The 57,671-nt window shown below is 40.8% G+C and carries 36 protein-coding genes and 2 tRNA genes (2 of these 38 cut by a window edge); 15 read left to right on the forward strand and 23 right to left on the reverse strand.

The window, feature by feature from the left end; all coding sequences use genetic code 11:
- The 3 genes in view from LX64_RS22570 to LX64_RS22580 are tightly spaced (at most 28 nt apart) and all read right to left on the reverse strand, a layout consistent with a single transcriptional unit that may run on beyond the window.
- On the reverse strand, window positions 1-1,174 hold the 5' portion of the coding sequence (locus tag LX64_RS22570; protein WP_111600008.1) for a RagB/SusD family nutrient uptake outer membrane protein. It extends 533 nt beyond the left edge of the window; 1,174 of the gene's 1,707 nt are visible here — the first part of the coding sequence; the start codon lies at window positions 1,172-1,174; the stop codon falls past the left edge of the window.
- Window positions 1,175-1,193: 19 nt separating this feature from the next.
- On the reverse strand, window positions 1,194-4,457 hold the full coding sequence (locus LX64_RS22575; RefSeq protein WP_111599964.1) for a SusC/RagA family TonB-linked outer membrane protein: 3,264 nt from the start codon (window positions 4,455-4,457) through the stop codon (window positions 1,194-1,196).
- 28 nt (window positions 4,458-4,485) lie between these two features.
- On the reverse strand, window positions 4,486-6,339 hold the full coding sequence (locus tag LX64_RS22580; RefSeq protein WP_111599965.1) for an outer membrane protein assembly factor BamB family protein: 1,854 nt from the start codon (window positions 6,337-6,339) through the stop codon (window positions 4,486-4,488).
- A gap of 852 nt (window positions 6,340-7,191) precedes the next feature.
- On the opposite strand from LX64_RS22580, the gene LX64_RS22585 reads away from it, so the two are divergent.
- The gene (locus tag LX64_RS22585; RefSeq protein WP_111599966.1) at window positions 7,192-7,743 is read left to right on the forward strand and encodes a hypothetical protein; all 552 of its coding nucleotides are present in this window, start codon (window positions 7,192-7,194) and stop codon (window positions 7,741-7,743) included.
- Between the two features lie 89 nt (window positions 7,744-7,832).
- Here LX64_RS22585 and LX64_RS22590 read toward each other — a convergent pair whose 3' ends face one another.
- The gene (locus LX64_RS22590) at window positions 7,833-8,486 is read right to left on the reverse strand and encodes an HD domain-containing protein (protein ID WP_111599967.1); all 654 of its coding nucleotides are present in this window, start codon (window positions 8,484-8,486) and stop codon (window positions 7,833-7,835) included.
- A 124-nt stretch (window positions 8,487-8,610) separates the two neighbouring features.
- Here LX64_RS22590 and LX64_RS22595 point away from each other — a divergent pair, with 124 nt between their 5' ends.
- Window positions 8,611-8,970 carry a DUF488 domain-containing protein gene (locus tag LX64_RS22595; protein WP_111599968.1) on the forward strand — a complete coding sequence of 120 codons (360 nt, stop codon included), beginning with the start codon at window positions 8,611-8,613 and terminating at the stop codon, window positions 8,968-8,970.
- Between the two features lie 88 nt (window positions 8,971-9,058).
- On the opposite strand, the gene LX64_RS22600 is transcribed toward LX64_RS22595, so the two are convergent.
- The 4 genes from LX64_RS22600 to LX64_RS22615 form a co-directional block, all read right to left on the reverse strand.
- Complete coding sequence (locus LX64_RS22600) at window positions 9,059-9,646, reverse strand: precorrin-2 dehydrogenase/sirohydrochlorin ferrochelatase family protein (RefSeq protein ID WP_111599969.1); 588 nt, start codon at window positions 9,644-9,646, stop codon at window positions 9,059-9,061.
- Window positions 9,646-10,422: a uroporphyrinogen-III C-methyltransferase gene (gene cobA / locus LX64_RS22605; RefSeq protein WP_111599970.1), complete on the reverse strand. Its 777-nt coding sequence runs from the start codon at window positions 10,420-10,422 to the stop codon at window positions 9,646-9,648. Before cobA ends, LX64_RS22600 begins: the two co-directional genes overlap by 1 nt.
- A 47-nt stretch (window positions 10,423-10,469) precedes the next feature.
- Window positions 10,470-12,635 carry a HEPN domain-containing protein gene (locus tag LX64_RS22610; protein ID WP_245952787.1) on the reverse strand — a complete coding sequence of 722 codons (2,166 nt, stop codon included), beginning with the start codon at window positions 12,633-12,635 and terminating at the stop codon, window positions 10,470-10,472.
- 427 nt (window positions 12,636-13,062) lie between these two features.
- Window positions 13,063-13,917, reverse strand: coding sequence for a bifunctional helix-turn-helix domain-containing protein/methylated-DNA--[protein]-cysteine S-methyltransferase (locus LX64_RS22615; RefSeq protein WP_111599971.1), 855 nt, complete (start codon window positions 13,915-13,917; stop codon window positions 13,063-13,065).
- Between the two features lie 132 nt (window positions 13,918-14,049).
- On the opposite strand from LX64_RS22615, the gene hxpB reads away from it, so the two are divergent.
- Window positions 14,050-14,715, forward strand: a complete 666-nt coding sequence (gene hxpB / locus LX64_RS22620; protein WP_111599972.1) for a hexitol phosphatase HxpB — start codon at window positions 14,050-14,052, stop codon at window positions 14,713-14,715.
- 142 nt (window positions 14,716-14,857) lie between these two features.
- On the opposite strand, the gene LX64_RS22625 is transcribed toward hxpB, so the two are convergent.
- From LX64_RS22625 to rpsA, 3 genes are all read right to left on the reverse strand, one after another.
- On the reverse strand, window positions 14,858-16,378 hold the full coding sequence (locus LX64_RS22625; RefSeq protein ID WP_111599973.1) for a SusD/RagB family nutrient-binding outer membrane lipoprotein: 1,521 nt from the start codon (window positions 16,376-16,378) through the stop codon (window positions 14,858-14,860).
- A 14-nt stretch (window positions 16,379-16,392) separates the two neighbouring features.
- Window positions 16,393-19,566: a SusC/RagA family TonB-linked outer membrane protein gene (locus LX64_RS22630; RefSeq protein WP_111599974.1), complete on the reverse strand. Its 3,174-nt coding sequence runs from the start codon at window positions 19,564-19,566 to the stop codon at window positions 16,393-16,395.
- 597 nt (window positions 19,567-20,163) lie between these two features.
- Entirely contained in the window at window positions 20,164-22,056 is a 1,893-nt protein-coding gene (gene rpsA, locus LX64_RS22635; protein WP_111599975.1) for a 30S ribosomal protein S1, read from the reverse strand.
- A 280-nt stretch (window positions 22,057-22,336) separates the two neighbouring features.
- Between rpsA and LX64_RS22640 the strand changes: the two genes are divergently transcribed.
- Window positions 22,337-23,239 (forward strand): rhomboid family intramembrane serine protease, encoded by a 903-nt coding sequence (locus tag LX64_RS22640; protein ID WP_111599976.1) that lies wholly within the window; start codon window positions 22,337-22,339, stop codon window positions 23,237-23,239.
- Window positions 23,240-23,300: 61 nt separating this feature from the next.
- Here LX64_RS22640 and LX64_RS22645 read toward each other — a convergent pair whose 3' ends face one another.
- Window positions 23,301-24,575 (reverse strand): DUF3472 domain-containing protein, encoded by a 1,275-nt coding sequence (locus tag LX64_RS22645; protein ID WP_158538714.1) that lies wholly within the window; start codon window positions 24,573-24,575, stop codon window positions 23,301-23,303.
- Window positions 24,576-24,772: 197 nt separating this feature from the next.
- Here LX64_RS22645 and LX64_RS22650 point away from each other — a divergent pair, with 197 nt between their 5' ends.
- A complete protein-coding gene (locus tag LX64_RS22650) occupies window positions 24,773-25,996 on the forward strand; it encodes a 4-hydroxy-3-methylbut-2-enyl diphosphate reductase (protein WP_111599978.1) in 1,224 nt (407 codons plus the stop codon).
- A gap of 316 nt (window positions 25,997-26,312) precedes the next feature.
- Here the strand turns inward: LX64_RS22650 and LX64_RS22655 are convergent, their stop codons facing one another.
- The 6 genes from LX64_RS22655 to LX64_RS22680 all read right to left on the reverse strand — a co-directional run bounded on the left by LX64_RS22655 (window position 26,313) and on the right by LX64_RS22680 (window position 35,858).
- Window positions 26,313-27,077 (reverse strand): LytR/AlgR family response regulator transcription factor, encoded by a 765-nt coding sequence (locus LX64_RS22655; protein WP_111599979.1) that lies wholly within the window; start codon window positions 27,075-27,077, stop codon window positions 26,313-26,315.
- Between the two features lie 87 nt (window positions 27,078-27,164).
- Window positions 27,165-29,072 carry a tetratricopeptide repeat-containing sensor histidine kinase gene (locus LX64_RS22660; protein ID WP_158538715.1) on the reverse strand — a complete coding sequence of 636 codons (1,908 nt, stop codon included), beginning with the start codon at window positions 29,070-29,072 and terminating at the stop codon, window positions 27,165-27,167.
- Between the two features lie 697 nt (window positions 29,073-29,769).
- Window positions 29,770-30,459 (reverse strand): (d)CMP kinase, encoded by a 690-nt coding sequence (cmk, locus tag LX64_RS22665; protein WP_111599981.1) that lies wholly within the window; start codon window positions 30,457-30,459, stop codon window positions 29,770-29,772.
- A gap of 163 nt (window positions 30,460-30,622) precedes the next feature.
- Window positions 30,623-32,221, reverse strand: coding sequence for a T9SS type A sorting domain-containing protein (locus LX64_RS22670; protein ID WP_111599982.1), 1,599 nt, complete (start codon window positions 32,219-32,221; stop codon window positions 30,623-30,625).
- A 12-nt stretch (window positions 32,222-32,233) separates the two neighbouring features.
- Entirely contained in the window at window positions 32,234-34,111 is a 1,878-nt protein-coding gene (locus tag LX64_RS22675; RefSeq protein WP_148707431.1) for an autotransporter outer membrane beta-barrel domain-containing protein, read from the reverse strand.
- A gap of 88 nt (window positions 34,112-34,199) precedes the next feature.
- The gene (locus LX64_RS22680) at window positions 34,200-35,858 is read right to left on the reverse strand and encodes a hypothetical protein (RefSeq protein ID WP_111599984.1); all 1,659 of its coding nucleotides are present in this window, start codon (window positions 35,856-35,858) and stop codon (window positions 34,200-34,202) included.
- 793 nt (window positions 35,859-36,651) lie between these two features.
- Between LX64_RS22680 and LX64_RS22685 the strand changes: the two genes are divergently transcribed.
- The 7 genes from LX64_RS22685 to LX64_RS22715 all read left to right on the forward strand — a co-directional run bounded on the left by LX64_RS22685 (window position 36,652) and on the right by LX64_RS22715 (window position 50,549).
- Window positions 36,652-39,723: a SusC/RagA family TonB-linked outer membrane protein gene (locus LX64_RS22685; protein ID WP_245952788.1), complete on the forward strand. Its 3,072-nt coding sequence runs from the start codon at window positions 36,652-36,654 to the stop codon at window positions 39,721-39,723.
- Window positions 39,724-39,748: 25 nt separating this feature from the next.
- Window positions 39,749-41,554, forward strand: a complete 1,806-nt coding sequence (locus LX64_RS22690) for a RagB/SusD family nutrient uptake outer membrane protein (RefSeq protein WP_111599986.1) — start codon at window positions 39,749-39,751, stop codon at window positions 41,552-41,554.
- An 84-nt stretch (window positions 41,555-41,638) separates the two neighbouring features.
- Entirely contained in the window at window positions 41,639-43,777 is a 2,139-nt protein-coding gene (locus LX64_RS22695; RefSeq protein ID WP_111599987.1) for a glycoside hydrolase family 97 protein, read from the forward strand.
- 166 nt (window positions 43,778-43,943) lie between these two features.
- Window positions 43,944-45,566 (forward strand): DUF6377 domain-containing protein, encoded by a 1,623-nt coding sequence (locus LX64_RS22700; RefSeq protein ID WP_111599988.1) that lies wholly within the window; start codon window positions 43,944-43,946, stop codon window positions 45,564-45,566.
- Between the two features lie 93 nt (window positions 45,567-45,659).
- A complete protein-coding gene (locus LX64_RS22705; RefSeq protein ID WP_111599989.1) occupies window positions 45,660-47,207 on the forward strand; it encodes a hypothetical protein in 1,548 nt (515 codons plus the stop codon).
- Between the two features lie 441 nt (window positions 47,208-47,648).
- Window positions 47,649-48,908, forward strand: a complete 1,260-nt coding sequence (locus tag LX64_RS22710) for a hypothetical protein (protein ID WP_111599990.1) — start codon at window positions 47,649-47,651, stop codon at window positions 48,906-48,908.
- Window positions 48,909-48,920: 12 nt separating this feature from the next.
- Window positions 48,921-50,549 (forward strand): hypothetical protein, encoded by a 1,629-nt coding sequence (locus LX64_RS22715; protein ID WP_148707432.1) that lies wholly within the window; start codon window positions 48,921-48,923, stop codon window positions 50,547-50,549.
- Between the two features lie 411 nt (window positions 50,550-50,960).
- Here LX64_RS22715 and LX64_RS22720 read toward each other — a convergent pair whose 3' ends face one another.
- Window positions 50,961-51,869: a ribonuclease Z gene (locus tag LX64_RS22720; RefSeq protein WP_111599992.1), complete on the reverse strand. Its 909-nt coding sequence runs from the start codon at window positions 51,867-51,869 to the stop codon at window positions 50,961-50,963.
- Window positions 51,870-51,935: 66 nt separating this feature from the next.
- Entirely contained in the window at window positions 51,936-52,316 is a 381-nt protein-coding gene (locus tag LX64_RS22725; protein ID WP_111599993.1) for an STAS domain-containing protein, read from the reverse strand.
- A gap of 252 nt (window positions 52,317-52,568) precedes the next feature.
- On the opposite strand from LX64_RS22725, the gene LX64_RS22730 reads away from it, so the two are divergent.
- The gene (locus LX64_RS22730) at window positions 52,569-55,100 is read left to right on the forward strand and encodes an ATP-dependent Clp protease ATP-binding subunit (RefSeq protein ID WP_111599994.1); all 2,532 of its coding nucleotides are present in this window, start codon (window positions 52,569-52,571) and stop codon (window positions 55,098-55,100) included.
- 147 nt (window positions 55,101-55,247) lie between these two features.
- On the opposite strand, the gene LX64_RS22735 is transcribed toward LX64_RS22730, so the two are convergent.
- Window positions 55,248-55,724: a DUF4920 domain-containing protein gene (locus LX64_RS22735; RefSeq protein WP_111599995.1), complete on the reverse strand. Its 477-nt coding sequence runs from the start codon at window positions 55,722-55,724 to the stop codon at window positions 55,248-55,250.
- Window positions 55,725-55,754: 30 nt separating this feature from the next.
- Complete coding sequence (locus LX64_RS22740; protein ID WP_111599996.1) at window positions 55,755-56,903, reverse strand: cytochrome-c peroxidase; 1,149 nt, start codon at window positions 56,901-56,903, stop codon at window positions 55,755-55,757.
- Window positions 56,904-57,086: 183 nt separating this feature from the next.
- On the opposite strand from LX64_RS22740, the gene LX64_RS22745 reads away from it, so the two are divergent.
- Together LX64_RS22745 and LX64_RS22750 are read left to right on the forward strand one after the other, a co-directional pair.
- Window positions 57,087-57,160: transfer RNA gene (locus LX64_RS22745), tRNA-Asp, on the forward strand.
- An 85-nt stretch (window positions 57,161-57,245) separates the two neighbouring features.
- Window positions 57,246-57,328 (forward strand) — tRNA-Tyr (locus LX64_RS22750).
- 104 nt (window positions 57,329-57,432) lie between these two features.
- Here LX64_RS22750 and LX64_RS22755 read toward each other — a convergent pair.
- A protein-coding gene (locus LX64_RS22755; RefSeq protein WP_111599997.1) for a hypothetical protein crosses the window boundary here: on the reverse strand, window positions 57,433-57,671 show its 3' portion. The gene runs 355 nt beyond the window's last position; 239 of the gene's 594 nt are visible here — the last part of the coding sequence; its start codon lies beyond the right edge, outside the window — the gene reads right to left on this strand; it ends in the stop codon at window positions 57,433-57,435.

Here is a 57,671-nt window from a genome sequence, read left to right on the forward strand (position 1 = left end):
TACGAATAATAGGTGCATCGCTTACATTCGTACTACTTTTAGCGGCAGCATCACCACTCGCAGCTAAAGCGTCGTCCAAAAATTTCACACATACATAGCCAGATGCTGAAAAGTTAGAAATGTTCCCATTTACACGGTATTGCTTTGCATACGTTGCCCCCATTCTTGGGTCACGGTTTGCAAATACGTCTGTAATGGTCGTATCGCCTTTGTACAAAGGTGATAAACCTATTGGCAACCCATCTTTACACAAATAAGATTCAATTAAATCTTTTGTAGGACCGTTGGGTTGGGGTTCCATGTTGTTATAGCTCATTAAGCTGTGTGTTAACAAAGCAGCTTCGTATTTACGGTACATCAACACTTCTTTGTTAGCAGACAGGTCAGCTGAAGCAAAAATACCACGGTAATTAGGGTTCACCGTATACAAACCACTTTTCAAAACTTCATCCGCCGCATTCTTTGCTGCTGTTAAGTATTTCGTAGCGCGTGTTTGGTCGATGTTGTGGTACTTTTCAAATGTTCCTTCAAATAGGAAAATACGCGACATGAATGCTAATACAATGTACCTGTCAATTTCTAAGCCTGGTGTACCATCTTTCAACTTCACATTTTTTGCTGCGAATTCGAAATCGGCCAATACGTTATCCATCACAGTTGTGCGTGGATCACGCGGCTTAAATAACTCATCAGTTTCTGTTTCAGTCATTACCTTATCGTAATAAGGTACATCGCCATAAGTACGTACTAGTTGGGCGTATTCCATCGCTCTAAAGAACCTTGCTACCCCTCTCCAATGGTTCATCGTTGCAGAATCCATCGGTACACGTTCTAGGCGATTGATATAGTAGTTCAACTTCCTTACGTTTTCAAAGTTCCAGCGGTAAGCACCGGCATCGGTTGCGGGTATCCTATCTGTAAACAAGGCGGGAGAAACTTGTACGAAATCGTCGTTGATTGTTTGTCCCATATAATATGAACCCGCGGTAAATCCAGAGCCATAACCACGGAAATACCTAGGATAAAATTGGTAAGCATACGTGCGTACGTTCGCTTCTGATGTCCAATATGAATCATCTACGAGCGCACTAGGCGGTAACTTCGTTAAGAAGTCTTTTCTACAGCTGGTCAATGCAACGCCTGCAAGCAATGCAGCATATATTAACTTTTTCATTGTTTCGCTTTGAGATGGATTAAAGTGTAATTTGAATACCGGCAGCATATGACCTACGGTATGGATATACGCGGCCGAAAGTGTTCAATGTTGTACCCGAGATATAGTCTACTTCAGGATCGATAGGAATATCGAGTTTTGTGAATTCGAACATATTCTCGCCTGTTACGTACACCCTAACATTTTGGATTTTGGCTCTTGTTAACCAATTCGCAGGCAGCGTATAACCGAGTGTCATATTTTTCATACGCATATAGGCCATGTTTAACAAGTAGCGCGATTGCGGTAAGAAGTTGCGCTGGTTATTACTTTCTCCTTGGTCGATTGGGCTTGGATAGAAAGCATTAGTATTAGTAGGAGTCCAATAATCTAATTGGTGTGCATACCAAGCTTCAGTGGCTTTATAACCTGGTATGAAAATAGGACCACTTGGCCATAATTCACGTTTGCCTACCCCTTGGATAAACATGCTAAAATCAAAACCTTTGTATTGCGCACCTAGTTGGAAACCATACTGGTAACGTGGAGTGGAATTACCAATTACGCGTTTATCACCTGGATCATCAACAGTATTACTATTCTGCCATACTTTTCCATCACCATCAAGATCTTTATACTTTACATCGCCTGGCATATAATAGAACCAACCCGATTCCAATTGTGATTGACTTGCAATACCGGGTTTTAATACAGGTTTGCCATTCACTAAATCGAGGGAACCATCTGCTTTTGTTACGAAGTCGCTGAATTGAAAGAGGCGATCTGTTTCATAGCCCCAAATTTCGCCTAATGTTTTACCTGCATATGCATTCGCTGTTATAGATCTTGTAATGCCTGGATACTTTGTAACTATCTCTTTGAAATCAGAAAGGGAGGCCATTACGTTAATGCCCAAGCCATTTTCAAATTGGTGATTGAAATCGATCGCGAGTTCCCAACCTTGTGTATACATTTGGCCGGCATTCACTTTCGGTGCAACATCACCAAAGGTGCTTGGCACAGCAACACCTGGTACAATCATATCATTCACTGTTCTACGGTACCAATCGAAAGTAACACCTAGTTTATTTTTGAACATCCTCGCATCAAAACCGAAATCAAGCGTACTTACAGTTTCCCAGGTAACTGTTGGTGGCACTGGTGTTGGCATTGTAACCGACGTCATATTCGTGCTACCCATTAACCAGTTCGACGAAATAGCATTCATCGATGGTAAGAAGTACGATTGTTGGTTGGCATTATTCAAATCTTGGCTACCAATTTCACCATACGATGCTCTCAGTTTTAAGAAATCGAGTACCGGTTTTGTGAAGTTCATGAATTTCTCATCCGATACTACATAACCTACTGATGCTGATGGGAAGAAACCCCATTGATCATTTGTTGGGAAACGAGAAGAACCATCTAAACGAGCGTTCAATTCTAACAACCATTTATTAGCAAATACGTAGTTAATACGACCAAAATAACCGGCTGTACTCCATAATTTGCGGCTACCTGTATACAATTGTTCTCCAGTTGCTAAGTTTGGTTCGCCTTTATTTGGATCAATTAATGCTTTACGAGAACCAGTTGTAACGGTTTCGTTAAACAAGTCCATATCAGTACCTGCAATTACTTTGAACGAATGCTTTTTAATGTCTTTCGCGTAAGTGGTATATAATTTGAACGTATTCAATTCGTTAAACATCGAAGTACTACGAACAATATCGTTTGAAGGCGTTGTGTATTTTGAATAAGGGATAGCGCCATTGGATAAACCGCCCCAGAAATCGTATGCAGTAACAGAACCACCTGTTTCTTTTTTCACGTAGTTGAGGTTACTGTATACATAATCCATGTCAACCGTCCACCCTTTCATAATATGTCCTGTTGCACCTAAAGCCACACGTTGATAACGATTTGTTTCCTCGTTCATTTTGGCTTGTTGTACTTCAGTGATGGCATTACGAATTGGTTTACCATCAATTGTACCATACGGGTAGTTTTTAGGCCAACGGTATAAATAATAAATAGGATCAGAAGAAAGACCACCGAAGTTAAAAGGACTTCTACCAACGGCTTTCGTTGCAAATATTTTACCACGAATGTCCAACCAATCTTTCACTTTTGAAGTAATGCTAATATTGGCATTATAACGTTCATAGCTATCTTGGTTTGCTTTTAAAACACCTTGTTGGTTCAAGTATCCGAGGTTAACATTATAAGCAGTTTTTTCGTTACCACCACTAAAGCTAAGATCGTGTTTTTGTTGTGGCGTCCATTTCTTCATGAACTTATCGCCAGCATCCCAACTTCTATAGAAATATAACTTTCCTCCCACAACTTCATAATCTCTACCATATACCATATCATCACCCAAATCTTTTCCACCATATTGCTGATCCCATTGGCGCATTTTATCGATGGCAAATTGGTCATAAGTGATCCCTAAAATGGAGTAATCGCTGCGTTGGGTAGAACGTTGTAAAGCAGCTAAAGCCATGGTAGCACCGTCAGGGCCGGAAGCTATGGTAGGTAAATTAGTAGGCGTTGCCCATGAAAAGTTGTTATTGTAGTTGATGGTGTTTTTTGTATTCCTTTTACCTGCTTTAGAAGTAATGAGAATAACACCCCATGCAGCGCGCGCGCCATATATAGACGTAGATGCTGCATCTTTTAAAACGGAAATAGATTCTACGTCGGCAGGATTGATTAACTGCAATGTTGGAATTTCTACGTTATCCAACAAAATCAATGGTTTCGCACCGTTACTGTTCAAACTACCTTGCAAACCCCTTAAGCGAACAGCAGGATCAGTACCTAAGTCGCCACTGGGGGAAGTAATGGTTAAACCAGGGGTAGCACCTTGCAAACCGCGGCTGATGTCGGTAATAGGACGGGAACCAAATGTTTTGTTCACATCAACTACTGCAACAGCACCCGTTAAGTTAGCTTTCTTTTGGGTACCATACCCTACTACTACCACTTGTTCCAATGATTGCTCGTCGAGCTCCATCTCTGCGTTGATGGTGCCGCTTGCTGGAACAGCCATTGTAAGCGGTTTATACCCTAAAAATTTGATCAGTACAGCCTGCGTACCTTGCGGTGCTTGGAAGGTGAAATGACCGCTTGCATCGGTCACTGTGCCTACTGTGGATTTTACTGCTTGTACGGAAGCACCGATAATGGGCTCGTTGTTGGACTTGTCAACCACGCGGCCCGTGATTTTTTGTTGCCCGGATGCAAAGCTGGCTAGACAGCAAAGTAGCACCAGGAGCAAACTTGCCCTTGTAATTCGCATAGTGGTATATTTTAGTTTAGTGTTAGGCTTATTTGTTGGCTTGGAATTGCAGTATCTTCCCTTCGATCATACTGATCCAAATGTTTCCGTTGGCGTCTGCAGTAATTTTATTGATTTCGGCGTTCCCGGGTTTGTGTTGCCATGCAACGGTTTGGGTTTTCGTGTCGATCGCTACGAGTAATCCATTTTTAGTACCCGTGTATAACATGCCATTACTTTCGAGTAATGGGCAAGGATTGTGTTCGTAGCCGAATTGGGCATCTACCATCCACATCAATTCAAACACACTGCTAGTGGTAGAAACAGCTATTACTTTATCATTCATCAGCTTAGCATACACCAATTTCCCATCTGCACTACCACACATTGCTTCGCGTACGGTGTATTGGTTATTACGCCAAATGGTTTGACCGGTTTTTACATCAATAGCTGTCATGTAACGGTCGGGGGCTACAATAAAAACACGGTCGTTGGCAATAAAGGGTACTACGTTACCGGGTGAATACAGTTTTTGAGGAGAACCGTTATTCCATTTCCAGAGTAGTTTACCGGTTGCTTTGTTAAGGCAATATAGATGTCGATCCCAAGCACCGAAAACAACAACATCGTTATTAAACGCAGGTTTGCCTTGCATTTGACCTTCTGCTACTTCGCTTTTCCAGTTAATCTTGCCGGTTAGAATGTTAATAGAATAGAATTTCTTGCTACCTACGCCGATATACACATTGTTGTTGTCGACAATACCGTCGGCAATTACGGGTTCATCAACATTCAATGTCCATAATTGCTTACCGGATTTTGCTTCAACACCATATAAATGTCCATCTACGGTGCCATACATTAATATGCCTTGGGCATATACCGGCGTAGCATAAAAGGAGCCGTTATGCTTCTTACGCCACATTACTTTTTTCGAAGGCACTTCAAGCGCTACCAGCTCGCCATCGGAATTACCATAAGCAATACTATTCGACGTCATGTTCACAACGCCTGTAAAAATGGAAGCAGTGTCTTGGAATTGGTATTTGACGTTAACATTCTTGAAGCGGTTATTGATACTATAATCGGGTTTGGGAGCTATTTTAACAGTTTGCACGATGTTATTATTCTTGAGGCTGAACTGTTTGAATAATTGGGGGGCAGCCTCGCCGAGGTTCTTTTGGTAAATGAGTACACTGTCGTTTCGCAGGGTAACAATATTATACCCAGGTTTTTCGTACCCGCTGCCAATGAGCGATGAGCGTCCCATAATACCTGGGATACCATCGAAATTATGTAATGATAGGCGGTGTCCATGGCCGCAAAGATGCAAACGGGTATTGTATTGGTTCAGTATTTTCGTGGCATCGGTCCAATTATCTAAACCATCGCCCAGCGGGTAATGTGCGAGGGAGATGAGGGTTTTATTGGGATCTTTTTTTTCTGCCAATAGTTTTTTCAGCCAATGAATATCTTCTTCTTTCACGTGACCGTCTCCCATTTTCATATAAGGACCGGTATTGAAGCCTACGAATTGGAATTTGTCGTATTCGAAGTAAAAGCGATCGTTGCCAAATAGTTCATTAAACTTTTGGGTGGCGCTTTCGCTCCAGTTGGTTTCGTGGTTACCGGGAATAACGTATTTTTTGAACTGTAGGCCGTTTAGGATATTGTAAGCGGCTTGTAGTTCTGCATTGGCGCCGGTATTGGTGAGATCGCCTGTTACCACTACGAAATCGAATTGTTGGGTATTAATTTCTTGTACTATTTCTTTCAGATTCGCTTCGCTGGGAATGCCCGGGGATACGTGCAAGTCGGTCAGGAATGCGAATGACACTGTTTTCTGCGCATTTGTTGTGAGGGCAGCAGCCATTATTAAAAGGCTGAGCAAGGATCTTCTCATATCGTTTAGAATAGTTAGTTGACCAGGGTTTTCGGTTAATCGTTATTGGTTAATATGAATTGGGTGATTCGTTTGTTTCTTTTTTTCGTTAAGCAAAAAACAACCTTCTGTTGTGCATAAACACAACAGTAATAATGAGTTGGCGTATGTAAACTACGTAATTTCTATTGCTACCTTTTCCTTGATTTCTACAATAAGTTTTAGAATGACATTTTGCAAAATCGATTTAGATCATTGTTTAATCCTATCCGTAAATTAAAACGTTTTTATAAAATAATTAACATTTTTACATTGTCTATTTTTTAAAGCGTTGCAACAGGTAAAATCTTTTTTAAAAATTGGTCTATTGAGTGGGGCTTTTGGAAGAAAGAAAGGCTGTAGTTGCGTCGCACACTTGTACCTTGTAAATATGGCTGGGCGGGAGATTATTTAGGGAGATAGTTTTGTATCCTAATTGTGGTTTGTGTTAAACATACACATAAAACTTTTTAAATGATAATTGCAATATATTAATTAATTTTAAAAAGTTATTTGATGAGCGGTATACGATAAGCAGTAAATACATGAGATTTGCTGTTGTATTTTTGCGGTGTTTAAGAAGACCTTTGAACGACAAATTATAAGCTTATGAAAATAAATTGGGAAAGTAGGCAATCCGGATTGCCTAATTCTCGTATATTATGTTGCATTAAATTGGAAACCAAGCTGCCAACTGTTTAGAATAAAAGTAATTGCGCCAACTTGTATGTATAATATATACCTATTTTATTATCTTCATGATGGAGTGTGGATGCCAATTTTATAAGACATATAAAAATTAATCAGCAACAGAACCCTATATTTAAGAAGCCAATGGTAACCTTTAAGAAATTCTTGGACCAAGAAGTAAAGCGACTATTCCTAATCGTTTGGCCCCCTTGTGGCGAAGAGAAGATTACAGACATCGATGTTTCAGTGGGCCTAGTGTTAGGCGATGAACAGCATATGCATGTAATAACCACCGACAAAGACGATAAATGGACCCCTAGTACGTACATTGAAAGTATTCCTCACGAGATTTTCAGTTGGAGCGACTTCCCTACCCGCATGAAAAAGTGGATGAAAATCGATGAAAGCGACGACTTATCGTACGAATTTTACGAAATCACCCATGTGGATACTTTTGATAAAATTGTATCACAAACAATTAGCGACGTAGAAATCCTAAACATCGACGAAAACAGTCCTTTCGGGGTAAAATTCGTTTTTGAGAACGATTATATCGTATCCAGCCCAATTTCTGCGGGGAATACCATCGAAACCAAAGCATTTAATCAACAAAACAAAATCCATCACTTTGCGAAGTTGTGGAAAGCTAGGTTTTCCAGCTTGAAATATAAGCTCAATAGTAGTGCAGCCAGCTAAAAAATTTCCGCTACCTGTACTTGTGCAAGAAAGTATTGGTAGCGGATCTGAACATCTACGTTCTATACCATGTAATTGACATTATCTTATTACCGAATCCCTTCCCATTCCTCGAAAAACTGTTGCAAATATCCCTCCATGTAGGCATGGCGTTGCTCTGCCATGGACTTACCTTTCGTGGTATTCATTAAATCTTTCAACAACAGCAATTTCTCATAGAAATGTGCAATGGTGGGTGCGTTGTTATGTTTATAATCTTCTTTGGTTCTTTGCAAGTTGGGTTGTACCGTTGGATCGTGCAAAGCACGGTTTTTAAACCCGCCGTAATTAAAGGCGCGGGCAATACCGATGGCGCCAATGGCATCTAAGCGATCGGCATCTTGTACAACATTGAGTTCCGGGGTACGGGCCACGTTATTATTATGGCCGCCTTTGTAGGAAATATTCTCTATGATGTAAATAACCGCAGCAATAGTGGGCTCGTCGAGCGCTAATGTTTCCATGAAGGCACGTGCTTTACGTGGGCCGATGGATTCGTCGCCGTTATGGAATTTCGCATCTGCGATATCGTGTAGTAAAGCGCCTAGTTCTACGACTAATAAGTTCGATGGTTCGCTGGCTGCTATGTGTTTTGCGTTATTCCAAACACGTTGAATGTGCCACCAGTCGTGGCCTCCTTCAGCTTGGTGTAATTCTTGCTTCACATACGCAACGGTTTTATCAATAATTTGTTCGTGTATCACAGTAAAAAATAATTAAGAAAAGAGTGTACAAGATGAATTAAATTTGGATAACCACCAATTATTTATACCAAAACGCAAGAGAGGAAAAGGAACAACAATTCGTAGGCTTTAAAAATCACTGCCCATGATTCTCATTAAGCAAATATACGAACCCAAAGCTGCACAAGATGGTCACCGCATCTTCATCGATCGTACTTGGCCAGAAGGAGTACCCAAGAGTACCGCGCATATTCATGAATGGTTATATGAATTGGCCCCAAGTGAACAATTACGTCAATGGTTGGGCATCGATTCAGAACGTTTCCTTTCTTTCAAAAAATACTACTTAAAAGAGTTAGAAGAAAAACTTGGATTACTTACTTCCATCTTTGAAAAATCTAAACACGAAACCGTAACTATTGTGCATAGTGCCAAAGATGATACTTTTAATTATGCTCCCATTCTATTGGAAGCTATAGAAAATATAACGTCTATTAATGATTGATACATCAATTATCATCATTAATACTAAAAACAAAAAGATCGAATAACCTTACGGTCACCCGATCTTTTCTATTTAAAACAAACTATCTCTATTTTTTATCTTCTTCCACTAAGCCTGCTGTAATTTCATTCAGCTGCTTCACTTTAGCGGCAAAATCACCTTTCAAACGATCACGTAAACGGTGTAAGTTATCTAGGAGTTCATTTACCCCGTCGGGGATAGATTCTTGTAAGATCTGTTTAATACGTTTAGCCATGGTAGGCGACTTTCCGTTTGTAGAAATGGCAATTTTGAGGTTACCTTTCGTTACCACCGAACCCAAATAGAAATCGCACAAAGCCGGCGTATCAGCTACATTGATGAGCACTTTACTGGCTTTAGCCTTTTCCCACACTGTATAATTCAAATCTTTATCGTTTGTGGCTGCAATAACCAGTTGCTTACCGAATAAATCGCCACAACTAAAAGGCTTGCGAATCAGCTCTACATCGTTGTATTGCTTAGCCATTACCTCTAATTCTTCATTAAAGCGCGTAGCGACCACGGAGATGTGTGCACCTGGGCAGTTTTGCAACATGGCACTTACTTTTTCGTGGCCAATATTGCCTCCACCAACTACCAAAACATGTAGTTGTTCGAGCTTAAAAAAAACCGGGAATAAATGATTCTCCTCCATTATACAGCCAATTTATAATCTGCTGCCAGCTTTGCTTGTAAGGACTGAAAGGCTTCGTGAAATCGAACTACCTCCCCGATAACAATAATTGCAGGATTTCGAAGGTCGTTGTCCAATGCAATTTTGTTCAAATCACTTGCTAAGCCGACACCCAATTTTTGATCGGGTAAAGTACCGTTGTGAATAATAGCGGCAGGAATGTTACCTGCGCCGTGTGTACTGTAAATATTAGCAATTTCTTCGAGTTTATTCATACCCATTAAAATAACGACCGTTGTATTTGCTTGGATGGCATATTGCAAATCACGGGAAAGGCGGCCTTCTTGGGTTGTACCGGTGATCACCCAAAAACCTTCACTAACATTACGAGCCGTTACCGGTATTTTATTGATACCTGGTACCGAAATGGCACTACTGATACCTGGTACTACCTCTGTTTCGATATTGAACTGTTGTGCAAAAGCCAATTCTTCTTGGCCGCGGCCAAATACAAAAGAGTCGCCACCTTTTAAACGCACAACACTACCAAAACTGAGTGCATATTTAACGATCATGCGGTTAATTTCGTCTTGCGAGTACACATGCATACCGGCACGCTTACCTACAAATCGTTTTAAGCAATTTTGAGGAGCGTGTTCTAATAGTTCATTATTAGCCAACGCATCGTAAAGAATAACCCTGGCTGTTTGAATTGCTTTTAAACCTTTTACGGTGATCAACTCTGGATCGCCTGGCCCCGCGCCTACTAGTGTTAATTTAGGTTGTACCGTTTGCATGATCGTTTATTTTAAAAATGAGTAGTAATGGTTGGTTCCTGCTAAGTTTATACGGTAGCTGGTTGCAAATGACGCTGTTCGCGGTATGCTTGTGCTACTTTATAAAATGCTGTTGCTTCTGCTAAGTATTGTTTCGCAAAACTTTCTGTTGGTTCGTGTTGGTTGATTTGCATTACCAAGGCTTTGAAGCTTTCAACGGGCACTTTTTGAGTTTCGATGAAATGCTTTTCAAAGTCGTTCATGATACCGTGCTGCGTGTTACAAGCGATGTTTTCATCGAGTAATAACGCTTTTGCAGATTGAATGAAGGCAGCATAAGCGTGGTAAATACCATCGGCATAAGCGCCAGCATTTACAGTATCGGTTGCCCACTGAATTTTTTCTTCTGCTTCAAATAACAAAGTAGCAATCAAATCAATAACAACGCCCGCGCATTCGCCTACACCAATTGCTGTTGCAAAATCGTTTGCTTGTCCCCAATCCACGAAATCTTCATCTCGTAAGGACGCTAAATCAGCTAATGGCTTCAACAGTTCATAAAAATATTTATCACCTTGACGATCGAAGTATGCATTGAATAATTCGTTAGGTAATTGGTTCGATTCGTAATCGTGCAACAAAGTTCTCAATACATCTGGGCCGCGTTTGCTAGGTACTTTGATTACTTTATCGGCAATTCTGCCTTCACCATTACCTACTGCACCACCACCTAGCAGTACTTGCAAAGCCGGCAATACTTTACCTTGACTTTTTAAAGAACTACCATGGAAACCAATGTGCGCTAAGCCATGTTGGCCACATGAGTTCATACAACCGCTGATCTTGATTTTGATATCGTTGTTGTAGATCAAATCGGGGAATTCGTTGCGAATTACATTTTCTAGTTCCACGGAAATTCCGGTACTACTAGAAATACCAAGGTTACAAGTATCGGTACCTGGGCAAGCCGTGATATCGGCTATACTGTCGAACCCAGGTTCGCTAAGGCCAACGGATTCTAACACGCTAAACACGTATGGCAAATGCTCTGGACGAACATATTTAAATAACAAGCCTTGGTTTACGGTTACGCGGATATCGTTGGCCACCACATTTTGCAGTGTTTCTATCAATTTCCGGGAAACATTGGATGAAATATTACCGAGTAATACGCGTACATAAGCACCATAAAAACCTTTCTGTTTTTGTTCGAAAGTATTGGTACGCTTCCATTGTTCGTATTGCTGCGGATTTTTAATAACGTATGCGGGGATATGCACAGGAGCGCCGGCTGGTTCAGTTTCTGGCCATGCGGCAGCATCGATGTGTACACTTTTGTTTTTTAATGCTTTGTATTCTTCCTTCACCAAGCGCTCAAATTCTTCCATACCAATTTTCTGCACCAGGAATTTGATACGTGCTTTATGCCTGCTAGCTCTTTCGCCGTGACGGTCGAACACGCGGATAACGCTTTCGATGTAAGGAATCAATTGATCTGTTTCGAGGAAATCGAATGCAACTTTAGCTAATTGGGGTTGTGCACCCAAGCCACCAGCAACTACTACTTTGAAACCGCGTACTTCTTTACCGTCTACGATTCTAATTTTAGGAATAACACCTAAATCGTGCATAAATACGAGCGCAGTATCTCGATCGCTTGCAGAGAAAGCCATTTTAAACTTACGACCCATATCTTGGGAAATGGGGTTACGTAGAAAATAGCGAAAAGCGGCATCAGCGTAAGGTGTTACATCGAACGGTTCTTGAGGATCAATGCCGGCGTTATCACTGGCGGTGATATTACGTACTGTGTTACCACAAGCTTCGCGGATGGTGATATCGTCGAGCTCGAGTTTAGCCCAGAGTTCCGGGGTTTTATCGAGGCTCACGAAGTGTATTTGAATATCTTGACGAGTTGTTAAGTGAAGGTTTCCTGTTGAATATTCATCAGAAATATCGGAGATGCGTTTCCATTGGGCAAACGTCATTTTACCGTATGGCAGTTTAATCCGTACCATTTGTACACCGGGTTGACGTTGGCCGTAAACGCCTCTAGCTAAACGAAGGCTACGGAACTTTTCATCGGGCATTTTTCCTTCGCGGAAGAGGCGAATTTTCTGCTCTAATTCGATGATGTCTTTTTCGACAATGGGATTTTCGAGTTCTGTTCTGAAGCTTTGCATTGTTATAATAGGTTGATGTAATGTGAATTGGATAATTGATGTTGGTGGCATAAAAAAGCCCCTGGTTTTGTACACCGGGGGCTTACATATCAAATCAAACGTTGTTAAAAGTTCATGTTTTTGCTTATGTACACGCTCCCCTATTCTGTTGACATACAACAGCACATTTTCATTTTCACTTTATGATGTCTTATTTCATAACCCATAAACCTATAGATTTAGTAGAGTAATACAAAGATAGTCGTTGCAATGAAATCTCCAAAAGATTTGTGCTAGTTTTTTAGGTTGATTTTAGTTATACCCTATAACCCTAGGTTATGGGTATCTACCAAATTAAAACGCCATCTCCAGCAAGCTGCAGATGGCGTTTTATACGACCTCTAAAAATTCTTTATTTGGTATAACCATGAACTGTATGCCTAATTGGCGTTACAATTCTAAGTTACGATGGGTTGCTTACATGGCCTCGCAGTGGGAATTATTTCAGTTGTTCGGCGAGTTCACGTTGCGCCATTTCGCATCCAAGGATTGCTTGTTTCCTAGTTATTCCCCAATGGTAACCTCCTAGTGCGCCTTCTTTACGGATAACCCGGTGGCAAGGGATTAAGAATGCGATTGGATTGCTACCAACGGCGTTGCCTACCGCACGTTCGGCCCCTGCCTTTTCGATAGATTGGGCAATTTGGCTGTAAGTGGTTAATTCTCCGGGCGGGATGCGTAATAGAGCTTCCCAAACTTTCACTTGGAAATTGGTGCCTTTTACAATTACATTGAGTTTTTCTTTACCATCGCCGTGGAAGATTTTTTGCACGTAGCTGGCTGCTAATTGGGAATCTTCTTTGAAAATGGCATTTTTCCAGTCTTTCTTGAAGTTTTCGAGTATTGCTTGATGATTTTCCTCTTGAATAAACTCTAACCCACAAATACCCCTATTTGTAACAGCTATAAAGCATTCTCCGAAGGGCGTTGCTTGAAAACCGTAATGAATGGTAACGCCTCGACCAGCTTCTTTGAATTCTTGGGGAGTAACGGCCTCCAAGGTTACAAAAAGGTCGTATACGCGCGATTGGGCACTAAGCCCTGCCCAATCGGCTGCCTCACTGATATTAGTTGCATCTTTAATGCGTGATTTTAAGTAATTGGTGGTGAGATATTGCAGGAACTTTTTGGGGCTTACACCCGCCCATTCCGTAAATACACGTTGGAAGTGGAATTCGCTCATATGCACTTCCTTGGCCACCTCTTCTAAAGCGGGTTGTTTGCGAAAGTTTTGCGCCAAGTAAGCAATGGCTGCTGCCATGCGATCGTAGTTAAAATGTGATTCGTTTTCCATATCTCTCTACAATATTAATGAATTGATACACAAAACTACCCCCCCTTTTGTATGTCATCAACCTGTTATTTGCGGTAATCTATTATGTAAATCGTCTATTCCATCCTATCTTTGCGGCGCAAAAACATTGATATGAAGCTGGACACGGTTATTTTCGATATGGATGGTTTATTAGTTGATTCCGAACCACTTTGGGGTATGGCGATGTATGAAGTAATGGACACGCTTGGCGTGAACCTTACTCCTGAATTAGCCTCACAAACAACAGGTTTACGTACCCGCGAAGTGGTGAGCTATTGGCACGACTATTTTAAATGGGACAGCAAAAGCACCGAGGAAGTAACTGTTGAGATCGTAGAAAACGTAACGAACCGTATTTTGGCCGAAGGTGAAGCAATGGAAGGTTTACACTACATTTTAGATTACTTCGATAAAAAACGCTTTAAAATCGGTTTAGCATCTTCTTCCCCGAATAGTTTAATCCAAGCAGTTATTAAACATTTAGATATTGCGGATTATTTTGGTGCAGTAGCATCCGCCGAATTTGAACCATATGGTAAACCACACCCAGCGGTATACCTTTCATGCGCAGCAACATTAGGAAGCTCGCCACTAAACTGTATTGCTTTTGAAGATTCAGTTACAGGTATGACGGCTGCTAAAGCTGCACGTATGAAAACGGTGGTAGTTCCTGAATTCCACAATCGTAAAAATCCCCGTTATGCTTTGGCTGATCTTCAATTGGATTCGTTACTTGAATTTAACGACCAACAATTGGCAAAGCTTGGTGGGTTGTAATTAAATATCTATTTAACGCATACATTAAAAAGTCGCCTTGTAACAAGGCGACTTTTTAATGTATGCTATGACATACTAAAAACAAAACAACCCGGTATAAACCGGGCTGTTGCTTATGAGGATTGGTCCTTGATTTACAAAATTACTTGTTCCACCAAGGTTTCGTTTCAATATTATCGTTGCCTTGATTAGCAATAGCGCTTTGATAGTTCTGCAAGTTCACAGATTGTTCTTTTTGCGGGTAATAAATCCTTTGGGGGATCCCGTTGCCAAATAACTGTGTGAATTTATACGAAATTGTACTACCGTCAGTAGTTGTTCTTGTCCATACTACATCACCGGATTTCACTAAGAAATGAGGGTATCCAGTACGACGAATTTCGGCCCAAGCTTCGTTAGATTGCATATAAAGTGCTAAGTATTTTTGCGTGAGCACATTTTCTTGGTTAGCGGCAGGCAAAGCAGCTACATATGCAGTGCCATTTACAGCCCATTTTTCGAAGGATGCTTTCACACCAGCTTCGTACCATTGTTGGCTCCAGTTATTGTATTCGGATAATAAGAAGGCTACTTCGCTATATTCCATAAGTACTTCCCCATAATCAGCAGCATTCACAATAGCCCCCGGTAAGCTAACATCTTCCGCTTTCAAAATGGATGCAGCTTCCGCAGGCAAACCGTATGGTTGCCCTACATACAAACCTGCACTATTTGTTTTCGCATAAGCTGCTAAACGAGGATCTGGAGTGGTGAATGGTCCAATTTTACCTTGTAATGCATTAATTAATACATGTGATACAGCATAATCTTTACGGTTTTCTGTAACCGTAGCACGATATAATGGAGCTTCATTAGGTGCTTTTGCCTCATATTTCAATATAGCGTTATCGGCATTGCTTGTGAAAACTCCACCTGCAATTGCTTCTTGAATATGTGTTTCTGCTACAGCTGGTTGGCGTTTTTTGATACGTATTGCAATTCTCAAACGTAACGAGTTAGCGAATTTGCGCCATTGTAGTGGATTACCTTTATAAATCACATCGGAGTTACCGAAAGTATTTGCACTTACATCCAATTGTGTTGCAGCTTCTTTCAGTTCTTTCAGCAAATCGGGATAAATTTTCTCTTGCGCAGCATATTTCGGTTTCAAGTTGCTGGTAAGCGCTTGGAAATCTGCATCTTTATTGCCGTATGAGCTATAAGGAATATCTCCAAAAGCATCTGTTAACGACAAGAAAGCATATGTTTTCAAAATGCGTGCAATGGCAATTTGATTGGCATTGGGGCCAGAAAAAGCGGCTTTCCCTTTTGTAGTACTATCGCTGTTAAGTTGAATAATACGTTCAAGGTTATTCAGCGCTTTGTACGTTCCATCCCAATAACTATCTGAATAACTCTTCGCATAATCATAACGCGATTCGTTCGTATAGATGTTTTGAGCGAAGTATTGTGAAAACAAGATGGCACCTTTAAAATTGAAAGATGAACCTCTTGCATTATCGAGTAAACTTTTTTCTGCCGTTACCAAGATTGTACTTGTAGGTACATCTGTAGGACGGTTTGGATCGTCGTTGATACCAGCTAATTTGTCGTCACTGCAGGCAGCAAAAAACAATGCCGGTAGAGAAATGGTATATATGAGTTTTGAAATGACCTGTTTCATATGCACTGCTTGATTTAGAATTTAACTTGAACGTTTACACCATAGTTAACGGGCACAGGAATGTTACCACCTTCAACACCTTGAATGTTACCACCGCTATTTGTGATTTCTGGATCAATGTATTTGCTAGCTTGGTAGATGTTCCAAAGGTTTCTGCCATACGCACCTACACGGATACCGCGGATAACACCTGTTTTACTCATAGGCACATTATAACCCAGTGTGATTTCACGAAGTTTTACGAAAGTGCCACTGAAGATATGTTCCGTGGTTGGACCATTGTAATTACCCAATGCCCATGCATTTGCAGTAGTATTAACAGTATTGGTTTTAGTATTGGTTACGGTATACGTGCCATTTGGGTTGAAAGTTATATCCCCTTGTACACCATCCAATACAACGCCTGTTTCGCGGATATTATTAGCAGCGGTATTTTCTAAGATACCGGCGCGTACACCTACTTTATAAGTTTGTGAGAAGAATTTACCTCCTACACGGCCATCAACTAATACACTCGCATCCCAGTTCTTATAACGGAATTGTTGTTGGAAGCCGAAAATATAATCTGGTAAAACGCTACCCAATGGTCGCAGTTGTTCCGTACGTGCGTAAGTACCATCTGCTTTCACCACTTTCTTACCGTTCGCATCGTATACGAAATCGTAGCCCATTAATTGGCCATATGGTTGACCTTCTGCAGCCACTAACGTTACCAATGCATCAGCTAATGTTAAAGAAGAAACACCATCGATCAATTTCACCACTTTATTGCGGTTACGTGACCAGTTTACGTTTACATTCCACTCAAAATCTTTCGTTACAATTGGTACAACATTCAAGCTTACCTCAATACCTTGGTTATTGATTTTACCAGCATTTACATACTTAGAATCGAAACCATATGCAGTCGAAGTAGGGATATTGATGATTTGGTTGCGGCTATTCGAATTATAGTAAGTCACATCTAAACCAACACGGTTATTCAATGCTTTCAAAGTGATACCTGTTTCCCAAGAACTCGTAATCTCTGGTTTCAAAGCTGCATTGTTCTGGATATTGGGCAATTTGTAACCACTATTTCCTTGGAACGCTTGAACAGGATCGTATACAAGCGCCAATTGATAAGGATCGGTATCGTTACCCACTTGTGCCCAACCAACGCGTACTTTCGCGAAATTCAACCAGCTTAAAGATTTAAATGGTGCGAGCTCGCTTAGGATAACGCTTGATGTTAAAGAAGGATAAGCAAACGAGTTGTTGTTTACAGGTAAAGTACTCGACCAGTCATTACGAATAGTTCCGTCTAAGAACCAGAAATTCTTATAACCGAGTGAGAAGCTTCCGTATAAAGAGTAAATAGATTTGTGATAGAAGAATGGATCTACCAATACACTGGCTGCATTTTTCAAACTGTAATAATCAGGAATGATTAAACCACCTTGCGTTGTTGCATTTGAAATACGGCGCTTTTGGTTCATGATATTACCACCTGCGAACGCATTCAATGAGAAGTCGTTCCATTTCTTCTTAGCACTGGCTAAGAATTCGTAGTTGAACTCGCTGAAGTTATTACTGTATTCGCTGTAATAAGATTGAGAACGCGAGTAAACGGCAATCCTATCTTGGTTTTGGTAGTTGTATACATCCGCATTGATTTTGGTGCTGAGTGATAACCAATTATTCACATCGTATGCTAAACCTACGTTACCATAGAAGCGGTCGCGGTTTTCTTCGAGATAGCTTTTGTAAGCACTCCAGTATGGATTATCGATGAATTTAGCGGCTTCACCAGCGGTAGTGTTTTGATAGCTACTGCGGTTCCAAAGTATTTGGGTGCCATCGGCACGCATATAATTCGATAACTTTTTATAATCAACTTGCACCTGTGCCCATTGGTATGCTTCCAACATAATGTTCCGGTTGGTAGCGCCTGTCCAAGGACGGCCGGTACTTTGGTTTTTAACGTAATTGAAGTTAACAGACGCTGTGAACTTATCGAACTTAGAAGATCCAGAGAAATTCAAGGTGTTTCTTTGTAAAGATGAATTCGGCACCGTACCTGTTACATTCTTATTTGTATAGGAAAGGCGGAAGTTTTGGTTTTCGTTACCGCCACTGAAGCTAACGTTGTTAGTAAACGATAAACCTGTGTTGAAAAACGATGTAACATCGTTTTTAGGATATACCCAAGCATCCGGCTTCAAATATTCAGCACTATTCTCCGGGTCGAGATTATACCAATGTAAAACCGGTGTACCATCTAATTTTGGTCCCCAGCTTTCATCCGCAGCATAATCTACAATTTTGTATTTCTGACCGTTAATAGTTGCTTCTTGGAAAGTAGTTGCATATCCACCGCCATATAGTTTTTGGCGAGCGGGAAGACGCACAACGTTTTCAAAATCGACACCTGAGTTTACACTTACATCGAAGCGTTTACCGGCTTTACCACGCTTTGTAGTGATTAAGATGACACCATTTGCGGCACGAGTACCGTACAAAGCAGCAGCAGAAGGCCCCTTCAAAGCAGAAATAGTTTCGATATCATCGGGGTTCAAATCTTGGATCATGTTCCCGATATCTTTACCGGCACTACCGCTGGCTGTAGATTTCGTGTTCAAATCGCTGTTATCCAACGGAACACCGTCGATAACATATAATGGTTGGTTATTACCCGAGATAGAGTTGATACCACGTAATAAAACGCGGTTAGAGCCGCCCATATTACCGCCGGAAGAAATAACTTGTAAACCTGCAACCTTACCAGATAAAGCACTTAACGCGTTACTTGGGCGAGTTTGTAGTTCTGTACTTTTTACTTCTTGTACGGCATACCCCAAAGCTTTTTTATCACGGGAAATACCCAAAGCAGTTACAACTACCTCTTGCAGCTGTTTGTCGTTATTTGTAAGAATTACATCGATAACGTCGCGATTATTAATCGGCTCGTCGAGGGTATTCATACCCATGAGAGAAAAGGTGATTGTAGTGGCTGAAGTTGGGATGTCTAAAGCAAAGCTACCTTGCGCGTTGGTAGCGGTACCAACAGAGGTACCCTTAATAAAAACGGTTACACCGGGTAAAGGCTGACCATTGTCGGCTTTTACGGAGCCTGATATTTTCTTGCTTTGCGCATGAACTGTAAAGTTGGCTAGTAGCAAGATGACTAGAAAGTAGATGTTCCTCATTTATTACCCTATTAACATTATAGACTAAATAGGTTGCAAATGTAAAAGAACAATTAATAATTTCCCAAAGGATTGTTAAACGAATGACAAAACTAACACAATTCTACTAATTCCATAGGGTAATAGAAGAAATCAATATCTATCTTGAAAGACGCCACAGGTAAATGTTAGGAGAGAACTATTCAGTGCAAAATTGCCTTGAAAAAATATTTTATTTTTTTGTTTGGTTCAATTCTGCATATATGAACATATTGTGCTCGAAAGGTTAAAAGTTGGCATTCCTCAAAGAATAAACCGGGATAATTTCTTTGTACTAAGCGGAGGAACTGGGTTTCGACTGCGTTGCGTCGCACTCTTCATCGTTAGGATTCCTTATTCAACATCCAATATTTGCATTATAAATATTTATTGCTCTTTAATTCAATAATAACTTTTGTAGTAATCATACGCAACATTTCATTAATAAGTAAAGTATTTCCTCTATAACAAGTATTTGGCTCCCTTTCAACTCTCTATGTATGGTAAAACAAAAACGCCCCTACTTTCGTAGAGGCGTTTTTTAATTTATTCGCTCAAAAGCTAATGAATCAAAAAAGATTACTCACCTTTCTTTTCTTCACCACCTTCTGTTTGCTTCAATTTTTCACGCAATTCAGCTAAAGCACCCAAATCACCTAAAGTAGCTTTTTCTACTTTACCTTGGATGTTTTTCACTGCTTTACGAGTTTTGTCAGCATCAGCACGTTTTTCTTTCTGAATTGCTTCTTTCTCTTCAGCTTTAGATTGTTCCCAAACTTTAGTGTGAGAAACCAAGATGCGTTTTTCGTTGCGATCGAATTCGATGATCATGAATTCTTTCACGTCTTCAACGTTGATTGGTTTTTCGTCTTCAGTTTTCAAGTGACGAGCAGGAGCATAAGCTTCTAAACCGTACTGTAATTGAACTGTAGCACCTTTGTCATCTTTCTTCACAACAGTACCTTCGTGTACAGAACCGATTGGGAAGATAGTTTCAAATGTGTTCCATGGATCTTCCTCGATTTGTTTGTGACCGAGGCTCAATTTGCGGTTTTCTTTATCAATACCCAAGATCACTACGTCGATTTCGTTACCAACTTTAGTGTATTCAGATGGGTGGTTGAAACGTTTAATCCAGCTCAAGTCAGAGATGTGGATCATACCGCCGATACCTGTTTCCAATTCAACAAACACACCGTAAGGAGTGATGTTTTTAACGATGCCTTTGTGACGGCTTTCGATTGGGAATTTAGTTTCGATAGTTGACCATGGATCTTCTGTCAATTGCTTGATAGAAAGGCTCATTTTACGCTCTTCTTTGCTCAAGGTAACAACAACTGCTTCGTATTCTTCGCCTAATTTGAAGAATTCTTTAGCGTTGATTGGTGTTGAAGCCCAAGAGATTTCAGAAACGTGTACCAAACCTTCTACGCCTGGTAAGATTTCTAAGAAAGCACCGTAATCTTCGATGTTAACTACTTTACCTTTAACTTTAGCACCTTCAGTGATAGTCATTGGTAATGTATCCCAAGGATGCGGAGTCAATTGTTTGTAACCTAAGCTGATACGTTTTTTCTCATCATCGAAGTCAAGCACAACAACGTTGATCTTTTGATCCATTTGTAATACTTCGCTTGGGTGAGAGATACGACCCCAACTGATGTCGGTGATGTATAACAAACCATCTAAGCCACCAAGATCGATGAACGCACCGAAATCGGTGATGTTCTTGATAGTACCTTCCAATACTTGACCTTTCTCAAGTTTAGAGATAATATCAACTCTTTGTTGCTCGATGTCGCTTTCGATAAGAGCTTTGTGAGATACAACGGCATTTTTAATTGCTTCGTTGATTTTAACCACTTTGAATTCCATTGTTTTACCAACGAATTGATCGTAGTCAGTAACAGGTTTAACGTCGATTTGTGAACCTGGTAAGAATGTTTCCATACCATAAACGTCCACGATCAAGCCACCTTTAGTTTTGCTGGTAACAGTACCAGTAACAACTTCGCCTGTTTTGTAAACATCAACGATTTTTTCCCATGCACGTTGCATACGAGCTTGTTTACGGCTCAAGTGCAAGTTACCAGAACGGTCTTCTTTTTCAACTACTAAAACCTCAACTTCGTCACCGATTTTGATGCCTTGTAAGTCACGGAATTCGTTCAATGAAATCAAACCATCAGATTTGAAACCAATGTTGATAACTACGTCAGTTTTAGTTAAACCAACAATAGTACCAGTCAACAAACCGTTTTCTTCGATTACTTTGAAAGTACTGTCGTACGTTTCATCGTATTTTGCTTTTTCTTCTTTAGAGTAAGAAGAAACGTTTCTTTTGTCTACGCTCCAATCGAAATCGTCATGCGCAGTAACAGGTGCATTTGTTGTTGCTGTTTCAACCGCAGCTGTAGCTTGCGGAGCCTGTTGTTCAGCATTTTGTTCGTTAGAAATAATGTTTTCTGCCATTTATGAATTTTTAAGAACTGCGAAGATACATTAATTTCACTTCTAAACCGCATTTGGCATAATCTTGGTCGACTTTATAACATATATTTCACAGCATTTTGAACAAATTGACGGCAATAACAATTAATATATATACGTATTCGTATTAATAACACCCTACCCTTAATACGAAAACCCCGTGCTTTTCCACTGCATGAAGCCGTTTCAAGTAGTAGAATTTAATATGGTTTATTGCGGTTAAGGTGGTCTCTAGTATAAAAATTTCATTTAATTTCCCATTATGAACGGCACATCCTTTAGATCTGAATTGAGTATTTGGCTGAAACAGGGGAACATGGTTAATTACCTCCTCGCTGCCAATGTTATTGTTTTCCTGGTGCTCGGCGTCCTTTATATCCTTGTACACCTTGCTCCCGCCACTGCCACGGCTTATGGACTTGTTTTTGAAAACATGTCATTACATAGCCACTTAAGCGTTTTTATTCGCAAACCATGGGGATTACTTTCCTATATGTTTGTGCATCAAAACCTGTTGCACATATTTTTCAATATGTTGATGTTCTACTGGTTTGGCAACCTTTTCAGGTCGGAACTTGGCAATCACCGTGTACTGCCGCTGTATTTGCTGGCTGGTATTGCTGGCGGATTTTTCTACATCATGATATACCAAATTCTGCCTGGCATGGCCGCCCTCGACTTTCAACTCATCGGCGCATCTGGGGCAGTATTGGCTTTCGCAGTAGCTAGCGCTGCTGTGTTACCCAATTTGCAATTCAACTTATTCATTTTCGGTAATGTGAAACTGAAATGGATTGCTACCATTATGGTCGTTATTGACATTGCCATGTTCCCGTTCAGTGGAAATAAAGGTGGTCTTGCAGCTCACCTTGGTGGTGCAGCTTTTGGTTTGCTGTATGTTGCTTCACTTAGAAATGGCCTCGACCTTGCGAAACCGCTGATTTGGCTTTTTGCAAAAATTGCGCCTTCCCCAGGTGTTAGCATCACAACAAAACGCAAAAAATCCTTCACCCCTAAAAAATCACCGTTAAAAGTAGTGAAAGGAAAAGGGGAGGAAAATATTCAAGGAAGACTCGACCAACTCCTCGATAAAATCAATGAAAAAGGCATGAATAGCCTTAGTTCGGAGGAGAAAAAATGGTTGGAAAAATATAGTAAAGATTAAAATGGAGCGCCTAGCATTGCACTAGGCGCTCTGAATTTATATACTGCTTGCCAATATAATCTTATGGTAATTTGCTCAGATCCACGTTTGGCGGAGTTCCTACAGCTGGCCGCTCAATTAACTGCCCTTTGAATTGGTTGCCTACTTCCCTAAATCCACCGGAAAACATTTGGAACATTCCATTCTCTATGCCAGCACCTATGTCGTAGCGTTGATGCTTATCAGGGTTAGCAGTTGTCGTAAACTTGGCTTTGTTTAATTCAATCCATTCGCCCGTGGTTGTACGAATCCATTGGTTGCCATATCTCGCTTTAAAGAAATCTTGTCCATTATCACCAAAATTCTCCACGAAAGAATATAAACCACCTAAATATTTACCGCCTGATTTTGCCTTATCCCAAGTAGCAATCAGCTTCCATTTATTGCTGGCAGGATCGAAGAAATAACCGCTGTAAATGGTATGATCACCTTGCGGTTGGGCATGTACCAGTAACTTGTAGATGGTTTCGGGCTGCCAATTAAACTTCCAATAACTTTGCCCTCCACTACCCTCGTTACCAAATTGGTTTATAGTAACCCCATCTCCTTTCTTCACGAGCTTTACAGCGTATTCAGCCGGAATTTGTTTAGGGTCTTGCGTATCAAACGCGCTCCATATAGAAAATAGTACACGGCGCTCGGTTTTACTGTTAATTTGAATCCCAAAATAGCCCCCATTAAAGCCGTTAGCCATATAATACGCGTGCATGGGTTGCGCATTAGCAGGAATACTTATTTCGTTGTAAAACCATTCTATTTGTACATTTTGCGAAACGGGGTAAGACAAATGTGTTGCTGGCGCTCCCCTGTAAACACTTTGGTTAGATTGCACACTTTCCGCGCTACTTCCTGTAAATACTAATTCCCGGATGCTTGGTAAATAAGTACCAGTAAAACTGAGCGCTTTAATTGTTACATCAAAATACCCGGGTTTATCAACATCAAAAACACCTACCGGCACTAAAACCTCTCCTTTAGATACGGGAATTTCTACTTCTTTGGTTTGCTCATTCAGCGTGATCGCCAATTTACTAGTACCCTGGGATTGTAAACGTAAGGCTAAATCGAGCTTTCCCGCTTGGTTTACCAAAAAGAATGTCTTAGAATACCCTTCCGGATTTTTCCAACTGCGTAAACCAGGACCAGCCACGTAACCGTAACCATCCTGTTTCATTTCTGGGTAAACATAGGCATTACTGCTAAGTGGCACACCGGTGGAATCGCCTACTATGTTGGCTGCTTTAGAGTTGATAGTCAGCATTAATAGTGCTAACGGGGCAAGAAATAATCGTTTCATGACTTGGAGTTTTGGCAAATCGGGGGCAAGATAGCTTGGGATTTGCATGCTTTTATACCACTCATATAAAATTACATGTATTTTTTACCCTTAATTTATTCAAGCCAGGAAAGGTATATTGCAAAAGGCGCGCGAGAGGCGCTCCAAATTCGTTAACTTTGTGCGGCGCAAGACCAACAATAAGACTAAAAGATTACATGAAAACGTTCAATGTACCTGTTATATACCGCAGCCCGCTGATTTCGGCCATCAAACAGCGACGTAAACAGCAAGATAAGATGAAGAAAGATTTCTCTCCGACTGAACTCGACTTTGGCCCGGTTAGGTTTTTGCTTGCTCGCCATTTTGGGTTTTGTTACGGTGTTGAGAATGCAATTGAAATTGCATTTAAGACTGTGGATGAAAATGAAGGTAAAAGGATCTTTTTATTGAGTGAAATGATCCACAATCCCCAAGTAAATCACGATTTACAATCGCGCGGCGTGGAATTCATTATGGATACTTCTGGCAAACAATTGATTCCTTGGGAAGATTTAAAACCGGAAGATGTTGTTATCATCCCCGCATTCGGAACAACCTTGGAAATAGAGGCCAAACTTCAATCCATCGGTATCCAACCTTTACAATACAATACAACTTGCCCCTTCGTAGAGAGGGTATGGAATAAAGCAGAACAAATTGCCGGCAAAAACTACTCGGTGATCGTTCATGGTAAGCCTAAACACGAAGAAACCCGTGCCACTTTCAGCCACAGTCAAAGCAATACGCCAACTGTAGTAGTAAAAGATATGTCGGAAGCCCAACAACTCGCCAAGTTCATACATGGCACCTTACCAAAGGAAGATTTCTATTCCATGTTCAAAGGCCAGTATTCAGAAGGTTTTGATGTAGAAAAGGATTTGCAACGTGTTGGTGTGGTGAATCAAACAACTATGCTAGCTTCCGAAACCCAAGCCATCGCAGATTACATTAAACAAGCGATGCAGGACAAATACCAACTCAACGAAACCAATATCAGCGATCGATTTGCTGATACCCGCGATACACTCTGCTATGCCACTAACGATAACCAAAGCGCTGTAACTGGAATGCTTGAAGAAGCAGCTGATTTGGCCATAGTTGTAGGTGGTTATAACAGTTCTAATACTTCGCACTTGGTAGAGTTATGTGAAGAAAAGTTACCCACTTACTTCATCTCTTCCGCGGATAAAATTGATAATAAAAACGAAATCACCCATTACGACTTCCATCACCACCAAGAACTATATACTCAGAACTTCTTACCCAATAAAGAAACGGTTAATATCTTACTAACCAGCGGTGCGTCGTGCCCCGATGCCATTGTAGAAGGGGTTATTAGGAAGATTCTTTCGTTCTATGGGATGGAAAACGCTGCAGACGAATTAGCAGCTCATATGTAATGCGGTAAACATATTTTAATACATAGATGACCGGTGACGAAAGTGACCGGTTATTTTTTTACCATGATTACTTAATGTAGAATGTACACTTTAAAAAGTTGGGGATATACCAAAAATAAAAAAGACACCGGGCCGGTGCCTTTTTCCTTTGGGGCTAATCAAACGCTAGTAATGCAGAGAAAAAAATTTTTATGACAAACAGTTAATTTTCAATCTTGTACCAAAAATAGGGTAGCTAGCATATTCTTACAACCGTTACTTAATACTTGGTATGTTATGGCAAATAACTGGTATGAATAGTTCTAAAATTGGAGATTTAAAAGTGCATCGCTTTCTTCAAAAACTCCGCTTTTCTACGTCTCGAAACCTCTACCTGCGTTCCATCGGTCATTAATGCAAAACCTCCCTCCCCTTGGATGTAAGAATCCATCTGCTGCAAATTTATCAAGTGAGAATTATGAACCCGGAAAAAATCAATGTCCGATAGTAACTCCTCGAACTCTTTCAAAGGCTTTGAAACGAGCAATTGCTTTTTGTCGGTAAAGAAAATTTTCGTGTAATTACCGGTAGATTCACAACGAACAATATTTTGAACTGGCATGAACACCAAACCATTTAGTGTTGGCAGGGCAATTTTCTTATTCGATTGTTGTAGTGTTTTCATATTCTGTAAAAACACCTCTAAGGGCGCCATCCCATCATTAGACTTAGCTGCAGCCTTTTTATCCCGGTACTTTTGAATAGCTGCTTGTAAATCGGCCACACTAAAAGGCTTCAACAAATAATCAAGCGCATTAAACTTGATTGCTTTTAAGGCATATTGTTCGTATGCTGTAGTAAATATCACATCAAACGACACTTTATCGAATAGTTTCAACAATTCGAAGCCATTATGATGAGGCATTTCTACATCTAAGAATACTAATGCTGGTTGGAATTGATCTACCAGTAACTTTGCTTGTTCTACACTGTTGGCGGTGGCCACAACTTGGATACCAGGGCATTTCTTCTCTAACATTGCTTGCAAAGCATCAATGCAATTTTGTTCATCGTCGACAATAATCGTTTTGATCTCGCTCATGCGTATGGTTGAATTTGAATGTTTTTTGCTGCTTAATAAGATATGGATGTGCTGATGATTCCTTGTTTAATGCTAGAGGCTCCTACTTTAAAATAAAAATTCTACAGGTAACACGATTATAACTTTCGTACCCCCCGGCTCTTGATTTTCGTCGTATAAATCAACAATTGAAATATTGGTTTCTTTGGAGTTGTTAATCTTCTTTATGAGTGCAATCCTACCTTCAGTTACTGTCATACCTAACGATTGATGTACACGACCTTTCTTTTCTTTAATTTCCATCGCTTTCTTACGTCCAATGCCATTATCGGTAACTGTACAGTACAAAAGCTTTCCCTTTATTTTCACATCAATTGTTAGTAATCCTTTCTCTTTCCTGTGAACTAAGCCATGCCAAATGGCATTTTCAACATATGGTTGAATAATGAGTGGTGGCACTAATACTTCATCCATATTTACATCGTCGTCCACGTTTACTTGGTATTCAAACATGTTATTACAACGCAAAGCCTCCAAATCGAGGTATAAGGTGAGTGACTCTAGTTCGTTGCCGAGCGGAATGAAAGTATGCTGTGAGTTTTCTAGGATCATGCGCATCAGCTTAGAAAACTTCGTCAGGTAATCGCTTGCTTCTTCTTGGTTATTGCCCCAAATATAACGGTGGATAGAACTGAGAGAATTGAAGATGAAGTGTGGGTTCATTTGAGAACGTAACGATCTCAATTCAAGCTGCAATGTATGCTTGTTGTTTTGTAAGTTACGATGACGAATGTAGAAGTACCCCCCAATCACCAATACACAAAGGATTATTGCTAAACTCATCAACCAAGCAAAGTTTCGCTTTGTACGCATCTGGTTAATGTCCTTTTCGTGCTGTAACACCTTGATTTGGTTATCTTTACGATCTACATCATATATTGCTTGCACTTGGGCATACGCGGTAGCAGATTTCTCATTCAGCAAACTATCCTTATATACAAGGGATTGACGCATGTTTTCAAGTGACGCTTCAAAATCCCCGGCATGCTTGTAATTATCGGCAAGCGCTTGGTAAGCCTCCATTAATGTGGATTTAAAGCGCCAAGTTTCGCCGAGGTAAATGGCATTATGTATGAATTTTCGGCCTTCTTCGAACTTGTGTTGTTCAGTAAGAAGCTTCCCTATCTGCAAATAATTTTCGGCGGAATGGACCTTATCATCTACCCTGTCATTCACTGCCAACGACTTCATTAAATAATCCATAGCCGTTTCATACTCCTTCTTTTTTTGATAAGCCGATCCCAAAGAAGTATAGCAAATCGACATTCCGGTAGAGTTATCTAATTCAATATTCGCTGCCAACGACTTCTTATAATTATCCACTGCACGATCCAATTGGCCCAGTCCTTCGTAAGCATACCCAATATTCCCGTAGTTAATAGCCATGCCGAGTTTATTGTTACTTTTAGTTTCCAAGGCAAGAGCTTGGTTGAAATGCACAATCGCATCTTCATACTTTTTAGCGCTCAACTGTATATTGCCGATGCTATTGGTAGCTACGCAGATGTTTTTCACATCGTTGATTTCTTCTGCAATCTGGAGGGCTTTGAAGTGATTTTTAAAGGCATTATCTAAATCCTCGAGGCGACGATAATCGACACCCACATTATTATAACTTATAGCAAGGAGCAATTTATCCTTAGATTCCTCGGCATTCTTCAATGCACGGGTATGAAAATCAAGCGCTAAGATGTACGCAGATTTGTTGCGTTTGGCAGTACCAAGGTCGTTATACGCTTCAGCAAGACCTTTGTTATCGCGGATTTTAAGTCCCACGTAAATTCCTTCTTGCAGGAAAGCATTTTCTTGCTTGGCGGCATCGAAGAAACGATTGAATTGACGGGCGTTTTGAACGAGGAGTTTAACTTTAGCGGTATCGTCACGGAGCCTCTTTATGGAATCTAGCTTATGGTAAATAAGCGTAGAATCTTGCGCATGCAGTTGGCAAGCGAACAAAATAAAGGTTGATATGACTAAAAATCGACGTAGTAGAAGGTGCAACATATAAATTCGAACCACTAACAGTATAGCACAAGTTAAATATTTTATTTGAACACTCTTCCAATTGGGGCTTGGTATAAAAAGTGAAGGGGCGAAAGAATTCGCCCCTTTCCTATTAACCGAATACACCTACTGAAAATATGAAATATGCGCATAGCGCTATACTCCACATTAGCACGACAACCCGGCGAGGTGTAAGCCTGGAAGTCTAATTTATTGGTAGTGTTTTTATTACGGTTAATAGCCCGGTCTTTTCTTATCGGGATTGAATCCGGATATGGCCATCAAAAACGTGGGAGCTTTTTGTTTTAATAGCGCCGAGATGATAACTGTTCATTCGCATGAAGAAACTGTTAACATATGGCGCAGCTTTCCGCGTCAATGTTTGCGTTGGCCTATCGTGTTCACAAAATCATTCGATGTTGATACGCGTGTATGCAACATAATCATCCCTTCGGTGACCTTTTGGGGGCTTCTCGTTTAAATTGGATAAGGTAAAATCATTACCGGGGTGTGAGCTGTTCAACGGGGTTGCACAACACTATTCCTGTAAATCAGGCAGTTCGGAGGATATTGGCGAGAAATAGTGATACTAGATGTATTCCTAAGTCGGAACAAATTTAATAACACTTTTTAAATATAAAAAAATATTTTAAGAGGAATGAGCCATAATTGCATCTTCTACCCATTGCGACACAAGATTTAGCTGTTCATCCATATTTAACTGGCTGTTATCGAGGACGATAGCATCTTCCGCTTTGCGGAGGGGGCTAATTTCGCGGTTAGAATCAATGTAATCACGGAGTTCCAGGTTTTCTTTCACTTCGTGGAGGGTAATATTCTTGTTCTTAGCGTATAATTCTTTAAAACGACGTTCTACGCGCACTTCGGGGTCAGCAGTCATAAAGATTTTAAGCTCTGCTTTCGGGAAAACCACGGTTCCTATATCCCTTCCGTCCATTACAATGCCTTTCTTCTCACCCATTTCTTGTTGTTGCGCTACAGCAAATTCACGAACGGCTCCTATAGCAGCTACTTCGCTTACTTTCTCAGCTACAGTCATTTCTCGGATATATTGCTCCACGTTTTCACCGTTTAAGAACATATCGGCTTGACCGGAGATTTGGTTGAAAATAAACTCGAGTTTGATATTAGCTAAAGCTTCTTTCACAGCCACTTCATTCAACCAATCGATCCTATTCTGAATGAAATACAACGTAATAGCGCGGTACATAGCACCGGTATCAATGTAGACATAGTTTAACTTCTTTGCCAATTGCTTCGCCAAAGTACTCTTTCCACAAGAAGAAAAACCGTCAATGGTAATGATAATCTTTTTCAAAATCGCTAGTCGTTAAATTGTTTGTAGATGCAGTGCAACAATGCAAAAATGAGGCAAATCAACAAGAAAACCAACAAATAAATCCCCAAGTAGCTTGCAAAAAAATAACCGGCTGTTTGTACAACCGGTTATTTTCCATTTGTTCGTTCTATTAGTAGGTGTATTAACGGTCGATGACAATTACTTTTACAGTCCTCACCAATCTACCCGATGGACGTTCGTAGAACGCCAACACATACATACCTCTCGCAATATCATTCACACGAATCGTAGAAGTACCACTGATGGCGTAAGTTCTAACAACTTGCCCAAGGATATTCACGATACGCATTTCTAGGTTCGTATTTTCGCCCTTCACGCTTACTTGGAACTGTCCATTGTTCGGGTTCGGCCATACTTCTACTTTCAGCAATGGTGGAACAGCGCGTGTTTCTGAATAAGCAATTCTATTATTTTTAGACACCGCTTTAATACGGTAATAAGTCCAACCATCATAATCATTCGGATCGTCGTAGAAGTAATCGCGTTTAATTTCACTATTACCATTTACAGTAGCAGAAGGCACATTGGCAATAACTTTAAACACGGTATCATGTTCAAAACGACGTTCAATCTCGAAGTGATCGTTATTTACTTCACGCGTAGTGGCCCATTCCAACTTTGCTAAGTAAGCACTGAAACGGTAAGCATTGAAGTACATGAAGATAGCCGGGGAATAAGGTCCAGCGATAAAAGATGTTTTGGTGAAGAACTCGTTGATGTTCAAACCGCCTTTAAAAGTACGTTGGTGCATCGTGGAGTTGGTAAGCGTAGGGCCCGTTGTAAGCGTACCTGCCACAGGATTAGTTTCTAAAGCAGATAAGAAGTCCCATGCATTATTCATAAAGCGGGTGATGAAGCTTAAGCTGCGGAATTCCGAGTAGCTTTTACCTTCATCTTTATCCATATGTTGCAAAATCACGGTTACATCATCATTTGTTTTCTTGGCATGACCGATGTTCCATGTTTTGTTCGCGTATTCTAATTTGTTAATAATACCATTGATAGCATATTGGTATACGCTGTCGTATACCCTTGCATGGAAATCATCAGCTTCAATAGCAGCATATTCCACAGCGGCAGGTGAATAGTTATTGATGTTAGTACCCATTGGGAATACAACACGACCGGCAGCTTTATTTACACCTTCGCGGTATACAGCACCACCTGCAATACTTCCACCTGTTACAACGAAAGCCTTGTCGTTATACCCTGTAATAGTACCGGGTTGCTTATGACCAACAACAAGGTTCCAACCGTTTAGGAAGATAAAACCTGTTGTAAAGTTTAAGTTATTCCTGATTTTTAAATCACTAAGATCGTCGAGCACAACACCAAGCTTATTATCAACATCGAAGTTGGGAAAGCTAGGTCCTACTTTTGAGCTAACATTGAAGCCACAATAAATAGTTTGAGCACCAAGGTTCAAATTCAGCGGGTTATTACCAGAGAACTTGAATAAGCCACCTTTACCAGAATAACCATCCACACTTTCGTCGAGCAACCTGGCAGTGGCCGTGTTTTTCCAAGATTTCCCAAAGAAGTTCAACACCGAGTTAGGGTTAGAACCAATGGTTCCTTCGTTGACCATATTACCATAGAAAGCGACGGTTCTACCATTGAAGATCCATATATTCGAATTAGGCGGAATATATGCACCTTGCTGGGCAGCAACGCTCCAGGTGATCAAAAAGGATAATATGGTTAGAATATGTTTTTTCATCCGCACTAGGCGTTAAAATGAGATAACTGCAATATTATAAGTTGCTGTAAATACACGATTTGTGTTATTTGTGTTCGTCCCGTTATACATCAATCCCACTACTACCTTTCCTCCAGTTTCAACGCGCGTCCAAGCATGAATAACGTTAGCCGGTAGATTAGTTGCATTCACAATAGCAATCGCATTATCACTAATCGTTGCATCTGTTAAAATTGTCAAAGCCAAAGTGCCATTTCCCGCTGTTGGAACTATGTTTGCAGCAGTAGTACTCACTGAAGCAGAATAGTTTTTAATTCGTTCCATTGGTGATCCAGTTGAACCTACTTTAACACTTGTATTACCAATAATATTAGCGGCCGTTAGCGTATTAGAAATAGTTGAATTTGTTGCATTAACAGTGGCTCCTGTAACTGTATTGGTAGCAGTAATATTCGTTGCATTAACAGTGGCCGCCGTTAGTGTATTGGTGATACTAGCACTTGCTGCAGCAACAGAACCCGTTGCACTTAGATTTCCATTTATAGTTGCTCCATTAGCCACAACTGTAGTTGCGTTCATTGTACCATTAATAGTAGCTCCACTTGCAGTAAGTGAGCCACCTACTGATAAAGCACCACCAACAGATGCAGACCCTGTAATAGTTGCACTAGAGAAACGGGCCGCACCATTCACATCAAACAATACACCTGGAGTAATAGTTCCAATCCCCACATTCCCATTACCTAAAATGGTCATGCGTTTTGCATTATTCGTAGAGAAGTAAAAATTTCGTTGTTGTGATAGGTTGAAGTTTACATCGTAGTTACCTTCTGTTTGCAATGCAAAGCTTGCAGCAACAGGTACAGCGATCAATTTTCTCCAACTCATATTGGCAAAAGTATCCATGCTACCACCACGATAAAATGCATCGTGATCGGTGATGTTGATTTGACCAAGGTAACCGTTATTAGGACTTTTTGCTACAATCGACATTTGGTACCATGCATCTTCACCCGGTATATTATTGGTAATTGCAGCTTGAACATCCGTATAGTATATACCCGTACCCCTTTGTGCCCAGGCATTCAGGTCACGTGCAACTTCAGAATCAGTATTATTTCCATTCGCTAAATACGCAGCCAATGATGGGCGTTGTTTAGCTACTACTATCCACTCAGTACCGTTACTTACAAGCTTAACGGTGTAGCCTTTTTCTAATAAGGTTTGGGTTGTGCCGGAAGCTGTTCTTACAGTTCCACCGGCAAAGGTAACAGCGCCGTCGCCATAAGCAACAACGTCAATGGATCTGCCTCGGCGAGGGCCGGGCGCTTGAAGAGTGAGAGTAGCGTTTGCTGCGTTATTCATAATGATTACGCTAGCAGAATCAACGGCTGTGTAATTGCCTGTTGCGGTTACCACGCTAGTTGCGATGGCACCTTTTACTTGTAGTGCAGAAGTAGGATCTGACGTTCCAACTCCCACAAAGCCGTTACTTGCAATACGAGCGGCTTCTGTATTATTTACCTTGAATACAACGGGTTTTTTATCTAATGTACCAATGAAATTCAATAAAGAATCTGTACCGGTATTACCGCTGGTCGACCAGCCACTGATAGAAGCAACATCAGCTAATGGCATCCAAGTGCCTTTTTTAAGGTATATCTGTTTGTCCTCTTTCACATAAACAATCATACCATCTGCTGCAGTATCGAGCGGTGTTTGTGTTAAAGATGCTTTGGCGACCCTGTTCAACAATAAACCCCATTTCTCACCTGTCAACTCTAAAGATGCATCTTTACGATAGCTATAAGGGTTTCCCCCTACTTTTAATTGGGCTTTCGCATTTTGCATAATGATAAACATCATCAGTAAAATCAGTCCGCTCTTCCAATAACTTCGAAAAAACTTCATAGGGATAGGAGTTATTCCTTGTGAATAAATTGAATAAGAAGATGAAACGGTCTCCATATTTTATATTAGAGACCGTTTCATTTTTCTATTATTTATTGATTACAAACCAGTTTGCACCGTCTGATTGGATCATCCAAGCAGAAACTGAAGCAAAGGAAATGCTAGCGTTACCGTCGATGTTGCCGGCAGTAGCAGATAAAGTAACAACGTTAGTATCGTTAGTTGTAGAAGCAGTATTCCAAACTTTTTTCACAATGATTACACGGTTTTTATTAGTTACCGCAGATGGTAATGTAATTGTTGCGTTAGCGTCAATTGTTAAAACAACTGTGTAGTCACCAGCCGCAACGGTATAAGAACCAGTTACATTACGAATTGGTAATGCAATAGAACCTTGTACTGTTAAACTAGCAGAAGCAGCTGTTGCAGGACCACCAATCACTAAACTGCTAGTGATAGCTGTTCTGTCTTGGAAAGTTTTTTCACCTGCAAAAGTTTGTGCACCTACAGTAACCAAACCTTTTTCAGTTGCAGAAGCAGATGGTACTTGTAAAGTTATATCGTTACCGCTTGCTGATACACCTAAAGCAGAAGCTGTATCAACTTTGAACGCTACTTCAGGACCTTCTAAACCATTGATTTTAGAAATCGCTGATTTGAACGCTGAAGCAGGCAAAGTTTTAATAGCAATGCTATTATCAACTTGTGAACGAATCAATACATCGTAAGTTGCTGTATCTTCTGGGTGTTCATTTGGAGCGATGTTACCGATGAAAGTTTTACCATCTAAGTTTACATCTGTAGAGAATGAAGTAATGCCATCGAAGTTAGCAGCACCTTTGAAGGTTTTATCACCACCAAAAGTTTGTGCGCCTGTAGAAACCATACCAGGATGAGTTTCTGTAGCTGTATACAACTGAACGTCGTATTTTTTGGTTGTTGTGTTATAAGTGATTTTACCACCATTATCATCAACAGCTGCAGCAACAGCAGTGAAATCAAAACCAGAACCCAAAGCCATTAAAGCATCATAGTCTGCTTTAGAAAGGAAGCCGTAGGTAGCAGTAGCATTAGCGCTATTCAAGATACCAGCTTTCAAAGTAACTGTAGTACCTGCAGCATCAACTGTTAAACCAGAGTTTGTAGTGTTAGCTTCTGTAGCGATAGTTACAGCACCTTTTAAACCGTTCAATGTTTTAACTGTTTGACCAAAAGCTGCTTCATCCAAAGTACGTCTTTCGATTGTACCATCACCTTTAATGATCAAAACATCATCATCAGTTGTGTTATCTGCAACATTCGCGTAGTTCAATTTCAGAACACCAGCTGCAGAAATACGCATTCTTTCAACATTGCTAGTTTTGAAAACGAGGTCAGCAGCGTTTACAGAACCGATAAAGTGGTTAGCAGCATCAACGGTAGTGTTACCAGCGATACCCCAGTTAGCAGTAGCCTCACCAGAACCCGCTAATTTTTCCCAACCTGTTGTAGTTTTAACGTAGATACCAGGATTAGTGCCTGTAATGTATACCACCATACCTGTAGGTGGATTTAAGGGATCAATTTTAGAAAAGTCAGTTAAACGCGGAAGCAATAAACCCTGGCGGTCGCTTTCCAATTCTAAAATAGAAGCAGGAGAAATAGAGTAAGGATTACCACCTATTTTCAGCTGCGCCTTCAAGCTGTTGAATGAAAACGCCAACAGCGAAACCAGTACAAAACTGGCAATACGAAACGATTGTCTCATAGGTACAAGGTTAATAAATGTGTTAAAGTATAGTTTATTAAATATTGATTGGTGACGATTGATGAAATGGCCTTACATATGCACTTAATACATTACCTTATTTCTGTCCCTCAACATATGTAACTATTTTGAATACAATATTACATATATAAGTTGATTTAATACATATTTTTTTATATATTTTTTATTTATTTCTTTAAAAGAATTCACAATGTATTGAGGTCGTGCACACTGAAAACCAAGCAAAAAGGATAGCTCCTTCACCATGGCCGGGATTAAACACATATAAATTTAACACAATATATAAATAATTATAATAAGTACATAATATTTAGACTTTATTCTTACATTATTTTTATTTGAACAAGGCTATTTCAACCCATTCCGCCATTATCCCACCCCCTTTCTTCCACCCAATTCTGCCCAATTCACCCTCTTCCTAACATGTATTATCATTATATATAAATATTCATAATAAGTATGTAAGTAAATGGATTACAATTACTTAATCCATCCTCCTCCACTCAAAATGACCTTTCTTTTATATATTCCGAATATTAGTTGCAGGCCCTTCCCCTATTTCATTGTTTTGACCTAACAAATTCCAATTTATTCACTGGTACAAACCTTAATTCCTCGATTATGAACTTCCACTGCTTCCAACACGGTTGCTCTAGGCAACCCTGTATTCCGCAGCGCGTAGGAAACTGCGCATATCGACCGACACTTCTACGCAGGTCATCAACATACAACATTCATTTTATCCCATCCAACTAAACAATTCTTTATGTCAATGAAACGATTGATACAATTACCGCTCCTCCTGTTACTTTTAGTGCTCGGTGTTGCCGCCCACGCACAAAACAAAACAGTTACCGGTAAAGTACTCGACGAAAAAGGCACCGGCCTGCCCGGCGCCAGCATCCTCATTAAAGGAACCAGTAATGGTGTTGCTACTCAACCAAATGGATCTTTCTCGATCTCTGCACCCAATAACGCCACGCTCGTTTTCTCTTTCATTGGGTACAAATCACAAGAAATCCAAATCGGCAACCAATCCGATTTCACCGTTCGACTCCAACCGTCCAACACAACAATGGACGAGCTCGTAGTTATCGGCTATGGTGCTCAAAAGAAAAAAGATCTCACTGGTTCTGTGGGGTCTGTAAAAGGTGATGCAATTAAAAATGTGCCCGCCACTAACGTTACTGAAGCTATTCAAGGTCGCGTAGCAGGCGTGGAAGTGGTAAAAAACTCTGGTGAACCAGGGGCAGCTCCCTCTATTATTATCCGAGGTTTATCTTCTTTGAACCAACCACAGCCATTATATATTGTAGACGGCGTTCGTACTTCCGGCGACAATATCAATATCCAAGATATTGCCACTGTCGACATTCTTAAAGATGCCAGCGCCGCCGCCATTTATGGTTCTGCTGCTGCAGGTGGTGTAATTGTTATTACCACGAAACGTGGTCAAGGTGCTAAACCTGTTATTAACCTCAACGCCCGTTACGGTATCACCAAACCCAAATTGGTGAAACTCATGGACAAGCAAGGCTTCCTCGATTTGATGAAAATCGTTCGCCCAACGCTATATGCCGGTATGAATACCGACACTTTACCGAATACAAACTGGGTAGATGCACTCTATGGAGATGCCAGCGAACAGAACTATAATTTAAGTATCGCAGGGTCTACGCCATCTGTGAACTACTTGTTTAGCGGTTTTTACAATAAGCAAGATGGTATCTATATTAAAAACTCTTCCGACATTGCCGGCGCTCGTATCAATACAGATTATAAAATAAACGACTGGTTGAAAATTGGGGAACAAGTGTATTTCACTTCCCGCAAAACTATTCCACCTGTAGGTAGCGAAGCGCAATTACACAATGCTCCTTTCCGCACAGTGCCAACTATGGCGATTTATGAGAAAGATGGCACTTACGGTAGAAGCCCCATCGGGTTTGCCGGCCCGAACCCATTCGGTGCCGCCATGGCTGCGAAGGCTGAAAACTTCAAACAAAACTTCCAAGGTAACGTGTATGGAGAAGTAAAATTACCATTCCACTTGACTTTCAAGACAACATATGGTTATTCTTACTACCAAGAAACGCAGGATATGTACCAAGGTCCTTACAACTTCGGCGAGGTGAAAAATCCTTCTAACTTCTTGAATAAGTTGTACTACCAAAACCGCCAAGTGTACAGTAACTACTTGTTAACGTACGATCAAACTTTTGGCAAACACCAAATCACAGCTTTGGCCGGTTACGAGCAAATCACCAACAAAAGCAATAACATCAATGTAACCGAGAGTAATGTTGGTTTACCGACCTACTCTTTTATTCAAACTTCCGGTACAGCGTTTACTGTAAATGGTGTAAATGATCCAAATGGCTTGATTAAATCGTTTTTCGGTCGCTTAAACTACAATTACGCCGGTAAATACTATATCAGCGGTTCTATCCGTCGTGATGCGAACTTCACGGTGTTTGGCCCTGGTAAACAAGCGGGTGTATTCCCAGCAGCTTCTGCCGGTTGGAACATCAGCGAAGAAAAGTTCTTCGAACCGGCTAAGAAGATCGTGGATAACTTAAAAATCCGTGGTTCTTACGGTACATTGGGTAATAGTAATATCCCAGCTTATTTATTCCTATCTACCTACAACCAAGTGGGTATGCAAAACTACTTCCCAGGCGCGCCTGCGGTAATTGCAAACAATATCAATTTCATTCCTAACCCGAATATCCATTGGGAAACTTTGCATGAAACAAATATTGGTATCGATGGTGAGGCATTGCGCAATAGGATGTATTTCTCTATTGATTGGTACGATAAAACTACCAAGGAAATGCTCTATGCTTTACCTATTTCTACCAGCTCTGGTATTACTTCTGCTTACTACACGAACATTGGGTCTGTACGTAACCGAGGTATAGAGTTAATGTTGGGTTATAAAGATAAAGTGGGTGAGCTAGGTTACGATGTTACATTCACAGCCGGTTTCAATAAAAACAAAGTATTAAACCTCGATAATATCAACTCCAACTACATTTTGGATGGTTATAACTACTACAGTAACGGCGATCCTGGTTTTAGCGTAATGCCGGGCCAAAATGTTACCATTACTAAAGTGGGTGCTCCATTCGGCCAGTTTTACGGTTTCAAAACACTGGGACTATTCAAATCTGATGAAGAAGCCAATAAAAGTGCGCAGAAAGGTGTAGCCCGCGCTGGTGACTTAATTTTTGAAGATGTGACCGGTGACGGTAAAATCACGGATGAAGATCGTACCGTAATCGGCGACCCTAACCCGGATATGGTATACGGTATCAACCTACGATTCACTTACAAAGGTTTTGACATAGCGATGTTATTCAATGGTGTGGCCGGTGTTGATTTATTCAATGGTGTGAAAGCTTACAGCATGTATCCTTTTGCGGATGGTAATACAACCAACAAAGTATGGGGCGCTTCTTTCTTGAATGGTAACGACTTAACCGATCAACCTCGTTTAGGTGTTCAAAACCCTAACGGTACCTTCACCCTAGATCCAAACAAGAACTACACAACTGTTAATAGCTACTTCGTAGAAAATGGTAATTACTTGAAGTTGAAAAACCTTCAAATCGGTTACAACTTCAACCACAAATTACTAGAACGTGCGAAAATCAGCAGCGCTAGAGTATTCTTAATGGCTAACAACCTCTTCACCATTACGCGTTACACTGGCTTAGACCCAGAAGTAGGCGGCGCTTTCTCGGCCCGCAGCTTCGGAGCCGTTACTACGCGCGGTTTAGATGCCGTTTCGCAATACCCACAAACGCGCATCTTCTCTATCGGTGTCGACCTTTCATTCTAGTGCCTCATCCAAAAAAATTACCACGATGTTAAAGAAAATAAATTTAGTCATTATCGCCCTCGCACTACTCACAGGTTGTGTAAAAGACCCGTTGAATGTGAGTAGAACAGATCAATATACTACAGGGAACTATCCTGCCACGATCGACGATGCAAATAGTATTCTCGCTAGCTGCTATGCAGCCATTCGTTCCGATCGCTTGTTTGGGTTTGAATTATCAGCTAAGTCGCTCGCAAATGCTACACATACTGCCAACTCTACGTATGATGGCCATCCAGGTTGGAATGAAATGACCAAAGCCAATATTAGTGTGTATAATGAATACGCTAACAATACTTGGTCGGGCTTTTATACCGGCGTTAAAAATTGTAACGCATTTTTATCTGCGGCCGATTTCTTCGAAAAGAATTACGCAAAACCAAACGAAATCACGCTCTTGAATAATATGCGTGGTGAAGCATTATTCTTACGCGCATTCTATTACTTTAATTTGGAGTGCCTTTATGGTGAGAAATACATGGCAGGCACCACCAATGGCGACAAAATGGGCGTTCCTATTTATCGAAATATTGCTACCAGCCTAGATAGCACTATTCAACCACGTGCTTCGGTAAAAGAGGTGTGGGATTTAATTATTTCCGATTTACAAACTTCTGCCACCTTATTGAAAGGTAAAACTTGGAGTGGAAATGATTATGGTCGCATTACCGAATGGTCGGCTAAAGGCTTATTGGGTAAAGCTTACGTTTTCACGCAAAACTGGACGGCCGCTAAAACAGCTTTAAAAGATGTAATCGATCATTCTGGGAAATCGTTGATGCCGTATGATAAATACCGTGATGCATTTATTGGTATTGCTGCAAACGAATTCAATGAAGAATCTTTATTTGAGATTAATGTTGAACAAGATTCGCGCGGTGCTTACGGTGTATTTGGAATGAACATTACTACCAGTAACGGCTTAGTATGGTCACCATTCGTTTTAGGTGATAATGGAACTGAAGCTACAGCGATTGCCTTAGGATATGGTAATGAATTCGTGCATGATAAAAACATCAAACGCTTTGGTTTCCCATTATCTACTTATAAACTAGTTAGTAACCCTGCTTATACTTCAGCTAAACCCGAAAGTCCGACCAACCCAAAGTTGATCATGGACCCGCTATACCGCGATTCTTCTTTAGCCGTACGTGCTAACAAAACCTGCGATCCGCGTTTATTCGTGGCCGCTATGCAACCCTGGATAGATTCTGCAAAGAATGATGGTAGTACATGGCGCCCTATTAGCCGTAGTAGTCAAATTGCCCCTACTATCCGCGATAATTATTATGGCTGGAGCTTTAGAAAATACGCGCCCATCTTTACCAGCATTTACAATGTTGCCCAAGCAGATGCTTGTAATTATTACTTCCTGCGCTTAGCAGATGTTTATTTACTCTATGCTGAAGCTTGCGCCAATTCAAACGAAACAGCCAATGCACTGGAATACTTAAATAAAGTAAAACGCCGTGCTTATGGCTTACCAATAAATGCCGCTTCCGCTGTGGATTACAAATCGCTTACCGGTAAAACTGTAGCGATTGATGATCCAGTATTGGGTAATAACCCCTTGTATTACGAGCGCTTCGCGGAATTATTTAATGAATTTGGATGGTGGTTTGACGTTTGCCGTTGGGGCATTGGTCAATCTGAAGCTAATTTCTACGGTAGCGCCCTGAATGCCACCAATGGTTTTAGCTGGGATAATACCCGTTCTTATAGTTGGCCTATACCGAGTAATGAAATTAACTCGAACATTAATGTAAAAGGACATAACAATCCTGGTTACTAAACAATACCGGCAGCCGGCTTCAACAGGAGCCGGCTTTGCCTATTTAGGATGCCAACTTACAACGCTGCGAATAATTAAATAGATATGAGACTAAGCAAAACACTCGGCACATTACTTTTACTGGCTTGCAGCGGCTGCGTATTTGCGCAACAAGAACCGCTAACAGTACGTAAAGGAAAGGTGCAGCTCGATTTTCAACTCGATGAAAAAGGCGCACCCCGCTACGCCGTATCGTACGATGGGAAAACCATTGTACAGCCTTCTTCCATGGGGTTTGTGCTAAATAATGCAGAGAACTTTTATGACGACTTTACGCTGTTGAAACAAGCAACGAATTCCGTTCACGAAAACTGGACGCCGGTTTGGGGTGAAGTGAAATCCATTCAAAATGATTACACAACTTTAGAACTGCAATTACAACAAGCCCATGGTAACAAGCGCTTGTTGCATATTGTGTTTAAAGTGTATGAAGATGGTGTGGGCTTCCGCTACGAATTCCCGGAGCAACCCAACCTCGACTATTTCACGGTGCAACAAGAAAAAACAGGCTTCCAACTAACAGGCAACCACAAAGCCTTCTGGATTCCCGGCGATTACGACACCAACGAATACCCGTATACTACTTCGCTACTCAGCGAAATAGACAATGCGCAACTCGTTGAGAAATCGACCGACATTGCCGTGCGTGTAGCACCCGACAAACATGCCGTGCAAACGCCCCTCATGTTAAAAACGAGTGATGGGTTGTACATCAATATCCACGAAGCGGCCCTTCTCAATTACCCGGCCATGCAGCTTCATGTAAATAATGCTACTTATGACTTAACAGCGAACCTCGTTCCGAGTGCTGTAGGTACAGCCGCTTTTTTACATGCTCCTGCTGTTACACCTTGGCGTACGATCATCGTAAGCAATAAGGCCACCGATATACTTTCCAGCAAACTCATCCTCAACTTAAATGAACCCAGCAAGCTCAGCAATACCAGCTGGATTAAGCCTATGAAGTTTGTAGGTGTATGGTGGGAACTCCAAACCGGTAAAAGCAGTTGGAGTTATGCTGCTTCTGCCAAAGCAAAAGACGCACAAGGAAAATTAATCCCCAGCGGCCAGCACGGCGGTAATAACGAAAATGTAAAACGCTATATCGACTTCGCTGCGCAACATGGCATTGAAGGTGTATTAATCGAAGGTTGGAATACCGGTTGGGAAGACTGGTTTGGAAATTGGAAAGAAGATGTGTTCGACTTCGTAACACCTTACCCCGATTTCGATGTAAAAGCGCTCAATGCCTATGCTAAAAGCAAAGGTGTGCAGCTAGTGATGCATAATGAAACATCGGGTTCTGCTACTAACTATGAACGTCAACTCGATACTGCGTACCGCTTTATGCGTGAAAACGGGTACAATGCTGTTAAAACAGGTTATGTAGGCAAAATCATCCCACGCGGCGAGCACCACGATGGCCAATGGATGGTAAACCATTACACCCGGGTAGCCGAAAAAGCTGCCGAATACCAAGTAATGGTAGATGCCCACGAACAAGTACGCCCTACAGGCTTGCACAGAACATACCCCAACTGGATGACAGGCGAAGCCAGCCGCGGTAATGAATATAATGCCTTTAGCATTGGTAATGCACCTGAACATGAAACCATTTTACCCTTTACCCGCTTAATGGGGGGACCTATGGATTATACGCCGGGCATATTCAAGCTATCGCACTACAATGCCGCAGATACGGCTAAACGTGTACGAACAACCCTTGTAAAGCAAATGGCCTTGTACGTAACCATGTATAGCCCTATCCAAATGGTGAGCGATTTACCCGAAAATTACGAAGCACATTTAGACGCCTTCCAATTCATTAAAGATGTACCCGTTGATTGGGATGATACCAAAGTATTGGCCGCAGAACCCGGCGATTATGTTAGTATAGTACGCAAAGGGAAAGGAACCGAGAACTGGTATTTAGGCGCTATTACAGATGAGCAGGCACGTGATCTAAAAACAGGATTAGACTTCCTACCCCCGGGCGTGAAGTATGTAGCTACTTTGTATGCCGACGTACTGAACCAACCCGATCCTGCCAAATACAGTATCAAAAAATACATTGTAGATCGCACAACTGCCATAACGCTTAAATTGGCCAATAGTGGTGGTGCAGCCATCAGCTTTGTACCGGCTACAGCTGCCGAGGCGAAGCAATTACCGAAGTATAAATAATAAATCAACAAGTATACTTTTCATTTCTATCACTTTAGCAATTCCCCGGCTTTGTTTTCAAGCCGGGGTTCTTTTTTCTTCCGTAAGCGCACGAAAACATATAATTTCTCCTATCTTTAATTTTATATCCATACCACGTACAACAAGCATTTATCAACCTGGTGTAATGAAACGCATCGTTTTATTTTTTCTCTATATTCTGATTTTCAAAGTAGGTTACTCGCAACAATCTATCGAATCGTCGTTGAAAGAATTGAAAAGTGTAATAAACAAGCAACCTTCCTACGACAGTATCAAACAGAACAGTATCGATAGTATTAAGTACGAATTAATTGCAAATGCTACGCATGTGCAAGAAACGTATGCTAATTACGCAGCACTTTACGAAGCATACAAGATTTATAAATACGATTCTGCATACAGTTATGCATTGCGCATGTTAGAAACTGCCGAGCAATTAGGTGATGCCAATCTTATAACATACACCAAGCTGAAACTATCATTTACGTTTTTATCATCTGGCATGTACAAGGAAACCGGGGAATCATTGTCGCACATACAAGCGGCTACTTTACCCGATAGTTTGAAGGTGCTTTATTATGCCTTTTTAGGAAGATATTATTATGATTTAGGCGATTACGACAACGATAAACATCATACCCCTAACTACAATAAGCTAGCCGCACAATATATTGATTCAGCCTTGGCACTTTGGCAGCCCAATTCTTATGAATATGCCTACTACAAAGGCTTACGCGAATTAAAATCGGGCAATAAGGATAAAGCGGTGCAGTATTTCACAGCATTACTCAACCGCCCTACACTTACTTTACACCAAGTGGCGGTTACAGCTTCTACACTAAGCGATTTTTACATTCAGAAAGGGCAGAACGATAGGGCTATTGAATTACTTATTAAAGCGACGATTGCCGATATTAAATCGTCGACCAAGGAAACTTCCGCGGCCTTTATTTTGGCTAGTTTATTATATAAGAAGGGGGATGTGAAGAATGCGTCGTTGTGTATAGAACAAGCTATCTCGGATGCGGCTTTTTACGGCGCCCGCCAGCGGAAAGTACAGGTGAGCGAGATATTGCCTTTGATTGAGGCCGAGAAAATAAGCATGGTGGAGAGCCAGCAGAAAATCCTAATTAGCTATGCCGCCGTGGTAACGGTTTTATTGCTAGTTGTGGTAGGATTAGTCATTTTAGTTTCGAAGCAAGTGAAGAAGCTAAAACTCGCCCAAGAAGTGATCAGTAAAGCGCATGAGAAAGAGCAGGCGATTAATAAGCAATTAGCTGAAACAAATGATAAACTATCCGATGCGAATAAGATTAAGGAGGAATACATTGGCTTCTTCTTCAACATCAACGCTGCCTTCTATGATAAAATCGAGAAGATTAAGAAGAATGTAGAAAAGAAAATCCAAGAGCGCCGCCTCGACGAAGTAAAAATGGTATTCAATACCATCAACCTAAAAAGTGAGAAAGAAGCCTTATTAAATAGCTTCGACCATGCATTTTTGAAGCTCTTCCCGAACTTTGTACCGGTATTCAACTCCCTTTTTAAAGAAGAAGACCAAGTACGACTAGCAGAAGGTGAATTAATGAATACAGATTTGCGCATTTTTGCCCTTATACGCATGGGCATACACGATACTGAAAAGATAGCCCAGATCTTACAATATTCCGTAAATACCATCAATACTTACAAAACGAAAATCAAAAATAAATCTATCGTTCCCAACGAGGAGTTCGAAAAAAGAATCATGGCCATCAAGGCGGTTTAATAAACAATTTACATTGTGATTCATGTAGTTAATGCAATATTCTGTACATTTGGGTACGTAATTTTATTATATAATCTATTTACCACTTAACCTATGCCAGTAAATATTTCCCGGCTTTCTATAGCCGCTTTGGGGCTTTTAATAGCCACCAGTTCCTTTGCCCATGTGTTGCACAAAGTTGACCCAGTTTCTCCCGGTAAAAAATATGCGGCTCACACAAAGTTTACCATTCGTGATATTCAGCAATTGAATGCAGGTAGATCTTTTGCGGATACACCGTACATTGCTAATCAAAATACACAACTGCAGACCGGTAATTTTGCCATTGGGGGTATTGGTCGTGCCGATGGTGGTTTCATTTCAAACCGTGGTACTGCAAGTGCGGGCAATATCCATCTACGCTTTCAAACAAAAACAAAAGAACGTTGGGGCCTTGGGCTGATTGTAGATGAATTAACGGATAATAGTAATACTGGTTCAGACTTTACTTTATGGCGCTATGCTGATAATGGTAATTATTTATCAGCCATATTCAGAGTTAAACGTTCTACGGGTGTATTAAACTTTACTTACAATCCTACAGTAGGGGTGAATAATGATGTAATCTGGCATGCTGGTAATGATGGTGCAGGTTCGACATTAGATGCTGATTTATTAGATGGATTGCAAGGAGATGCTTATGCCCGTACCACATTATTAGCACCCACCTTTGATTCTGTTTATAAAGCTACCGCCATTCGCCAAGGTAGTTTTTCCTCGGTTACCAATGGGGGCAGTAGCAATATTGCCGATGCTCCTATAGCTGGTACAGCTGCAGCGGCTATTTCGGCTAAATATGATCAGAACTTCGGCTTCCAAATCACGAATGTTGTTTCAGATACGGCCAATTTATATTACCGTGTAAGAAGAAATGGCAACTTCGGTCCTTGGAAGAAACTGAGTAACAATTTCAGTTTAGAGGGTATAGCCAACCAATCAGCTACTCCACAGAATGCAAGCTTCAATATTAAAGGAAATTCGACGGTAGATGGATATACGATTGTAAAGGGTCCTGTTGCAGTGCCTATTATTCAAATGCAAGAAAATACTTCTGCTACCCCGCTTCGTTGGGGTTTGGGTATGTTGAATAATTTAGACGTGAATAATGCAGGACAGGATTTCGTATTACGTCGCTATGATAATACTGGTGTGTTTATGGATGCGCCATTTATAGTTACCCGTAAAGATGGCAACGTGGGTATTGGAACGCTAGATACAAAAGGATATAAGCTCGCTGTAAATGGGAATGTAATCGCCAACAAAATTACAGTAAAAGCCTTCCCTTGGGCCGATTTCGTGTTTGATGATAATTACAAACTGCCTACACTTGCTAGTATAGAATCATTCATCAAACAACATAAACATCTTCCTAATATTCCATCAGCAAAAGAAGTAGCCGAAAAAGGGATCGAAGTAGGTGAAATGAATAGTAAATTATTACAAACCATTGAAGAAATTACATTGCATGTAATAGCACAAGAAAAGCAAATCAATTCTCAACAAAGCCAGCTAGTACAGCAGCAAAAGCTCATAGATGAGCAACAAAAAGCCATGCAATTGATGATGGAGAAATTGGAAAAATTAACACAAGAAAAAAAATAAGCTATTTAACCATATGAAACTATTTACGCTAAGTGTTTGCCTCCTGGTAGGCCCTACTTTCGCGCATGCGAACAACAACCCTCATAACGACCCTTCAAACCCGGTATATCCCAATTTTAAAGCTCGTACAAAAATCTCTTTGCAGGATATTACGCGTTTAAATACGGGGAAGCTTTTGATGATCCTTATATTAATAGTCAGAATGCGGCAGCACAAACTGGTGGAAAATTCTGGATAGTAGGTAATGGGGAAACCAATGCTACTTTTATTTCTAACAATCCTTCCACAGCGGGAGGTGCGGCTAACTTTTTAATCCGTAACGCTGCTAGGCAAAGTAGATGGTCGATTGGCACCGTTGGTGATGAAACAGGGGTTGAAGGTGAAGGGGCAGCTTTTAGAATTTGGCGATGGAACAATGCAGGTACAGTTGCAACACAAGTAATGACTGTACAACGTGGTACTGGTGTAACAGAGATGTTCTCGACATTTATTATGCCATCCTACTCTCGAATTAAAGGAGGGCCAGATCCAGACAATACAGCAGTATTGAACTTTGTTGATAAAAATATGAGTTGGGGAGCCTCTTATAAATCAGGCTATATTGGGATGCCAAATGCTAGTTCTAATTTCTACGTGGGTGCTAACCAAGGCGATATTATCCTGGCGCCATCTACTGGTAACGTTAACTTATCAGTTAGTGAAAGCAATAAGCCTAACATGATCACCTACCAAAATAACGCTACTTTGGTTGCACCACCAAGGATAGGATTAAATAATCGAAGTTTAGGAACAAAGCTATTACTCTACACTCAACAAAGTGCGATTTCGTCAGACTTTGCCTTGGGTTTAGAAAACAGTCATATTTGGTTTAGTACGTCGCAAAACATCGGCTCTCACGGTTTTAAATTTTATGGCGGTGAAGTTGTTGCAGCACGTTTAAGCGCTGCCGGTCAATTTGAGACTAAACTTGCCGGTAGGTTTCTTGGAGAGGTAGATCCCAATGGAGCTGCAAACGGAGCTATAAATGGCCCTGGCGCTGAAGTTGCTTTTAACCAAGGTAATGCCATTGTGCGTGGCTATAATAGAACTACATCTGTTTACTTACCCACGCAAGTTGTAGGTGGTGATAATAATGCCACTGCCTTCTCATTCAAAATTAGTGACGGCTATTATTTCACGAACCTCACCAACAGCTCGATGCTAGGTACCGATGCAACCGGTAAATTAGTGAGCAGCAATAATATTATCTATTTAGACAGAGCTAATAACAACGTAGGTATTAATACAACCGATACAAAAGGTTATAAACTAGCTGTAAATGGGAATGTAATCGCCAACAAAATTACTGTAAAGGCATATCCATGGGCCGATTTCGTGTTTGATGATAATTACAAACTGCCTTCACTTGCTAGCGTAGAAGCTTTCATCAAACAACACAAACATCTACCTAACATACCTTCTGCAAAAGAAGTGGCCGAAAATGGGATCGAAGTAGGTGAAATGAACAGTAAACTATTGCAAACCATTGAAGAATTAACCTTACATGCGATTGCACAAGAAAAGCAAATTACAGCGCAAAAAGACGCATTATCAAACTACCAAGAACAGCTATCAAAACAAGCAAAACTCATCAACGAGCAACAACAAGCAATGAAATTGATGATGGAAAAATTAGAAAAATTATTAGAAGTTAAACAATAACCTCCCTGCACTATGAAATCTTCATATTTAATTGTCCTAACTTTTTTATTAGGCGCTAGCCAAGCCATGGCTAAAGATGCAGACTCTACAGGATATAAGTACAAAAATGTTCCACCTGTTAATTTACAAGATATCAGGAACTTAGCCATCGCAGATCTTCGTGCAGCTGAAGATTCTGGTTCGCCTTACTACATTAAAAACCAATTTGGCGCTATACAAACCGCTTCGTTTAACATACAAGGTAATGGTAAAGTTTCAGGCTCATTTATTGCAAAGGGTGCACCCGGTGGTGCCCGCTTTGTGATTTATGATGGAGCAACGGATGTAATTCGCTGGGGTATTGGTAATAGTGGAACCGAAACTGGTACAGCTAATATTGGTAATAACTTTACCATTTGGCGATATGCTAATAATGGATCTTACCTTGGTCCTGCAATAGAAATTAATCGTAATAATGGATCACTAGAAACTTTTTATCCAACCTATTTGGCCAATGAATCACGCGTAAGGGGAACAACAAAGGATATAAATGCTCAATCCATATTATATTTCGCCGATAGCTCTGGTATTGTGAATAATGGGAATAAATCGGGTTATGTTGGTTTCCCTACGAATAACAAGGATATTTATGTAACCTCTTATAATGGCGGTGTAACATTGAATTCAGTGTCAGGTGCAGTGAATTTACAAGGTGGGAATAATACCACCAATGCATATCTTTTCTGGCAACAATCTATTCCTGCTGGTCCACCAAGATTCAATACGAGAAGCGAGGGGACCAAAATTGTTTTATATCCTCAAGTCACAACGAATGCTAGTGATTTCGCAATTGGTACAGAAACGAACCACGTATGGTTTAGTACCTCTCGTTATTTTCACCAACAAGGCTTTAAGTTTTATGGTGGCGATAGTGTTGTTGCACGATTAAGTAGTGCAGGTCAATTAGAAACCAAACTTGCCGGTAGGTTCTTAGGAGAAGTTGACCCTGCAGGTGCTACGAATGGTGCTTTAGCCGGGCCAGGTGCTGAAGTAACTACCAATGCAGGAAACGCTGTTGTACGCGGTTATAACAGAACCTCTTCCGTATACATACCTACTCAAATCGTAGGTGGTAACAATAACACCACTGCCTTCACGTTCAACCTCAGCGATGGTTATTATTTTACTAACTTGGCAAATAGTTCCATGCTAGGTACCGATGCAACCGGTAAATTAATAAGTAGCAATAGTATCATTTATTTAGACAGAACTAATAACAACGTAGGTATTAATACAACCGATACCAAAGGTTATAAGCTAGCTGTAAATGGGAATGTAATCGCCAACAAAATTACTGTAAAGGCGTATCCATGGGCCGATTTCGTGTTTGATGATAACTACAAACTGCCTTCACTTGCTAGCGTAGAAGCTTTCATTAAACAACATAAACATCTCCCTAATATTCCTCCTGCTAAAGAAGTGGCCGACAAAGGCATTGAATTAGGTGATATAAACAGCAAATTGCTGCAAACAGTAGAAGAACTTACTTTACATGCTATTGAACAAGAAAAGCTATTAAAAACACAACAACAACAGATTGAACAACAACAGAAGTTGATTCAATTACTTAGTGAAAAAGTGGAGACTTTATTGAAGAAATAAGTTATTCCATTTATAAAAAGAAAAAGGTCGTTGCTATCAGTAGGAACGACCTTTTTCTTTTAACATCACCAGCGCTACCTAAAAGGTGTATATACTACACTTCGGCAATATGGACTAACAACCTGGCAGCTTTTAAAGCACCTAGGAATAACAAGGGGAATATATGTCACATATATGGAAACCATTGGAAGAACATTGGGATAACATTGGGAGAACATTAGAAGAACATTAGGAGATATTATAAACCACATTCAGCCATCTTATAAAGGTATCATCATCAACCTTTTACAAAAACATTCTTCACTGTAAGGAAACATCAGTAGCATAACAGGTGGCCAATCATCCTTTCATTCGTTCGTTCTTAGAGCAAAAAAATAGGCAGTTATTGTATAACTGCCTAGCATAATATATTTAAATGATAAAAGTTGTGCCTTCGGTTGCTAACGCTGTATTTTCGAATACCGGCCAAGTTTCATCTAAGAAAGGTTGTAAATCAGTGTATTTAGAGCTAAAATGACCAATTAATAGTTTTCCCACTTTAGCATTTTTAGCCAACGTGGCCGCTTGAACACTGGTGGAATGGAATCGATCTGCGGCTCTTTGTGCTAAGGCATGAAGATACGTGGTTTCGTGGTACATCATATCGGCTTCGTATAGGTGGCGTACGAGGGATTCGTCGTAAATCGTATCGGCACAATATACATAGCGTTTGCCTTTAGCGGGGGGTAGCGTAACCCAGTCGTTTTTTACAACGGTACCATCTTTCTTCACATAATCTTCTCCATCTTGCAGGGCACCATAATAGGCGGCCGGGATTTCGTAGGCTTTTGCTTGGTCGGGCAATAGCTTCCGTTTTTTCTTCTGCAAACCAATGGATATACCGTAGCATGGAATGCGATGTTGCACAGCGAAGTAGCTCACTTCCAAGTCTTTATCCTGTAAGATCACGCCTTCCTCGCCTTCAACTAAGGGAATAAAGTGCAATTCATAATTCAGTATGGTGGCGGCTACTTGTAGTTGAATATTGATGATTTGTTCCAATTCGGGTGGTGCAAAAAGGAATAATGGGGCCGTTCTACCCATGAGGCTTAAACTGTTCAGTAAGCCAATTAAGCCAAAGTAATGATCGCCGTGTAAATGGCTGATGAAGATGTACTTGATTTTGCTGCGACGAATATTGTATTTCAACATCTGCATTTGCGTACCTTCTCCACAATCAATTAAGATAGAGGTATCGTTAACAGTCACCACTTGTGCTGTTGGGCGCCGATCCAAGGTAGGAATGGCTGAATTATTTCCGAGTATGGTAACAGCAAACATGGTTCTAAAAGGAAAATCTGCCCGTTGGGGCTTAATTAATGAAAAAATATGGGGCTAACAGGGCTTTTATTCGATCTCGCCATTCAATTCACGCTCGATCTCTTCCATCATTACGATGTCCATGGCTTCGGAGATGGTAGGCACGATATTGAGGTACAGATCTTCGCCTGCTACGGAAGTAAGCAGGGCTGTTAAAGCACTGTTAAGATTTGTGATCGCACATGATAAACTATTGTCATACATATTTCTGTATACTGCTAAAATGGCCTGTGCTCCTTCTTCAGTGATTTCAGTCACGTCAACCATGTCTAGCACTAGGCTTCGGCCTTCTAGTTCGGGTAATTCGAACAAGGTATTGGTAAAGTCCGCTGCCAAATTAGCACCAAAATGTGCCTCTTCCAGCCTAAAAACCACTAATTTCTCTTTGGTATCAAATTTGAACTTCATGCCGTTGGATGTTATATTTAAAACAATAAAAAAAGGATTCAACTGTTGGGAAATTACTTTCAATAAAATACTCCCCGGAACATCATACTAAACATCCTACATTTCCGTAAGTATATTAACTAGAGAGGCTCCCTAGATGCAAAAGTAAATCTTAAGTATAAAATTGCAAGTATAAAAGTAAATCAAAAATTATTTGCTAATATTGTATAAGACAGCCCCCACAAGGGTTTTTATAAATGAAAACTTAATCCAATGGACCAGAATTTTTCAGCACAAGTAAAAGAAATCATCACCTTCAGTCGGGAGGAGGCTTTGCGCTTGGGTAATGATTTCATTGGGACAGAACACTTGCTATTGGGTATTATTAGGGAAGGTGAAGGCACGGCTGTAAAAATTCTACAGGCATTAAATGTAGATTTGTATGAGCTACGCAAAGAGGTTGAACTGGCGATAAAAGACAAGACAGGCAAGAACATCGGCAACATGAATAGCCTTCCACTCACAAGGCAAGCCGAAAAAGTTATTCGCGTTACCGTCCTGGAAGCGAAGGCTTTGAAAAGCCCTACCGTGGAAACAGAGCACCTCATGCTGTCGATCCTAAAGAATAAAGAAAACGTTTGTACTCAAATCTTACAACAATTCGACGTGGACTACGATACTTTTAAAAACGAGTTAGGATACGTGAAACCCACCGATCCTAAATCCGAATTCGATGACCCGGGAGAAGAGGAATTTGAAGATGAAAGAAAGAGCTATGCTTCGAAATCAAAACAAGCAAATGCCAAATCAAAAACCCCAGTACTCGACAATTTCGGACGAGATATTACTAAGTTAGCCGAAAGTGGCAGCTTAGATCCAATAGTTGGCCGTGAACAAGAAATCGAACGCGTTTCGCAGATCTTGTCGCGCCGTAAAAAGAACAACCCTATCCTGATAGGTGAACCGGGCGTTGGTAAAACTGCCATCGTAGAAGGTTTAGCTCTCAGGATCGTTCAAAGAAAAGTTTCCCGCGTATTGTTCGACAAGCGCGTGGTAAGCCTTGACTTGGCGGCACTTGTTGCAGGTACTAAATACCGTGGCCAGTTCGAAGAAAGAATGAAAGCCATCATGAATGAATTGGAAAAGAACCGCGACGTGATCCTGTTTATCGATGAGATACACACGATTGTAGGCGCAGGTGGAGCTTCCGGCTCACTCGATGCTTCCAACATCTTCAAACCAGCTTTGGCAAGAGGCGAACTCCAATGCATCGGTGCATCTACACTCGACGAGTATAGAATGTATATCGAGAAAGATGGTGCATTAGACCGTCGTTTCCAAAAAGTGATGGTAGAACCGCCTTCAGTAGAAGAAACCATTCAAATCCTCAATAACATCAAACCTCGCTACGAAGAATACCACAACGTGAGTTATTCTGATGACGCGATCGAGGCTTGTGTGAAATTGAGTGATCGTTATATGACCGACCGTTTGTTGCCGGATAAAGCGATCGACGTATTGGATGAGGTAGGTGCGCGCGTTCACTTAAAAAACATCAACGTACCGCAAAATATCCTCGACTTGGAAAAACAAATCGAAGATATCAAGCAAGAGAAAAATAAAGTAGTAAAAAGCCAACGCTTCGAAGAAGCAGCCGCTTTACGTGATACTGAAAAGAAACTCGGCGAAGATCTTGAAAAAGCGAAAGCCGTTTGGGAAGAAGAAGTGAAACACAAACGCTACCCAATCGACGAAGAAGCGATCGCGGAAGTGGTGAGCATGATGACCGGCATTCCTGTTAAACGCATGGTACAAGCCGAAACAGAAAAGCTCCGCCGCATGAGCGAAGATTTAAGAGGCGCTGTAGTTGGTCAAGAAGAAGCGATCAGCAAAGTAACCAAGGCGATCCAACGTAACCGTGTAGGTTTGAAAGATCCTAAAAAGCCAATTGGTACTTTCATCTTCTTAGGTCCTACCGGTGTTGGTAAAACTGAGCTTGCTAAATCACTCGCTCGCTACATGTTCGATTCTGAAGATGCACTCATCAGGATTGATATGAGTGAATACATGGAGAAATTCTCTGTAAGCCGTTTGATTGGTGCGCCTCCAGGCTATGTTGGTTACGAAGAAGGTGGTCAATTAACTGAAAAAGTTAGACGTAAACCTTACTCTGTAATCCTCCTCGATGAGATCGAAAAAGCGCATCCAGACATCTACAACATCTTGTTACAAGTGTTAGACGATGGTATATTGACAGACGGTTTGGGTAGAAAAGTAGACTTCAAGAATACTTTGATTATCATGACCTCTAACATTGGTGTGCGCCAGTTGAAAGACTTTGGATCGGGCGTAGGTTTCAGTACAACTACTAGAAACGCTAGCGAAGAAGAAAATACGAAAGCAGTGATTGAAAAAGCATTGAAACGTACTTTCTCTCCAGAGTTCTTAAACAGGATTGATGATGTGATCATCTTCAACTCTTTGAACAAAGAACACATCTACACGATCATCGACATTACCATGAAAGGCGTGTTGAAACGTTTGCAAAACTTGGGCTTCAGCTTAGAGTTAACAGACGAAGCCAAAGGATTCCTCGCAGAAAAAGGATATGACTCACAATTTGGTGCCCGTCCTTTACACCGTGCGATCCAGAAATACTTGGAAGATCCTTTAGCAGAAGAGATTCTCAACATGAATATTCACAACGGTGATATTTTGATTGCGGATCTTGACAAAGAGAACCAGAAATTGGTTTTCACCTTGAAGAATCCTTCAAAAAGCAAATCAGAGAAATCTGAGGCGTAAATAAAGCATAAAGAACTTCAACATACAAAGCACTCGCATTCCTGCGGGTGCTTTTTTTATGCCCTAGAATGGGCTAAAAAGGGCATAAAAAAGGATGGCGATCATTTGTATTGATCGCCATCCTTTTTTATGATAGAAATTGGGGGATTATTCTACAACGGTGATACCGTTGGCAGTAATCCTAATTTGCTTTTTATCTTGGGTAATAGCATCGATTTCAGCTTGTGGCTTTTTAGCATCTTCTGCGTAGTGTTTCAATTCTTTCACAGTAGTTACTTCTGTATAAGCTAAACCATCTACTACAACAGTTTTACCTTTTAAGGCAGTTGGCACGAAGAAAGCATAATCTTTCATTTTCACGAAAGCAGTGGTAGAATCGTTGATTTGCAAGTTCACCCAGCAGCCTTTTTTAGGGCAAACACCTACTACGGTTGCTTTGATTTTAACGGGCATTTTAGCATCGTCGCTGGTTAATTTTGCCGGCAATTCGTTGATAGCAATAGCGCCATCAGTTTTGATTTTAGCGCCGTATACGTCACCTACTTTAGCATCACCTTTTGGTGGTTGTGCATTTACGAGGGTACCTACTAATAAGCAGCAGCAGAGGGCAAGGATTTTGTACATATCGTGTGTTTTTTATTTTGATGATGATTGTTATTGTGGCAATTCTTTGGGTCGTGGCATTTTATACGGTGTTGAGCCGGAAAGGGCTTCGATAAAAGCTACTAAATCTTCTTTTTCTCCTTCTGTTAAGTTAAGTCTTTTTACTAAACGGTCCGTTGTTGGGAATAATGGATCATTTTCCTGCCCGGGTTTACGTTTTAGTAAATCGGCACCCATCCCGCTGTTGTAGATGTTCACAATCCCCATCATTTCGCTGAAAAGGCCGTTGTGCATCCATGGTTTGGTATGCATTACATCGCGCAAAGAGGGTGTGCGGAACTTGCCTACATCGCCGGGTTCATTCGTAACCTTGTATAAGCCCAGGTCTTCATATTGGCGGCCGTAATAGGTAAGCCCGATATTATGGAATTCGCCATCGGTGAAGAAAGCGCCGTTGTGACAGTTGATGCAACGTGCTTTGGTACGGAAGAGGTGCAAGCCGCGGATTTCTTGATCGCTGAGGCTTTTATGCTTTCCTTCCATGAATTGGTCGAAACGGGATTTCTTGCTTTTGATCGTTCTTTCGAATTCAGCGATGGCTGTTGTAATTCGATCGAGCGTAATATTATCGTCGCCAAATGCTTTCGCGAATAATGGCGGGTAACCTTTGATTTTATCCAGTTTACCGGCCAACTTTGGCGGTTCCATGTTCATTTCGTGGTGTGTAGCGATGGGATTGATAGCTTGACTTTCTAAGCCATCGGCCCTGCCGTCCCAGAAAAGTTTTTTATGGATGAATACGTTTAAGATCGTGGGGGTATTACGTGTTCCTTGCAGGTGATCGTGGCCTAGGGATACTTTGCGGGCGTCTGTCCATGCGATATCTGGATCGTGGCAGCTGCTACAGGACACCTGGTTAGATTCAGACAAACGTGGGTCAAAGAATAAAATTTTGCCTAGTTGCACAATAGGATCACTATCCCAGCGGAGATAAGAAGAATCCTTCGGCATGGCGGCAAGTTCGTGGAATATTACACCAGTGTCGATGGTGGCTTTTGGCCATTCGTTGGAGGGGCGAGAATAGATGGCCCTTAAACTATCAGCGTTTTGGTTAATGGTGGGTGTTGATGAACTAACTACAAGTGACATAGAAAAGATCATCAACACGAGCGTTGGCAAAATCCAATAAATCCTTTTCATAATCGCGGGCGAAAGTACAAAAAAATGGTCCTGTATTGTTTATGTAATTGGATGTAAAACTTACGATTTCGGGAAAATTTCAAGATTTTTAAAAATTTATTTGGATGTATGAAATAATTGTTGCTATATTTGCATCCCATTCAACGGAGTATCAACGCTTTAGATGATACAAAAAGTTTGAAAGGATCGGTAGTTCAGTTGGTTAGAATGCCGCCCTGTCACGGCGGAGGTCGCGGGTTCGAGTCCCGTCCGGTCCGCAAGGACTCCAGAGAAGCCTGCTAAAAGCGGGCTTTTTTATTGGGTTTTAGCTCTACAGTATTTATGTTGGTTTGCCGGCATAACGGGCAGGTTCCAGAGCGGCCAAATGGGGCGGACTGTAAATCCGCTGTCTTTCGACTTCATAGGTTCGAATCCTATCCTGCCCACGGAATTAAAAAGCCGCCTCTACAGTGTAGAGGCGGCTTTTTTGTTTATATATACTATAATTACAAGTAAAGTACCATCACGAAATAGTTTTCAATCATTCAAATTAGATTAATTCAACAAATAAAAAATCTAACTTTTTACATTGCTGACCATTAATAGATGGTATTAAAAATTCCTTATCAACAAGACTTTTAAGATCATTCATATTTTTATTTAAGAAAAAAAATAGATTTTTTTGATTAACAGAATATAAATGTCCATCTTCTTTTACAGTTGATAATCCATTTCTATTGCAATAAGCAGTAGTAACTAGAATTTCAAATAAGGATGCAAATTCTTCTG

The organism is Chitinophaga skermanii (assembly GCF_003259335.1).
In the GTDB taxonomy this organism is placed as follows: Bacteria; Bacteroidota; Bacteroidia; order Chitinophagales; family Chitinophagaceae; genus Chitinophaga; species Chitinophaga skermanii.

Coding starts and splice junctions, on each gene's coding strand:
- LX64_RS22575 (WP_111599964.1), bottom strand. CDS start 4,457: ATGCGAATTACAAGGGCAAGTTTGCTCCTGGTGCTACTTTGCTGTCTA.
- LX64_RS22580 (WP_111599965.1), bottom strand. CDS start 6,339: ATGAGAAGATCCTTGCTCAGCCTTTTAATAATGGCTGCTGCCCTCACA.
- LX64_RS22585 (WP_111599966.1), top strand. CDS start 7,192: ATGGTAACCTTTAAGAAATTCTTGGACCAAGAAGTAAAGCGACTATTC.
- LX64_RS22595 (WP_111599968.1), top strand. CDS start 8,611: ATGATTCTCATTAAGCAAATATACGAACCCAAAGCTGCACAAGATGGT.
- LX64_RS22600 (WP_111599969.1), bottom strand. CDS start 9,646: ATGGAGGAGAATCATTTATTCCCGGTTTTTTTTAAGCTCGAACAACTA.
- cobA (WP_111599970.1), bottom strand. CDS start 10,422: ATGCAAACGGTACAACCTAAATTAACACTAGTAGGCGCGGGGCCAGGC.
- LX64_RS22610 (WP_245952787.1), bottom strand. CDS start 12,635: ATGCCACCAACATCAATTATCCAATTCACATTACATCAACCTATTATA.
- LX64_RS22615 (WP_111599971.1), bottom strand. CDS start 13,917: ATGGAAAACGAATCACATTTTAACTACGATCGCATGGCAGCAGCCATT.
- hxpB (WP_111599972.1), top strand. CDS start 14,050: ATGAAGCTGGACACGGTTATTTTCGATATGGATGGTTTATTAGTTGAT.
- LX64_RS22625 (WP_111599973.1), bottom strand. CDS start 16,378: ATGAAACAGGTCATTTCAAAACTCATATATACCATTTCTCTACCGGCA.
- LX64_RS22630 (WP_111599974.1), bottom strand. CDS start 19,566: ATGAGGAACATCTACTTTCTAGTCATCTTGCTACTAGCCAACTTTACA.
- rpsA (WP_111599975.1), bottom strand. CDS start 22,056: ATGGCAGAAAACATTATTTCTAACGAACAAAATGCTGAACAACAGGCT.
- LX64_RS22640 (WP_111599976.1), top strand. CDS start 22,337: ATGAACGGCACATCCTTTAGATCTGAATTGAGTATTTGGCTGAAACAG.
- LX64_RS22645 (WP_158538714.1), bottom strand. CDS start 24,575: ATGAAACGATTATTTCTTGCCCCGTTAGCACTATTAATGCTGACTATC.
- LX64_RS22650 (WP_111599978.1), top strand. CDS start 24,773: ATGAAAACGTTCAATGTACCTGTTATATACCGCAGCCCGCTGATTTCG.
- LX64_RS22655 (WP_111599979.1), bottom strand. CDS start 27,077: ATGAGCGAGATCAAAACGATTATTGTCGACGATGAACAAAATTGCATT.
- LX64_RS22670 (WP_111599982.1), bottom strand. CDS start 32,221: ATGAAAAAACATATTCTAACCATATTATCCTTTTTGATCACCTGGAGC.
- LX64_RS22675 (WP_148707431.1), bottom strand. CDS start 34,111: ATGAAGTTTTTTCGAAGTTATTGGAAGAGCGGACTGATTTTACTGATG.
- LX64_RS22680 (WP_111599984.1), bottom strand. CDS start 35,858: ATGAGACAATCGTTTCGTATTGCCAGTTTTGTACTGGTTTCGCTGTTG.
- LX64_RS22685 (WP_245952788.1), top strand. CDS start 36,652: ATGAAACGATTGATACAATTACCGCTCCTCCTGTTACTTTTAGTGCTC.
- LX64_RS22690 (WP_111599986.1), top strand. CDS start 39,749: ATGTTAAAGAAAATAAATTTAGTCATTATCGCCCTCGCACTACTCACA.
- LX64_RS22695 (WP_111599987.1), top strand. CDS start 41,639: ATGAGACTAAGCAAAACACTCGGCACATTACTTTTACTGGCTTGCAGC.
- LX64_RS22700 (WP_111599988.1), top strand. CDS start 43,944: ATGAAACGCATCGTTTTATTTTTTCTCTATATTCTGATTTTCAAAGTA.
- LX64_RS22705 (WP_111599989.1), top strand. CDS start 45,660: ATGCCAGTAAATATTTCCCGGCTTTCTATAGCCGCTTTGGGGCTTTTA.
- LX64_RS22710 (WP_111599990.1), top strand. CDS start 47,649: ATGACTGTACAACGTGGTACTGGTGTAACAGAGATGTTCTCGACATTT.
- LX64_RS22715 (WP_148707432.1), top strand. CDS start 48,921: ATGAAATCTTCATATTTAATTGTCCTAACTTTTTTATTAGGCGCTAGC.
- LX64_RS22720 (WP_111599992.1), bottom strand. CDS start 51,869: ATGTTTGCTGTTACCATACTCGGAAATAATTCAGCCATTCCTACCTTG.
- LX64_RS22725 (WP_111599993.1), bottom strand. CDS start 52,316: ATGAAGTTCAAATTTGATACCAAAGAGAAATTAGTGGTTTTTAGGCTG.
- LX64_RS22730 (WP_111599994.1), top strand. CDS start 52,569: ATGGACCAGAATTTTTCAGCACAAGTAAAAGAAATCATCACCTTCAGT.
- LX64_RS22735 (WP_111599995.1), bottom strand. CDS start 55,724: ATGTACAAAATCCTTGCCCTCTGCTGCTGCTTATTAGTAGGTACCCTC.
- LX64_RS22740 (WP_111599996.1), bottom strand. CDS start 56,903: ATGAAAAGGATTTATTGGATTTTGCCAACGCTCGTGTTGATGATCTTT.